This window comes from Ruegeria sp. BI11 (assembly GCF_056538005.1).
Window position 1 is genome coordinate 1 of record NZ_JBQFSM010000011.1, and the last position, 55,998, is coordinate 55,998.

Here is a 55,998-nt window from a genome sequence, read left to right on the forward strand (position 1 = left end):
GTCTCCGCCGCTTCCGCCGCGTCCCAGCGCCTCAGCAGCGCCGGTGAAGGGGGTTCTAAGGTTTACCTCCAATAGCCGCAAGTGGAAAATTCGGCAAACTCGCAAAAAACCGCGAACTCCTTATTATTATCAATAAATCAATTACTTAAATGGTATCTTATTTCGCGAAATGTACAAAACGCAGGGCACCCCACCCCGAATCCCGGCTTTTGCACAGGGTTACCCACAGACTCAGCGACGAGTCAGGTGGAATCGGCCTGACCCGTCCGAGTCAGCACTCCGGATATTGGCAAACGCAACAACAACAGGCCGACAATTGCGGACAGATAGACTAGCGGCTCAACCTGAAAGCCTTTGGCCAGCATGACATAATGCAACCCTCCCAGAATCGCCGCAGGAAAGACCAGACGTTGCAAGCTGCGCCAACGCGGGCCTAATTTCCGTACCGACAGATTATTCGACGTCACCGCCAAGGGCAGCATCAGGACGAAGGCAGCCATGCCGACCGTGATATAAGGACGTTTGACGATATCCGCCCAAATCTGTCTGGGCACCTGCACGTCCAACACCAACCACACCAACAGATGCAGCGTAACGTAGGCGAAGGTCAGCACGCCCAGCGCTCGGCGGAACTTCAGCAGATTCAGACCAAGGAATCGCCGCAACGGAGAAATAGCCAGCACACCGATCAGAAGCTGCAACGCCAGCTCTCCATACCGATGCTCCAACGCCTCGATCGGGTTCACGCCAAGCCCGCCTGTCAGCCCCTGATAAAACAGCCAGGGCGCCGGAAGCGCCCCGATCAAGTACACCGCCCAAACGGGAATACGGCGTAATATCTGATTCACCTGCTGCATAGGTTTAATAGTATTGCGAAAGATCCATGCCTTCGTACAGCCCTGCGACCTCTTTCTCATATCCGTTGAACATCAGGGTCGGGATACGCTTGGTAAAGAGACCGCCGCCGATCTCTCGTTCCGAAGCTTGCGACCAGCGCGGATGGTTCACGTTCGGGTTCACATTACTATAGAAGCCATACTCCCGCGGAGCGGACATGTTCCAACTGGTGGGCGGCTCTTCTTCTGTCAGAGTGATCCGCACGATCGACTTGATCGACTTGAAGCCGTATTTCCAAGGCACCACCAAACGCAGCGGCGCACCGTTCTGATTTGGAATCGGGCGGTCATAAATACCCGTAGCCATGATGGTCAGCGGATGCATCGCCTCATCCAGGCGCAGACCCTCGCGGTAGGGCCATTCCAGAATCGGGTAACGCACGCCCGGCATCTCATCCGGGATAAGGGCGGTTTCAAAGGCCACGTATTTGGCGCCTTCCTGAATGCCCGCCATATTCAGCAGATCAGCCAGTTCGAATCCGTTCCACGGAATCACCATCGACCAGGCCTCGACGCAGCGGAAACGGTAGATGCGCTCCTCGACCGTCATCTCGGACATGATATCCTTAAAGTCATAGTCGCCCGGATTATCGACCAGACCGTCAATTTTGACACTCCATGGTTCGGTGGTCAGGGCACCGGCATATTTGGCCGGATCATCTTTGCCGGTGCCGAACTCGTAGAAATTGTTGTACGAGGTGATCTCTTCCCAGGTGTTCGGCTCCAGTGCCTCTTGTGCCGCGGCACCGCGCGCCATCCCTGCCAGTCCGACACCTGCCAGCCCGGCCATGACCTGGCGCCGGTTCAGAAACGCCGCCCGAGGGGTAACGTCAGCATGTGTCAATGTGTTGGTCCAGCGATGCGCCATGTATGTCTCCGTCTTCAATACGCTCGGGTATGAGGTAGACCGCTGATAGCACAGAGCCAAGGAAACAGGCGTCACGATTGAGAGACGAGATTGTAACGTATTGACCTATTGGTGCGGCTTGCACGACTTTGCCAGCTAAGCTGAACTTTGCATTTCATGCTCAAAACGTGCAGGGATTGCGGTAGATCGACAGAAGAAATGCAGCGTTTAGGGAAACGGTCGCAGCACCCCTCCACTGAAATATAAAGCAGATCGTTGACACCCGCTGACATCCCGAAATCAATGGTATGAACGACAGAATATACAAACCCATCCCCGCCCCTGCCGCAATCAGTGCCAAGGCAGCATCCTATGCCGAACAGGCCGTCAGCCGAGATTTAAGCAAGCCTTTGCCCGAAATGCGGGCCGCATCGCGTGATGAATACAAAGACAGTTGCAACGCGGTCATTGAAAAATCCGGTGTCACTCTGTCCGAGCAGACGGTTGAAGGCGTGCAATGCATGGTTATCACACCTCCCGAACCGCTACCCGGCCGCAGTTTGGTCTATCTGTTCGGCGGCGGCTTTACCCTTGGCAGTCCTTTTGAGGATTTGCCGATCTCTGCTTGGTTAGCCGCGAAAACCGGCGCAGTCGTGATTGCGCCGAGCTATCCCCTGGCCCCTGAGTCGCCATACCCAGCCGCCCTTGATGCCTGCACGGCGGTCATCACGTCTGTTTTCTCCGAAAACCCCGGCGCTTGTCTGTGTGGAGAATCCGCCGGGGGTAACCTTGCATTGGCTGCCATTCACCGGTTGCGCGCAAATGGCGGCCCGTTGCCAAAGGCACTGGCCCTGCTTTCACCTTTTGTCGACCTGCAGAACCCCGGTGACAGCGGACTGGCAGATCGCGATCCATTTCTGAACCAGTCCGAGATCGACTTTTTTCGCGACCATTATGTTTCCACTGAGGTCGACCTGACGTCCCCCGATGTGTCCCCTATTTTCGGCCTGTTCGACGAAACCTTTCCGCCCGTTTTTCTGACTTCGGGAACCCGCGACCATCTGCTCAGCGGTTGCGTGCGTCTGGATCGGCTGCTGCGCAAGGCAGGTGCCGATTGCACCCTGCGCATATGGGAAGGCATGTGGCACGTGTTTGAGTTTTATCCGGACATACCCGAAGCCGATGCTTCGCTGACGGAGATTGCCGCATTCTTGGATCGGCATTTTGCCGAGACATAAGAAAAGACCCGCCGGATTGGCGGGTCTTTCTGGTTTTATCCAACAGATCAATGCACCACGGCATCGTCCGGGCGCGGGCGTTCCGACGTGCCCAGTCGGTCGCCGATGATCAGCCCTTCGGCCCCGGCGGTCACGGGGACGGTTTCGCCATCCTTGATCTCACCGGCCAGCAGCGCCTCGGCAAGCGGATTTTGCAAGGCGCGCTGGATCACGCGTTTCAGTGGACGTGCCCCGAAGACCGGATCATAGCCTTCGTTCGCCAGCCATTCCTTCGCGCCATCGTCCAACGCCAGCTCGATCTTGCGGGCGGCCAGACGTTTCTGCAGGCGTGCCATCTGGATATCGACGATGCCATCCATATCGGCGCGTTTGAGCCGGTCAAAGATAATCGTCTCGTCCAGACGGTTCAGGAATTCCGGCCGGAAATGCGCTCGTACAGCATCCATCACGTCGCGCCGTGCCTGTGCGCTGTCCGCACCTTCAGGCAACTGGCTGAGCGCCTGAGACCCGAGGTTCGATGTCAGAATGATCAGCGTCTGCTTGAAGTCCACGGTACGACCCTGACCATCGGTCAGTACGCCATCATCGAGAACCTGCAACAGCACGTTGAACACGTCCGGGTGCGCCTTCTCGACCTCGTCAAACAGCACGACCTGATAGGGCCTGCGCCGTACGGCTTCGGTCAGCACACCGCCTTCGTCATAGCCGACATAACCCGGAGGGGCACCGATCAGACGGGCGACTGCGTGTTTCTCCATGAACTCAGACATGTCGATGCGCACCATCGCGTTGTCGTCGTCGAACAGGAAGTTCGCCACGGCCTTGGTTAGCTCGGTCTTACCCACACCGGTCGGGCCGAGGAATAGAAACGAACCAAGCGGACGACCTTCGTCATTCAGGCCCGCGCGCGCACGGCGCACGGCGTTGGCGACAGCGGTGACCGCCGCATCCTGACCGATCACGCGGGAATGCAGATCGTCTTCCATCCGCAGCAGCTTCTCGCGCTCACCTTCAAGCATTTTCGAGGTCGGGATACCCGTCCAGCGCTCTACCACAGAGGCAATCTGTTCCGGGCGCACCGTTTCCTCGGCCATCATAGCGTTGCTTTCGGCGTTCTCGGCCTCGGTCAATTTTTTTTCAAGCTCGGGGATGACGCCATAAGACAGCTCACCCGCCTTGGCGAGGTTGCCTTCGCGCTTGGCGATCTCCAGATCAGCGCGCGCCTTGTCGAGCTGTTCTTTCAGATCCCGTGCACCTGCCAGCTTGTCGCGTTCGGCCTGCCACTGGGCGGTCATCTCGGCGGATTTCTCCTGCAGATCGGCCAGATCCTTTTGCAAGGTTTCCAGTCGATCTTTGGAGGCCGCGTCATCCTCAAGCTTCAGCGCTTCTTCCTCGATCTGCATCTGCAGGATCTGACGGTCTAGCTGATCGAGTTCTTCCGGCTTGGAATCCACCTCCATCCTCAGACGCGACGCGGCTTCATCGACCAGGTCGATGGCTTTGTCGGGCAAGAAACGGTCGGTGATATAGCGATGCGAAAGCGTCGCCGCCGACACCAGTGCCGAGTCCGAGATGCGCACGCCGTGGTGCAGCTCGTACTTTTCCTTGATGCCGCGCAGGATGCTGATCGTGTCCTCGACCGTCGGTTCGGTGACCATTACAGGTTGGAACCGGCGCGCAAGGGCCGCGTCTTTTTCGACGTATTTGCGGTACTCATCCAGCGTGGTCGCGCCGATACAATGCAACTCCCCCCGGGCAAGCGCTGGCTTGATCAGGTTGGCTGCATCCATCGCGCCGTCGGATTTACCGGCCCCGACCAGCGTGTGCATCTCGTCGATGAACAGGATGATCTCACCGGCGGCCTCGGTCACTTCGGTCAGAACCGCCTTGAGGCGCTCTTCGAACTCACCCCGGTATTTCGCACCAGCGATCAGCGCACCCATGTCGAGCGCCAGCAGTTTCTTGTCCTTCAGTGATTCCGGCACGTCACCGTTGACGATGCGCAGGGCCATACCTTCGGCAATCGCGGTCTTACCGACGCCGGGTTCCCCGATCAGAACCGGATTGTTCTTGGTACGACGCGATAGAACCTGCATCGAGCGACGGATTTCTTCATCCCGCCCAATAATCGGGTCGATCTTGCCTTCGGCGGCTGCCTCGGTCAGATCGCGCGCGTATTTCTTGAGCGCGTCATAACCCTCTTCCGCCGACGCGCTGTCAGCGGTGCGACCCTTGCGGATGTCGTTGATCGCTTCGTTCAGTTTCTGAGCGGATACGGCACCAGCGTCCAAAGCATCCTTGGCTTTGGATTTCACCATGCATAGCGCCATCAACACGCGTTCGACCGGCACAAAGCTGTCACCCGCCTTGGTGGCGATCTTGGTGGCTTCGTCCAGGACTTTGGCAGTCTGACCGTCCATGTAAATCTGGCTGGCGTCGCCGCTGACCTTCGGGATTTTGGCCATCGCAGCGTCCAGCGCTTCGACCACGCGGTTCGGCGCGCCGCCTGCACGTGTGATCAGGTTGCTGGCCAGCCCCTGATCGTCATCCATCAATGCTTTCAAAATATGTGTGGGCTCCAACCTCTGGTGCCCTTCGCGCAGTGCAATGGTCTGCGCGGCCTGCACGAATCCCCGTGCCCGCTCGGTGAACTTGTTCAAGTCCATAGCATTCTCCTTTATCTCAAGCGCCCTGAATGTGATGCGCCCGCTTGGCGGCACGCGTCGGTCCGGGCCTCACATTCAATTTGGGAAATATCTTTGAAGGTTCAAGACATAACCTCGCGAAACTGAAACCTAATCTTTCTATCGACCTGCCGGTCATCAGAATAAAATAGCGGCAACCTCGCTTATTTGAAAATCTCGGGAAAAATTTGACCTTCCAAAGTGCGAAAATCCGGCAAAATTGCCCTTGCTGACAACCAGACGCTTAACTACGTTCGCCCCACTTTTGGGAGAATGCGATTTGAAAATCTGCGCCGTTACAATGGTCTACAAAGATCATTGGTATTTGAAGAAATGGATTCAATATTACGGCCAACTGTTAGGGGAAAAGAATCTATACGTCATCAGCCATGGAGATGATCCGGTTCACTGTGAGTTAGCGAAAAACTGCAACCACATCAGAATACCTCGGAATCAGCTTCCCGAAGACTTTGACGAACAGCGTTGGCGCATGCTGTCCGACCTGTGCACTGTTCTCAGCATCTCGCATGATTGGGTGATCTGCGGAGACGTTGACGAAATCATCATATCCAGGCGCTCGGACGAGACCATCCTTCAGGTTTTGGAACGCAAAACGCCTCAAACAGTTATTGGCGCGGTCGGCTTTGAGGTCATGCCGCAGAATGATTCCCGCTGGTTTCTTAAATTTTCCCCGCGTTATTCAAAACCATCAGTTCTGGGTCGCCCAATCAAGTTTTCACTGGGTGCGCACGGTGCATTTGGTGATTGGGCGCACGACCCAGACCTTGCTCTCATCCACTTTCCGCTGGCGAACCAGGCGTCTCTTCAAAAACGTGCCCAAGCTTTGGAAGCTGACATAGAAGATTTGGGTAGAACCCCTGCGGAAGAACGAACTTATCGTCAAAATGCACTTATTCGCTGGGGGCAGGGGCAACGTCGGAAAGCCAATGTTACCACCCCCCAGGGCGCTGCGAACGCCATTGTACCCTTGCTGACCGCATCGCAGCAGGCTGCGCCTTTTTTGGCGGAATCCATGAAGACGGTGAACCGGACGGAAAACCGGGTGGCACCGCGTAAGCTCAGGCACGTTAACATCTTTGCTGAAATTGATGATCGCCTGATGGATCTATTTTCGTGACCCTCCAATCCCTTTTAGAAAGCACATATATCTACCAAGTCAACGACGCGGCACGGAATACACCGTATACCCCCCGGTTTTCGCCACCTGCCGCGCACTGTACATTTCGACCAAGGACTGCGCTGCATCGCTGCCTGACGGGCAGGACACAAGATCAGCCGCATCATCCAGAAAATCGACGGTAAAGGCTGTTTCTCCGGTCAGTTGGCAATCGTCATCAGTCGACCTGTAGCCCCGCACAAGACGCAGATCCTCGTTTGTCGGCGAAACGATGAATGTATCTGCGGCCTCTGTCTCTAACGGCATGTCCTGACACCCTGCCATGGCCAGCAACACCCCAACACCTATAAGCCGTTTCATAGTCCCCCCATCCGAAATGCTTGTTTGAATGATCCGCACCATAGCACAGGTCGGATTATGCTGCTTGATCCCGATCATCCGACGGTCCTGCATGGACACAAGGCGCGGAACCCGTTAGGACGCAGACGTTTGCCAAAAAGGAGCTTGCCCCATGTCTGATGACCGCCTGATCGTCGCCCTTGATGTTCCGAACGCCTTGCAAGGTCTGGCCATGGCCGAGCGGCTGGGGGATGCCGTTTCTTTTTATAAGATTGGGCTGGGCATGTTGACCGGCGGCGGGCTGGCCTTGGCCAATGAGCTGAAACAGGATCATGGCAAGCGCATCTTTCTGGACATGAAGCTGTTCGATATTGGCAACACGGTGGAAAACGCCGTACGCGGGCTGGCGCAGTTCGATCTGGATTTCCTGACCGTACATGGTGACCCCCACGTGGTGCGCGCCGCGAAAGAAGGCGCCTCGGGCAAGGATCTCAAAATCCTCGCCGTGACCATCCTGACCTCGCTGAACCGCGACGATCTGGATGCCAGCCTGCTAAAAAAGGGTGATGTGCAGGAACTGGTGGTTGAACGCGCGGCGAAGGCTTTGGAGGCTGGAGCCGATGGCGTCATCGCCAGCCCGCAAGAGGCCGCGCTGATCCGCGCCCTGCCCCAGGCCGAAGACCGCCTGATCGTCACCCCGGGCGTCCGACCGGCAGGCGCGGCTCTGGGCGATCAGAAACGTGTGGCAACCCCGGCCAGTGCTATAGGCGACGGCGCCGATCACATCGTTGTCGGCCGCCCGATCTATCAGGCACAGGACCCGAAAGCTGCGGCCGAGGCGGTTCTTGCTGAGTTAAATTCCTTGACACGTCACTGAACAGCACAGCGAAATCAGCGGATTTCTGCGCATAAACGACCTGCAACCGGTTGACCTTACGTCACTTTCTGGCCCAACCGCGCCAAATCGTCCCTGTGCCCCAAAACACACATGAAATATGCGTGTTTCGCTTGTGTGATCTAGGTCCTGTCGAAATCCGCGATTTTGAGCGATTCTAATGAAGTGATACTCCCCACGGACCCTCTCTTCCTGAGGTCCGTCACCTCCCCCCGCCTCTTCGCGGGGGGTCTTCTTTCGAACAAGAGCGTTTTAGCTGCCACTGACGGCATTTCGTGCTGCGATTGGGGCTGGTATAAGAAAACGGCTGATTGAATCGCATGAAAGGCGGAAAGATTTCATGCCTGGTCTCTGCCGAGATTGCCTGACCGAATTGACCGACGAACGGCGTTGCCCCACCTGTGGCAGCCCGCGGATCAAGGCGCATCCCGAGCTGTTTGATCTGTCAATCGCGCATATGGATTGCGATGCCTTCTATGCTTCGGTCGAAAAGCGCGACAACCCAGAACTTGCCGACAAGCCGGTGATCATTGGCGGCGGCAAACGGGGCGTCGTATCCACCGCTTGCTATGTCGCACGCATTCGCGGCGTGCGGTCGGCCATGCCAATGTTCAGAGCCCTGCAGCTCTGCCCCGATGCGGTTGTGATCAAGCCGCGCATGTCAGTCTATGCCCAAGTGTCGCGCGAGATTCGCAAGATGATGGATGAACTGACGCCGGTGGTCGAACCTCTGTCGCTGGACGAGGCGTTCATGGATCTGTCCGGCACGCAGCGCCTGCATGGCGCACCGCCTGCCGTCATGCTGGCGCGGCTGGTAAGGCGCATGAAGGATGAGCTGGGTGTGACCGGTTCCATCGGTCTGTCGCATAACAAGTTTCTGGCCAAAGTCGCCTCGGACCTCGACAAGCCGCGTGGATTTTCGGTGATCGGCAAGGCGGAAACCCCTGAATTCCTGCATGACAAACCAGTGCGGCTGATCTGGGGCATTGGACCCGCTGCGCAGGAATCGCTGGATCGCGCGGGTATCCGCAGTTTCTCCGACCTGCTGCGCTGGGATCAAGAGGCGCTGACGGCGCGGTTCGGATCAATGGGCTTTCGGCTATGGCATCTGGCGCGCGGTCAGGACAAACGGCGCGTCTCGGCCCATGAGCCGATGAAATCCATCAGCAACGAGACTACATTTTTCGAGGACACCGCCAGTCTGCATATTCTGGACGGTCATCTGTGGCGCATGGCCGAAAAGGTCGCCGACCGCGCCAAAGCCAAAGGGCTGGCCGGGCGGGTTGTCACGCTGAAACTCAAACGCGTCAATCACAAGATCATCACCAGGCGGGTTTCCCTACGCGATGCTACACAGATTGCCGACCGCATCTATCGCACGGCCCGCGGGTTGTTCGATCAGGTCGGGGATCAAGGGCCCTATCGTCTGCTGGGCGTAGGCCTGTCCGATCTGTGCCCTGAAGCGCAGGCCGATATCTCGGGCGATCTGCTGGACCCCGGTGCTGCCCAGCGATCACAGGCGGAGCGGGCCACCGACGAGATTCGGCGTCGCTTTGGTAGTGATGCTATTGTGAAAGGCCGCGCATTGCGCTGAGCTTACTCGGCAGCCAGACGGACTGGATCATCGCCAATACGAGTAATGTCCCGAATGATGTCGCGTAGAATTTCCTGAAACACTGAGAAATTCTCATTCGGAACGATCTTGGCCTCGTCCATGTAAAGCGCCCGATCGATTTCGATCTGCACCGCATGTTGCTGGCGGGCGGGGCGGCCATAGGTCTGCGTCACATATGCCCCGGCAAAAGGTGCGTTGCGCGCCACGTTCAACCCGGCAGACACAAAGGCCGCTTCGATCCGGTCCACCACGTCGATCGAGGCAGAAGCACCGAATCTGTCCCCCAGCACCACGTCCGGCCGTTTGGATTTCGCGTTGCTGGCCATTGCGACCGCCTCGTGCGGCATCGAGTGGCAATCAATCAGGATCGCATGCCCAAACACGTCATGCGATTCGGCCAGCAGGGATTTGATCCGCGCATGATAGGGGCGCCAGCAGGTATCAATGCGCAGGCGCGCCTCATCCATCGTCAACTTGCCATTATAAATCGCGCGCCCGTTGGCTACCACGCGGGGAATCACCCCCAACCCCGAAGCCACGCGCGGATTGTGCCCGGATCGCTGCGCCCCTTGAATCAGTGCGGGATCCAATTCCTCGGCACTGCGGTTCAGATCCAGATACGCCCGTGGCATCACCGCCGAAATCATTGGCGCACCAAACTCGGTCGCGGTCGAAAACAGCTGATCCACAAAGGCATCTTCCGAAGATCGAATCACATTTTCGGTCAGAACCGTGCGGTTCAGCAGCGATTCAGGGTAACTCCGACCACTATGAGGGGAAGAAAACACCACGCATGACGTGCGTCTGGCGGGCATATCCAATACATAGGGCGCGTTCTGCATGGTGACTCCTTGTTCGCATTGAACATAGACCGGAAAATAGTTCTACCAAACCCCTTGAACCCCTTTGCGACTCCTTTTATAGACCCCGCTACCGGCGCGGAGTTCCGCGCCCCATTTCGTTATGGGGCAGGGCACGCAAAGGTTTATGTGGGCGGTTAGCTCAGCGGTAGAGCACTTCGTTGACATCGAAGGGGTCACAAGTTCGATCCTTGTACCGCCCACCATCGTTTAACTGTTCCGGGTTTCCGGGGCACCCGCTAACCCAGGCGCTGGCCACGTCCTTGATGAAGGCGCCGCAGATTGGAGACAGACCAATGAAGGTCAAGAACTCGCTCCGCTCGCTCAAGAACCGGCACCGTGATTGCCGTGTTGTGCGTCGCAAAGGCCGCGTCTACGTGATCAACAAGACGCAGCGCAAGTTCAAAGCTCGTCAGGGCTGAGAACTGCGTATAACGTTTAAAGAAACCGCGCCTCAGAGCGCGGTTTTTTTTGTGGGATCGGTAATGCCCACAATCATAACAAAACAGCCAACGCGCGGACGTTAGTAAACCTCACGCGGCTTGGCCAAAGGCCCCCAGGTTTCGGGATCAGGTAGACCGACACTTGACCATGCTTCTTGCAGCACTCGGGAATCTGCGGATCGTGTGCGAGGCAAGTCATCCAATATGTCAAACCAGGGTAATTTGCTCTCTATCCCAGAGTGGACTGATGGGGCGAATTTTTCCGGCTGATCAAGGCTCGAAGTGTGGAGAACCAGATAAGCCGTTTCCCTCGGCTTCACGAGCTTGTAGGTCAGGCTGGCGCCGCAGTTTGCACAGAAGCCGCGCTTCGCTATCGGCGTGGTTGCGAAATAGATTGGCTCTTGATCAAGAAATCGAACGGCAGAAGCGGGAAAAGCCGTCCATGCGTTGACCGCTGAGCCAGAAAACTTTCTGCAGCAGCTGCAATGGCAATAGCCTGTGCTGATTGCTGGCGCATTGACTTCGTATCGGACAGTTCCACAAATGCAGCCACCCTTTACCAGAGTTTTCGCCAAGTCATCTTCATCAAAGTCCAGGAACCCCGCTTCTTCGCCAGGTTTCGACTGGGTCATGTAAACATGAATCGGGGCATCCGTGCTTTTAAGTTGTTTGTGACCGCAATCCACAAGCGGAATGTCCACCTTGCCACTTATTTGCGCCATCACTTCGCTTGAAACAGCTATTCCACCCGGTTCCGCCATTGTTTCGAGCCGAGCTGCGATGTTAACGCCGTCTCCCAGTATATCTGTCCCATGCACCATCACATCGCCGAGGGAAACGCCGATGCGCAAAATGAGCGAATTGTCCGTGTTCGATTGACGGGCTTCGCGTGCGGACGCTCTTTGAATACCAATTGCGCAATTGACCGCTTCGAAAACGCTGGTGAACTCGGCCAGGAACCCGTCACCTGTAGACTTGAATACTCGGCCTCGGTTTGCTTCGACCTGCATGCCGATGACTTCGCGTTCGAGGCGCACCAGTTTGGCTAATGTTCCGCTCTCGTCACGCGAAACCAACCCAGAGAACCCCACAACATCCGTGGCCAGAATGGCCGCCAGTTTGCGTTCCATCTCCATTCCTTTGGACCGTAATGTCTCTCCTGATTTACGTGCCTAGCTTATCACAAATCACGATTGCCTGCGGTATAAGCAGCCAACCGTCAAATTTGTCATCCCACGGAACCGTTTCGGCTTCACAACAGAAGTCTCCACTACATTTCCATGCACCCGCTTGCGAATTCCCTGCTCGTTCGCCAGCAGCGACCATTTGACCAACTATTTTTGTCGGATTTCCTTGCATCCCCCCAAGAATCGTTTCATTGACCATTTCAGTCAGACAAACCGCCACAGTTTTCAATGTTGGGAAAAATGATGCTGAAATCCTCTACCTGCGTTGCCGCCGCCCTGACGGCCCTGATTGCAACCTCTGCCGCCGCCGAGGGTGAGTTGAACCTCTATTCCTCGCGCCACTATGACACCGACGAAAATCTATACAGCGATTTCGAAGAGGCCACCGGCATCACCATCAACCGCATCGAAGGCAAAGCGGATGAGTTGATCGCGCGGATGGAAGCCGAGGGCGCGAATTCGCCCGCCGATATCTTGCTGACCGTTGATACCTCGCGTCTGGCACGGGCCAAGAACGCAGGCATCCTGCAATCCATCAACAGTGCTGTTCTGGAAGAGCGTATCCCCGCCAACCTGCAGGACAGCGACAATGAGTGGTTCGGCTTTTCCCAGCGCGGCCGCATCATCTTTTTCGACAAGGAAAACCTGGCAAACCCACCGGCCACATATGCCGATCTGGCCAAGCCGGAATACAAAGGTTTGATCTGCATCCGGTCATCCAGCAACACTTATAACCAGACACTACTGGCCTCGATCATCACCCATGAAGGTTCCGAGGCCGCCAAAACCTGGGCCGAAGGCATCGTCGCCAATATGGCCCGCGACCCGCAAGGCGGCGACACTGACCAGCTGCGTGGTCTGGTGTCCGGTGAATGCGATATCGCCGTGTCGAACACGTATTACTTTGCCCGCGCCATCCGCAAAGATGTCAAAGGCGTTTCGTCAGATATCGACTCGATCGGCTGGGTGTTCCCTAACCAGGACAGCACAGGCGCGCACATGAACCTGTCCGGTGCCGGTGTTGCTGCGAATGCGCCGAACAAAGACAATGCCATCCTGTTCCTGGAATATTTGGCCAGCGACTCGGCCCAGCAATATTTCTCGGCTGGCAATGACGAGTTCCCGGCGGTGAAAGGCGTCGCACTTGTGGACTCGGTCAAGTCACTGGGCGAGTTCAAAGCCGATGAGGTGAACCTGTCCGAGGTCGCCAAGAACCTTCCTGAAGCGCAGAAAATCTTTAACGAGGTTGGCTGGAATTAATCCAGAGCACAAAACCCAAGCAGTCAGAAGGGCGTAGAGAATTCTGCGCCCTTTTCTATTGCAACTTTACTATTTTTTAATTAAATTTCCCATAAATGAACGAAATTCTCCAATCTGAACATGCTGGATGACCTTTCAAACCGTCTCGCCTTCCGTCTGAACGAATTGCGCCGAAGCCATGGATGGGCTCTGGATCAACTGGCCGACCGCAGTGGCATCAGCCGTGCCACGCTGTCACGAATGGAAAAGGGCGATGTCAGCCCGACCGCCGAAACTCTGGGACGGCTCTGCGCGGCTTATGGTCTACCGATGTCGCGCCTGTTGATGATGGTCGAAGACAGTTTCGACCCCCGTGTGCCGTTTGAACGGCAACCCGAATGGCGCGACCCGGAAACTGGCTTCACCCGCCGCTCGGTATCGCCGCCTGCCACTGGCCTCAGCGGAGAGGTGCTGGAGGGCCACCTGCCCCCCAATACGGTGATCACCTACGACACCCCTCCGAAACCGGGGCAGGAACATCACCTGATCATGCTGGATGGGGCACTGACGCTGACTGTGGACGGCGTCGCCCATGATTTGAACGGCGGGGATTGCCTGCGTTATCACCTTTCGGGCCCGACCCGGTTTGAGACCGCGCCAACGCGAGGGGCGCGGTACCTCTTGGTGCTGATATGATCCTGCGCCTCGACGAAGGCAGCTTTGATGCTGCGTTGGACGATCTGAGCGATATCCTGCACGCCTGTGTTCAGGACGGAGCCAGCATCGGATTCATCCTGCCCTTCCTACCGGATCAGGCCCGCGCTTATTGGCAGGACCGGGTTCGGCCGGCTGTGCAGGCCGACGCACTGGACCTGTTCGTCGCTCGCAACAACGAACGCATTCTGGGCACGGTGCAACTGATCCCGGCGGCGATGCCAAACCAACCTCATCGCGCCGATGTGGCCAAACTGCTGGTCCATCCCATGGCCAGACGCCGGGGTTTAGGGCGGTGCTTGATGGCCGCGCTTCAGGATCGCGCGATCCGTCTGGGGCGAACTCTGCTGGTACTCGACACGCGCAGCACTGACCCGTCGCGTATCCTGTATCAAAATCTGGGCTTTCAGATTGCCGGAGAGATTCCGAACTATTGCCGCAATCCGTTCGAAGACCGGTTAGAGCCCACGACCTATATGTTCAAAAATCTCAGCTAAGCCGGACGTCGACCTCAAAGACGTAGGAACGGCAGCGCATGACCCTTTGGCAACGCCTCGGTTTCTGCGGGAATGATAGCCAGACCGTCCGCATGCGCCAGCATCGCAACCCTGCCACTATATGAAGGGGCCATCAGGCGCAGCAGCGGAGTGCCGTCAGGTGTCGTACCGTCGATCATAACGGGCCGGTATTCCTGACGTCCGGCGTGACGCTCAAGCGGCTCAGCCAGAACTGCCTGTTCCGGAGTTACCGGCGTGTAACGCAGACCAGCCCGGCGCATCATCATCTGCGACCCGATGATCTGCCAAGTCACATAGGCCGAAACCGGATTGCCCGGCAGCCCGACATAGAGCGCACGCCCTCGACGGCCAAACATGATTGGTTTGCCCGGTTTCATCGCCACCTTCATCACATCGGTCCGGCCGCCAATGGCCGCAAACAGGCGCGGCATATGATCTTCGTCCCCCACTGAAACGCCACCCGTAGTGACAATCAGATCCGCGTTGCCGCAGGCGTGCCGTAGCACCTGTTCCAGCTGCTTGGGGTCATCATCGACCGGGCCTTTGTCCGTTAGATCGATCCACGGCTTGTTCAGCAAAGCCCGCAGCATATAACGGTTCGAATTGTAAATCTGGCCCGGCCCCAGCAATTCGCCGGGGTGCCGCAGCTCGTTGCCGGTGGAAAAGATGGTGACCTTCAGCTTGCGGAACACTGTCACTTCGCCATACCCGGCCGAGGCCAGCGCGGCGGCTTCGCGTGCGGTGATCTCACAACCCTGCCGCAGGATCGGCGTGCCGGTCTTCAAATCCTCACCCATGCGGCGGATATGCTGGCCGGGTTTGGGGCGGCGGGAAAAACTGATGCCGTCGATGGAGGTTTCGCAATCCTCCTGCATCAGCACGGCGTCGAAATCAGTAGGCACCGGGGCACCGGTGAAAATACGCAACGCTGCACCCGCTGGCGCGGAATGCGCGCCTGTATCACCAGCGGCGATACGCCCGGCAATCGGCAGTTTAAAAATGGGGCCATCACCCAAATCAGCCATGCGAACGGCATAGCCATCCATGGCTGAATTGTCGAAAGTCGGCATGTCTACCTTGCTGGAACAATCCTCGGCCAACACCCGTCCAATGGCGTCGATCAAGGGAAGCGTTTCCGTTTCGGTCACCGGATCGGCAACAGCCAGCCCCCTTGCCAGCGCCTCGGACACCGTCAGATACATCTGAGCGCGCTGGTCGCAACCACATCCATCAGCCATTTGGGCCCTCCAACTGGTCAAACACTTCTTCAAACCCGACGCGCTCAGCGTGAGCCTCTTGCTAGTTAGAGCTTAGGCCGTCGACAGTCATCACAACCCAAACCGTCCTTGACCTCTGCAATCATGATTGTACAGCTCGGCCAACAAAGTGCGCCTAATGGACAACACGCGCACCGAACTGTCATTGACATAGGTCACGATTGCAGTGGGATTGGTTGGATGGATGGGCACGATAGCCGCGCCCGCAAGAGGGTTCGCGCTGGTTTAAAAGTCCAGCCCAAAATCAATGGTGCGATAGGAATGAGTCAGCGCCCCGGAAGAAATGTAATCCACCCCTGTCGCCGCCACGGCAGCCACCGTGTCTCGGTTGATATTGCCCGACGCCTCGGTCACGAGCCGACCGCCAACCAATGCCACCGCCTGTTTCAGCATCTCGGGCGACATGTTGTCCAGCAAAACCACATCGGCTCCGCCGACCTTCAGCACCTCGGCCAGTTGGTCCAGCGTGTCCACTTCGATCTCGACCTTCATCATGTGCGAGGCGCGGGCCTTGGTGGCCTCAAGCACGGCGCGCACCCCGCCGGCGGCAGCGATGTGGTTGTCCTTGATTAGGATCGCATCCGACAGGGAAAAGCGGTGATTGAACCCGCCACCGTGCAGAACCGCCTGTTTCTCGACAATGCGCAGGCCGGGCGTGGTTTTGCGGGTGCAGGTGATGCGTGCCTTGGTGCCTTTGGTCTCGGCCACCAATTCCGAAGTCGCAGTTGCCACCCCAGCCATGCGCCCGGCATAATTTAACGCTACCCGCTCGCCTGACAGGATCGAGGCAGCGCTGCCTTCGATCTCCATCAGCGTATCGCCCTTGGTACAGTGTTGGCCGTCGGCGATGTGTGTAGTGACGCACAGCGCCGGGTCAACCAAACGGAACGCTAGTGCAGCCACCTGCATACCCGAGACCACTGCGTCCTCACGCGCGTTAAGTCGAGCGGAACAGGTAGCATCTGCGGGGATCACAGTCAGTGTGGTGATATCGCCATTGGCACCCAGATCCTCCATCAGCGCGGACCGCACCATCGGTTCAAGGATCATGTCAGGCAAGGCAGGGTAATTCATGCTGAGTCCTTTGCAATACAGCCCCGCAGGGCCAGCGCCTCGCTCAGCGTCAGGGCCGAGCGTTGGCCAGGGCCTGCGGCGAGATCAGGGAAATCGGATCGGTAATGCGCGCCACGGCTTTCTTCACGCAACAGCGCAGCGGCCGCGATCAGGGTAGCGGTGGCGGTCATGTTAAGAAAGAGGTCCGAGCTCGCATGCCTGGCTTCCAGCGCGGCGATTTTCGTCAAGGCGCAGCGCAGGCCGGCTTCGTCTCGGACCACGCCCACATGCTCGGTCATGGTTTCTCGTAAGGTCGCTACGTCCTGTTCATCAATTGCGTCACCACCAGTGGCAAAGCGGATGTCCACCTCAGGTGCATCTTGCGCGGCCACGACGGTCGCAATGTCGCGGGCGCAGGAACGAGCAAAAACCAGCGCCTCTAACAACCCGTTCGATGCCAGACGGTTGGCTCCGTGCAATCCGGTCGAGGCTGCCTCCCCACACACCCACAGGCCGGCCAGTGAACTACGCCCGGCAAGGTCGGTTTCGACCCCGCCCATGTGGTAATGCGCCGATGCGGTCACGGGGATGGGGTCGGTCGCGGGATCGACACCATTGCGCAGACACGCTTCGGTGACCGACGGAAATTCCGTTGCCATCTCGGCCCCGATGGCCTGGCGCGTGTCCAACGCCGGGTTCTTGCCTGCTTGGGCCTGCAGGTAGACGGCGCGTGCAACTGTGTCACGCGGGGCCAGTTCAGCGTCGGGGTGAATGTCTGGCATGAACCGAAGGCCGGAGCCGTCGATCAGCACGGCACCTTCGCCGCGCAAGGCTTCGGTTGCTAGCGGCGTCGGATCCTCACCCACATCGATTGCGGTTGGGTGAAACTGTACAAATTCTGCATCCGCAATCAGCGCACCTGCTCGGGCCGCCATGCCGATCCCTTGCCCGCGGATGCGCGCAGGGTTGGTGGTCTGAGCATATAGGCCAGAAGACCCACCCGTGGCCAATACATGCGCGGCACCGCGCAGCAAAACAGATTTACCATTCGGTGCGTCAACGCTGGTCAGGTATACACCGGTGACCTGCGCGCCATCGCTTTCCAAACCGACCGCCAACGCTCCCTCAATCACCTGTATCGAAGGCGTTTCACGCAAGGCGACACTCAGCGCCCGCATGATTTCAGCCCCGGCCTGATCGCCCTTGACGCGGACCACGCGGGCAGCGGAATGCGCGGCTTCACGCGATTGCACAAAGCCCCCATCAGCGGTGCGGTCAAACCCAGTGCCAAGGTCAGACAGGTCAAAAATATGTTCCGGCGCGGCTTTGGTCACGAATTCCGCCACTTCGCGCAGGACCGATCCGGCCCCGGCACGCATGGTGTCGTCCGCGTGCGCCTCGGGGCTGTCAGACAGTGCCATGGCCGCCGCAACGCCACCCTGAGCCCAGGCCGAGCTTGCGCCCGACCCCAACGGTTCGGGTGAAATCATCACCACCGGGCAAGGGGCCAGTTTTAGTGCTGCATAGACTGCCGCTAGCCCAGCCCCGATGATGACCACACGCGGCGTCTCAACGGTTTGCATGTCGCGGATCAAATACCCAGTTGACGAGACAGGTCGATCATGCGTTGTACCGATAGGCGAGCCTTTTCGGCCACTTCGGCGTCAACCTCGACCTGACTGGTCATGGTATCAAGCGCAAAAAGAACCTTCTCCAGCGTGATCTTCTTCATGTAGGGGCACATGTTGCAGGGGCCGACAAATTCGACCTCGGGGAGTTCGTCGGCAATGTTTGAGGCCATTGAACACTCGGTGATCAACAGTGCCTTTTTCGGCTTTTCATCGGTGACGTATTTGATGATCCCGCTGGTCGAGCCGGAATAATCCGCCTCGGCCACTACATCCGGCGGGCATTCGGGGTGCGCAATCAGGCGGGTGCCCGGGTTCCATTCGCGGAAATCGCGCAAGTCCTGCGGGCTGTATTGTTCGTGCACGATGCACGAGCCTTCCCACCAGACAACATTCTTTTGCGGCACGTCGCGCGCCACGTTCTGCGCCAGATACTGATCCGGCGTCATGATGACCGTATCGCTGTCCTGCGCGGCCACGATCTGGACCGCATTGGACGAGGTGCAGCAAATATCCGAGGCTGCTTTGACCTCGGCCGTGGTGTTCACATAAGACACCACCGGCGCGCCCGGATACCGGCGGCGCATTTCTTCGATCCCTTCGGCAGTAATTGATTCCGCCAGCGAGCACCCTGCCTCCATATCCGGCATCAGCACCGTCTTTTCAGGGCTGAGGATCTTGGACGTCTCGGCCATAAAATGAACGCCGCATTGGACGATCACGTCCGCCTCGACCTCGGTCGCCTTGATCGCCAACTGCAGACTGTCGCCCACAAAATCCGAAACGCCGTGATAAATCTCGGGTGTCATGTAGTTATGACCCAGAATGACCGCGTTACGCTGGGCTTTCAGATCGTTGATCGCCTTCACATAGGGCGCATAGATCGCCCAATCGACAGGCGAGACCACGCGGGACATGCGGTCATAGATATCGCTCATGCTTGCGGCAAGCTCGGGCGATGGGGTCAGATCATATTTTTCGGAGAGATGCGCGCGCTGCGCCGGTAGGTCGAACACGGGACTGTTTTTCTGCCTGAGGAACTCGTGACGCTTTTAATATGGGGTTTGTTGTGGATTTACCACCACTCAAATCAGAAGAATGTTCCAATATTCCCGCTGCTGGCAGAACTATCTTATCAATCCGCACGCAATTCTCAGTCGCATTGGCGTATATAGCGGTGCAAACCCAAGGAGAAGCAGCCAAAGGCGGGTGCGGGGATATCGGTTTTCAGAATCTGTCGAGAAAGAATCCCTCGAACGCGATGCTCCGTCTGATCAAGTTTAAAGGTCGAGGTCTTGACCGGGCGCAACCCGACTGGTGGCCTTGCCGATGAAACGATCAACCAAAAAGTCAATCAAGACCCGAAGACGCCGTGGCAAAAAGGGAAATTCCGGGCGCAGAATGAAGATTCCACCACCCGCTTCCGGTTCCACATGATCGGGTAAAACCGAGAGCAATCGACCTGTTCGCAAGTCATTTGAGACAAGAAACTCCGGCAGCCACGCTATACCCCGTCCGGCGCAGCACGCTGAATGGAGCGCTTCAAGGCTATTGCACGTAAACCCTGGGCCAAGCCGTAAAATGGGACCCGCAATCCGAGTAATGCCCCAATCCGAAACCCTTTGTTCGTGACCAAGGCGCAGACACTTGTGGACCGTAAGGTCTTCTGGCTGCTGCGGGGAACCATGACGTTCAAAATAGGCGGGCGCGGCACACAGAATCCGCCGATTATCCATCAGCTTTCGCGCAACGAGGGAAGAATCGGGCAAAACACCGCTGCGGACAGCGATATCAAAACCCTCTCCGACCAGATCGACGATCTTGTCCGTCAGCAGCATTTCAATCTCGACTTCAGGATTGAGTTCCATGAATTCGATCACGAGTGGGACCACGCGTAGCTGACCCAGAGCCGCAGAGCTTGTTAGGCGGATCGCACCACGCAAACCGTCGGCACCGTCGGCGATATCTTCCTCCAGCGCTGTCAGGTGGGCGAGGATATCCCGCGCTTCTTCCACATATCGCTGTCCTGCCTTGGTCAAAGTCATGCGCCGGGTCGAGCGGACCAGAAGTGGCACCTGCAACCTCTGCTCGAGCTGATACACCCGCTTGCCTACGGCAGACGGGGTGTATCCCAACGCGCGGGCCGCCGCAGAAAAGCTGCCGTGGTCAATCACGGCCAACAGGATTTCCAATTCAATCTTTTGGTTCATCTGTTCCAAAATCTATCAAAACTTGATCCAAATCGGCGGATTATCGAAGGTGCTTTTCCAAATTATCTAAGATGGAGATCAAAAAACCAAGGAGAATCGCCTTGCCCGCCGCTTTGAACAACGTTCTTTTCACGCCGCTTGCTCTACCGAACGGCCGCGTATTGAAACACCGGGTCATCAAATCGGCCATGTCGGATTCTCTGGCGGACGGCCGTGGCAACCCGACCGCCGCGCAGATGCGCCTCTATGAACGCTGGGCCGGGGGTGGCGCTGCGGCGTCAATCATCGGCGAGGTGCAGGGTGATCCGCGTTTCCCTGAAAAGCCGGGTAATCTGGTGCTTGATGATCTGGCCGATATAGTGGCATTCCGTGAACTTGCCCGCCGCGGATCGATCGACGACGCGCAACTGTGGTTGCAACTTGGTCATGCTGGAGCTTTGGCACATCGACCGATCAGCCGGCCCAAGGGCCCGAGTGCCATCGACTTCCCCGACTTCCAAAGCGAAGCCCTGCCTTTGGCCGAGGTCAGGGCCATTCCGGATCACTTTGCCCGTACCGCACTTCTTGCGGCTGGGTTGGGCTTTGGTGGCATCCAGATCCATGCCGCGCATGGATTTCTTCTAAGCCAGTTCCTCTCTCCCCTCTTCAACCAGCGCTCAGACGACTATGGCGGCTCGATCCATGCGCGGATGCGTTTGCTGATCGAAACGGTCGAGGCCGTCCGCGCTGCGGTGCCCTCTGAGTTCACGATTGCTGTCAAACTGAACGCCACCGACCAGCTGGACGGGGGCCTTACAGAAGAAGACGCGCTAAAGGTGGTTGCTGGGCTTGAAGGCACAGGCGTTGATTTGCTGGACATCAGCGGCGGCACCTATTTTCCTGGCGCACCATCAAGTTCTGAGCGCGCTACCAAAGGTCCTTATTTCCTCGAATTTGCCCAGACGGCGCGCGGGTTGATCTCAGCTCCTATTATGGTCACCGGAGGGTTCAAGCATCGTGAAGAGGCAGAGGCCGCTGTCGTTTCAGGGAATGTGGATGCGGTTGGTATCGCGCGGGGCTTTGTCCTCGATCCTACTTTACCCAAGACATGGCGGACGCGAAAAGAAGACCCCACTTTCCCTCGCTTCTCAATCCTGCCGCCCGGAGGGATGACGGCATGGTTTACCATGAGAATGGCAGATATTGGGGAAGATCGGGAACACCTGATGGATCGGAGTATCAGTGAGGCTATAGACGAATACGAGGCACGCGATGAGCAGCGCGTTGCGTTATGGGCGGATAGGTTTGGCTGGCCATAAACCCGGCACAGTTTAAATTTGTGCGCTTGCCCCTTCACTGCATGCCAATCTGTGAACCCAAGAGCAGAAGAATGTGTAGGAAATTACTGCCGCGCGACGATGCCTGCAATCGATGGTTGAGCTTTGGGGATTTGCGTGCAAAGGTCACATGCATCTGAATTTACAGTGTTTTTCACATCACGTACCATTCGTGGCTTTATCCACGTTAGCACAAACAAACGCACTTTTACGCTCTTGTTTGACCGTCAGCTCTCGGCTCAGTCCTGTTCCTGTCGCACTGAGGCTTCTTCAAGACGTTCCTTGAGGCTCGTAATAACCTTTTGCGCTGTTGCGATGTCTTCTGACGACAGACCGTCCGACAGTTCATTCACCCAAGGGATTTGCCTCGCGATTGCGGCTTCGTACAGTTTCTTTCCCTTTTGCGTCAGCACAACAAGATGCGCGCGCTTGTGGTGCGGATTTGGCTGAAATTCAATGATGCCTTCTCCATTCAACTCATTGACGATCCGCTGGATACCCTGCCGGTGAACACCCATGGCCCGTGCATGCCACGCGACTGACTCCGGCTGGTCCGCATAAGCGATGGCGCCAAGGATCTGCCACCGAGCACTTGTCAGGCCGAGTTCTGATACGAGCCTGTCACCGGCAAGCTGCAATCGGCCGTTCAACCGAAACACATCCAGAATTAGCGCTGTCACCGCTTCTCCGGCATCGGTCCATTGTTCATCCGACATGGCGACTCCCCATTCTAATTGACAACATATTGTCATTATGCTTTGAGATTCATATATGACAACGTGACACCAAATTAAAGCGACATTCAAGGAGCACCAAAATGGTCAACCTCAGACCCCTCGACCCCGAGTTTCCCATCGAGCGGCAATTGGGAATCGAAGCTGGACCAGTCGTTCTCATCAACCTCTTCACGGTCGATCCCGTTGACCAAGACGCTTTGGTTGAGGCCTGGAAGAGCGATGCCCAATGGATGAAAAAGCAGCCGGGTTACATCAGCACCCAACTTCATAAAGCGATTGGTGATGGCAGCATGTACCTGAATTATGCGGTCTGGGATTCCGTTGCGGATTTCCGCGCTGCGTTTTCAAACCCCGATTTTCAGCAGCAGCTCAACCACTATCCCTCAAGTGCTGTTACGGCACCGCATCTGTTCGAGAAGGTTGCTGTGCCGAATTGCTGCACAGCTTGACGCAGTCTTTGCGAAAACACGATTTGAAGGAAAAGCCATGAAAACGAAGCTACACGCAATCGCAGGCGGTATCGGCTTTTTGATGATCCTTCTTTTCTGGACATCTACAGCTATTAGCGAACTCTTTGCGAGCCACGCGACAGTCGCGGTCGTCAAAGCGTCAATCTTGAAAGGCATGTTCATCCTCATACCAGCAATGGCCATTGCAGGCGGATCGGGTATGGCAATGGGTCGGAAGCGCAAAGATGCGCTGACGAGAGCAAAAAAGACCCGTATGCCGATAATCGCGCTAAATGGATTGCTGATCCTTGTTCCGGCCGCCTGGTTTCTTGCAGGCAAGGCCGCCGCTGGAGAATTTGACATCACCTTCTATGCGATTCAGTCGATTGAGCTGATCGCCGGGGCCACCAACCTCACGATGATGGGGTTGAACATTCGAGACGGCTTGCAAATGAGCGGGAAAATTCGACGACCAAGCTGAAAGCTCTGCCCTATCGCTCTCGGTGGCTTGGTTTCTGGCATCCGAGCAAGCGCAGTAAAATTGTGCTTTGTTGTACATTTAGGCCACTGCAAAGCAAGTTCGTGAAGTTCGGTTCGGGCTGCGATCAGTCTATTTACGTGGATTGCTTAGATAGGTTGTTCTGAGCCGGGGTGAGCAAACTATCCCTCGGCTGTTTCAATTTTCCACGCTTCAAGTAGCCTGGGAAGAGCCACATCCCAATCCATGACACCAGTTGTCTTGGCCCATTTGGTGTACTGGCCAATCAAATCTGCTTCCAATTCGGTGTTGCTCCCTCTCAAATCTGTCAGCTCCGTGCGATCTGCTTCGATATCATAGAGTTCCCAATCTTGCCCATGCTGTCTGACAAGTTTGAACTGACCCAGGCGTATGGCTGAATTGCCTTCATGCTCGAAAAAAATAGGTTCTTCACGTACCCAATCCTTACCGCGGAGCAGCTCCATCAAGGACTGCCCTTGCATGGGTTGAATCTCATGGCCGCCGAGCTCGCTTTGGTACTGACAATCCGTTGCGTCCAATATAGTCGGCAAAATATCGACGACATGGCAGGCCGCATGCGCGTTCGCGCCGGAAGCAAACCCTTTCGGCCAATGCGCTATTAGTGGTGTCGAGATACCACCTTCATGGACGTAGTGCTTGAACAACCGAAACGGCGCGTTCGAGACATTTGCCCAGGGTTTGTCGTAGCTCTGGTATGTCAGCGCATCACCCGGCATCACGTCGGGACGGTTTCCCATTTCAATGTGCCGACCGTCGTTTGTGGTATTAGGAAAGAACTTTGCCCATCCATCTTCAGCCATGAATTCAGCGCAGCCGCCATTGTCGGACAGGAACATAATCAAGGAATTTTCAAACTGCCCCAAACGCTTCAGAGCAGCGATAAGCCTACCAATAGATTGATCCATCCGGTCTACCATTGCCGCATAGGTAGCCATTTTTCGCGCTTCCCAATCCGTATTCTGTTCGGCTTCCCAGGGATGAACACCAACGTCACGCGGAGAAATCTCCCAGTTTCTTTGAAACAGCCCCATGCTGTTCATAGTTTCGTGCCGTGCAGTTCGGATTGAGTCCCAGCCCATTGAATACACGCCGTCATAGCGCGCGATATCCTCGGGGTGGGCATGCAGGGGCCAATGCGGTGCAGTATGTGCAAGATAAAGAAAAAAGGGCTGATCGTCGGGCGTTTCCTCAATCATTCCGATTGCTTTGTCCGTGATTGCATCCGTGAAGTAAAAGTTATCCGGGAATGTCATTACTCGGCTGTCATCTTCGAGCATGTAATGAGGTGAAAAGAAGTGGGTGACGCCATCGACAATCCCGTAAAAGCGATCAAACCCGCGTTGCCGTGGGGTTGGGTGCTCAACATCGCCAACGCACCAGCTGTCTACTTCACGAGCCATGAAGTCCCCAGCGACATGCCATTTGCCCGACATCAGGGTCCGATAGCCACCAGCACGCAAATGTTCAGCTATCGTGGCGCTGTCGTTACGTAAAAACCCTTGATAGGCAGAGGTTCCCAGGTTGGCCCCCATGTGACCCACTCCTGCGTTGTGCGGGTACAACCCAGTCAGGAGAGACGCCCGGGTGGGGCAACAACGGGCACAGTTATACATTGCCGAAAGCAGCACGCCATCTCTTGCAAGGGCATCGATATTTGGAGTGCGTATTTCCGATCCGGTAGCACCCAAATCTGCAAAACCCAGATCATCCGCCAAGATCAGAATCACATTTGGTCGTTTTCCTGTCTGCATTTGGAGGCTCCATTGCTACGCTTATGACCGTACCTTACTAGCAACGACAATCTTCTCCCAAAACGACCCAACCTTGGCAGGGTAAGAGAGGACTGCCGTCCGCTCAAAGGTTTCAAAAGCAGGCATCGGCCCAACCACAGCATATTTGCCATAATCTGGTGGATCAGAAATTGCTGCGATTGTTGCTAATGTCAGCTTGTTGCGACGCCACACGTAAAAAAGAGCGCTAAAAAACCATTCATTCCCTGGTTTCAGGTACACCTAGTTTTCGCAGATCATCTATCCACCGTGTGAGATACGCTTCATCCTCGAATGGCGCATTCATCGCTTCCTGAATAGTGAAATCAGGGTTGGCGGTCAGAAACTCATCGATAACGGCTTGCGCGTCACTGGCGAGTCCAAGGCGCAGCAGAACCGGAGCGTAGGTGCGTTTCAAGCCGTCAGGTATTTCGTTCATCTGTTCAATTGAGGCTTTTGCGTCTTCGTACTTCTCGGCGAAGTACTGGGCCCACCCGAGATTCCACAGATACCAATCTTGGTGATGCGGGTTTAGCCGAATCGCCAGTTTCATGCGTTCAACTGCCTCTGGCGCCTTGCCGCCGTAGACGAGTGGATCAATGGAATCTGCCAGCACTGAAGCAGAATTTGGATTCAGGGAAATGGCTTTGTCATAAAGTGCAGCCGCACGCGCGAGGTTACCACTTTGCGTCGTCGCATTGGCCAAGGCCCAATGGCCCTTGAAATTAAGCGGTTCTAACTCAATGGCTTTTCGTGCCATCTCAAAAGCGCGTTCCAGCGACTCCTGTCGCGTCAAAGCACTGGTCCATCCCCAACGATACCCGTTTATGTGCGCCCAAGCGTTTTCCACATACGCACCGGCATAGTTTGGGTCGAGTGCAATTGCCTTTGCACTGAGCTCTTCCGCCCTGATGTTTCCCTCTTTCGTAAAGGTGAACCATTCCTCCTGCGCGCGTTTGCGCAATTCGTAAGCTCCAAGACTTTCAGTGGGTTGATGCTTCAGGCGGCTGTACTCGGCAAGATCAATATTCGTGGAGAGAAGCGATGCTACTGTCCGCGTTATTTCATCTTGCACTGAAAATATGTCCTGTAGGTCTCTGTCATAGCTGTCAGCCCAGATGTTCTGCCTCGTCGTTGCATCAATGAGTTGGGACGTCACGCGCAAGCGCTCACCGGCAATTTGGACGCTTCCCTCAACGATGTAGCGAACACCCAATTCCTTTGCCATTTGCTGTGTATCTATCGGAGTGTCCTTATATGAAAACGTCGAATTTCGGGCGACCACGAAGAAATCGGAAAACCGGGACAACGCCGTCAGGATGTTCTCACTCAGCCCGTCGCTGAGGTAATCTTGACTCGGGTCGTTGTTAAGATTGTCGAACGCCATGACAGCGATGGAAGGTTTTCCAGACAGCGGCGCGACTTGTTCCGCCGAGTCAGGAGATCGCGCCGAGGGCCGCGTTTGCCACCAGGCAGCGGCCATCAAAACCAGAATGGTCGCAGTGCAGGCTGCTAGGATTAACCGTGTATTTTTTGGCTTGTCCGTAAGTGGCACGTTGGGGGAAATGATGGCTGTCGCCTTTTCATCCATTGTAAGGCTGTACACGCGAACGGGTTCGGAGATGTTTTTAATCTCACGCATCCCTAAATCTTCGATGGTGAGATCAAGCTTGGTATGCACCTGTTCGAGAACATTAGCCGACATGTAAATGCCATCAGGGACAGCCAGACCTTCAATGCGTGCAGCGACATTAACTCCATCCCCGTAAATGTCGCCCTGATCTACAACGATGTCGCCGACATTGAGGCCGATCCGATATCGCACCTGCGCGTCTTTCGGCACGTCAGCGTTAGCGATCCCTAGATAGTGCTGCATCTCCACGGCACATCGAACGGCCTCGACTGCGCTTGCAAATTCGATGAGTAGGCCGTCGCCCATCAATTTAACGATGCGCCCGTTTCTTGCAGCAACAATTGGTTCGAACAATTGCTCGCGATGGGCTTTGACTGCAGCCAGAATTCCCGCCTCGTCCACACGAATAAGACGGCTATAGCCAACCACATCGGCGGCAAGTATCGCAGCCAGTCGTCTTTCCAAAAGCTGAACTCCCAGAATAGGCTTCACGCTAAACAGAAAGTCGCATCTAAGCCAGACGCATTGACTGAACACATTAACTCAACAAAGCCGCTGTTCATTGAATGTCCGATGTGGGCTGGAAACGACAAATGAGCCCGCTTTGCCGGAACATTGATCATGTCATGGAATCAACCAAGAACTAGCCCGGCTGATATTGAATTTCGAAGCTGAAAGACGGAGGGGAACTACGCCCAAAGTTTTGGGCCAAAGATGCAAACCTTTATGCTAAATGCAAAGCTATGCGCGCACCTACAAAGCTGTAGGTCTGCGCACAACGCTGCGCTTTCATCACTGATTTCATTGAAGAAAACCTTGAGTTTTCGCCCATAGATTTGCACCGTGTTGGCGCAAAACTTTGCACGATTAGCCTAAAAGCCTGCACTCCAACTCGAAAGCACTCTGGCTTCTGTCCTAAGGTGCCCGAAAAAGTGACCCAAAGCCAGCGCCTAACAGCTTTTAGCGCATCTAAGGCAGCATGTCTCAATGCTGGGTTGCAGTAAATATACTAAAGGCTATCGACGACAAACCTGAACCGATGTCCGGCTTAAGACACCAATTACTGCGCAGCTGTCTAAGCGATTAGCGAAGGTCGACCGGGTGTCGACCCTGTTAACGTCATCGAGCACAAAGGCTCCAAGCCAAGGCTGTGCTTTGTGGGATACTCAAAAAGCAACGCCTTAACAGTCTCCGATCTACTGGTGCTCGTTCTTAACCGTCTAAAAGAACTGATTGTTTTGACATCCCTGGCACCCCGAATACTTGTCGGACACGGTAGTCCGCAATAGCGCCCGGCTGTTCTAGTTTTCTTTTCTCCAAGTCGTAAAACCAGTCAACGCATCCATTGGGGTTGATTTAATACGATTTCGTATTATTTAGTTCGATATCGTACTATTGGAGGTCCAAGATGCCAAATCGAAGACGTTTTCTAAAGATTCTGGGCGGAGGCACAATACTGGCGGCAACGGGCGCGTTTGCGTTCCTCGCTACACGCACGCCGCATGACGCGCTGGCTCCGTGGACGCCAAAACCGTATGACGACCCACGCAAGGCTGCTTTGTCCTACGCAATTCTCGCCCCCAATCCGCACAATTTGCAACCTTGGCTGGTCGAGTTGGTTGGGCAAGACAAGGTACGTATCCACCGCGATCCTGATCGCGAGCTTCCGGAAACCGATCCTTACCACCGACAGCTCTTTATTGGCCTTGGCGCATTTGTTGAGACGATGGTACTGGCGGCAGGCGCACAGGGATTTGATACCGAGGTCAATCTACTGCCAAATGGAGATGACGGACCTATCGCGGAAGCAGTGTTTGTTCCTGGCGGAGCACCCGACCCAATCTCAGATCAAATCCTCAAACGGCATTCCAACAAAGAACCGTACACCGAACAGCGCCTCTCTGCCGACCAAGTGTCTACGCTTGGCGACTATGCAACTTTGATTACCGATGAAGATTTGGTGGCCCGTATTCAAGACCTTACGAAACGCGCTTTCGAAATCGAAATGCGTACACCGCAGACCCTGAAAGAATCCGTCGACCTGATGCGGATCGGGAAAGCAGAAATAAACGCCAACCCCGACGGGATTGAATTACGCGATCCCATGCTGGAAACGCTGCGACTTACCGGCCTATTGGACAATGAGACCCTGATGAACGTTGACCACCCAGGCACTCAGTCACACATGCGAGACTACTTCGCGATGCTAGACGCGACGCCGCAATACGCAGTCCTCACGACAGCCACAAATACGCGAAACGATCAACTCGATGCCGGGCGTCAATTGATGCGTTTTTACTTGAAGACAACCGAAATGGGCCTGGGCGTTCATCCGGTCAGTCAGGCACTTCAGGAGTATCCTGAGATGGCCGATGAATACGCTCTCGCGCATGAGCTTCTTGCGTCACCGGGCCACACGGTGCAAATGTTGCTGCGTTTGGGGTATGGACCCGAGCCAATTGCCACACCCCGCTGGCCGCTGGAGACACGAATTCTGAATGAAGCCTGAAGATGAGACCAACGAAGTCTACCGGTTCTTCACCGAAGTGGGGATCATCAATCAGTTGATCTCGACCAAGCTTGAAGCGTTCTTACCTGGTCGAATGACAGCGACTCAATTTGGAATTTTGGGCCATCTGGTGCGGCGTCCCGAGGGAGAAACCCCACTGCAACTCTCAAACGCGTTTCAGGTGCCCAAGACATCGATGACGCATATGCTCGCCAGCCTTGAAAATCATAACTTGATCACTCTTGAGACCAACCCAAAGGACAAGCGTTCGAAAATTGCCCGGTCGACGCCGCATGGCGTAGAGTTTCTGAAAACTTGTATGGATCGGATGTCGACAGCTCTAGGTCCGGTTTTGTCCGAACTCGGGCCTGAACCGTTCCATGAATCGCTGCCGAATCTGACGCTCATACGCGAAACTTTGGACAGCGAGCGCGACTAGCCGAAACCTGCGTTAACCCAAGCAAGCACCCAAATTCTCAAAACATTATGCAGTCTGTGCCCGGAGGCAGCGGCGGTGATCCTTCGGGCAAGGTGGGTGTGTAGTCAAATGTCACAATCTTCGCGCCTCCGTCGAATGCCACGAACAATTGATTGGATCCTGGCCTAATGGCGATTCCTTCCGGATCGGTTCCGAACTCCAATAAGCTTTGCTGGGCGAGCAATTGGCCATCTGCTGTAAATTCATACAGGCTGTTTGTCCCTTCCCAGTCATCAACGATCAGCATGTGGCCAGTGCGTGGATCAATCGCGATGCCCTGCGCCTCACTCAAGGGAGGAGAGAGCTTCATGGTATCCAACCTTGCCGTAAGGACGCCTTCTGAAGTGAACCAGGACAACCGTTCGGGGTCGTCTTCGACGGTCACGATCTGCCCCTGGGCATTGATTGCGATGCCTTCGGTATCCGCAAAACCACCTTCAAGTTCAAAGGGTGCTCCTAAAGTGACTCCTTCCTTAGTGACACGTTGGAGGCTGCCAAGACCGTCGCCTAGCAACAAGTGATCCCCTTCGATAGCAATTGCTTTGATACGGAAGAGATCGCTGGATATGCGGCGCAACTCATCACCTTGCAATGTAACGAGAATGGCCTCGGGCCCCTCATTCGCGATCCACAACCCACAAAACGTTGGATCGTAGTCAAGACTTGCGGGCTGATTGAGCTCATAGCGCCCGGTTTCACGGAGCTGCAATGCAATAGCTGGAGCAGTCCCAGCGCAGATCAGTAAGGCTACGATTCTCGCAAACACTCAGGATGCTCCCGGAAAGTATGTTGTTTTGAATACATATAACTGACTATTGCGCCCCTTCAGTGAGAAGGAACAACTCAATGGGCTGAGCAAGGCCACGTATTTCGTGATCCCCACAACTGACGAACATGTTCGGTGCAGCACCTGCAACGGCTGACGTCGCCAACACTCTCTGACCAATTGTTTTTGTTAAGCTTTCAATTCGGCTTGCGACGTTCACCGCACCGCCCAGAACAGTAAAATCAAGCCTGCCGGGGCTGCCGATATTACCGTAGCTGACCTGCCCAACGTTGATCCCAATTCCAATGTCCAAGGGCGGTTTTTGGAACTCGTCTCGTCTAGTGTTGAGAGCTTTCAAACCACTCAGCACACTCTGCGCTGCAAGAGCCGCCATTCTGCAACGGTCGGCATGGTTTTTTTGAGCTTCAATAGTGAAGATCGACAGGATGCCATCACCCATGAACTTGAGGACGTCTCCACCGTTGTCTTCTACGGCTTTGACCACCAGATCAAAATAGTCGCTGAGCGTGTCGAAGACTTCTTCTTCCGTAGAGGTATCGGAAAGTGCCGTAAAGCCTCGCAGATCAGAGAACATAACCACGGCATCCAGAGTTGTTCGCTCACCGCGCTTGATGTTGCCGCTCCAGACTGCCTCGGAAGGCCCATCTCCTAAATAGGTTCGAAGTAGACCTTTAGACGATTTTCGCATCGTCACAGGTTCCAGAGCGGAAGAAAGGGCAGGTAAGACCGCTTCAATCAGCCTTAGATGTTCCGGCGAGAATCCATCCGGCGCCTGTGTAACGAACGTACAACCATGCAGCGATCCATCACCGTAATAAAGCAAAGTAGCGTAGTAGTCGGTGCCGCCTTGCTCTGCAAATTCCAAATAAGATGAATGCTCTGTTTCTGAGTCCAGTTGCTGGAGACTTTTGTGAAGCGGCTTTCTATTCGCCAGAATATACTCGAATGAGCTCCCAACATAACCATCCGTCAACGTCGTCTCATGTGTGACATCGTAGCTGTCGGTGCCGTTGGGCGTCCAAACCACGCCCCAAGCAATAAGCAGTGGATTGGCAAAGCGCTGGCCAATGTTTGCTCGCCACAGCGGAACTCCGGCTTCGACCAAGGAAGAACAAAACTGTGACACCACCTTTACGGGATCGCCGGAGCGACGACCTTCTGTAATCATCCATTCGGTTAGTCGAGTGACTTCTTCCATGTACCCAAGTTAGTCGCTTGCAAAGGATGAGCAAAGACTATTGGAATTGCATTGTCGCTTACATTTATTAAGCCGCCTGATCTGGCTGGTTCAACGAAGATTGGAGCGCTGCGCCCGGGCGACCTTCAGTAGAAACCAATCTCGCTGACATCTACGCTGGCCTCATGATCGCGCCCGAAGGCTACAACCCCAACTGAGGTTATTGCTTCCGCAACGGGAATAGCGCGCAACATGGCACCTGAAGCTTTGAAGCCTGACAGAGGCAAATAGACTTCGGCCCACTCGTCAGAAGTTGCGAACTCGGCCTGATAGTATTGCCATGGAAGCACGGTGCCACTTGTCCGAAGGTGGACGAAGTATCGTTCGCCGTTGCCCCGGACCAATAGCCTGACGCCTGATACACCCGTATCTGGCCGATCAGGCAACTTGCGTCGGAACTGGATGAAGCCGCCGTTGTTTTCAGTACTGACGGTTCCGGTCAACCGCGCGAATGCAACATTACCTTCCGAACGAAACTGCACCTGCCCTGAAGAAACTCCTCCCATTACGGTGTCGGCAACGTAGTCCCAACGCGTCTCCGGAGACTTGGAGAAGTCTTCTGCAAGATTTTCATCAGCCTGGGCCATTATTGTGCATCCGATTATAGCAAGACCTGAAACAAGCCCAATGAAGATGGCACGCATATTGTTCCTTCTCAGTTCAGTATCGCAATGGAAAGGTTCAGCGCCGTGGCAAATGCGACCCACGCCAAGTACGGCAGGAAGGCCAGTGCTGAAACCCGATCTGAATTCCTGACCCGAGCGATGAACATGACGATCACGATCAGCAACGCGACAATGACTACAAGAGCAAACCCCGGCAGTTGCAGTACGAAAAAGGTCGGGGACCACAAAAGATTCAGACCCATCTGTGCCCACCACAGCTTCATGGCGGTCGCGCTTCGGTCTGTTTCGAACTGGCGCCAACCCGCCATAGCGATCAAGACATAAAGCACCGTCCAAACCGGCCCAAAAATCCAATTTGGTGGATTGAAAGCCGGTTTGGAGAGCTGCGCATACCATTCGCCAGGGGCGGTCAGGGTCCCGACGAGGATGCCACCTCCCAACATCAGCGCGAGGAATGCTGTGCGGATCAACCAGTTCGACATTGTAGGATAGCTTTCAGCAGTCCTTGGTCGTCACGTTAACACGTGCTTCGGAAGAGAAGGTCGCAGTCCTGGTCTTATCCGCATCAGTATACGACACCGTGGCGCCTTCGATCTCCGACCCCGTTACGGTGATTTCGCGTTGCCCGATAGTGTCATCTACATCGATGGTAAAGACGAGTTTGTCGCCGGCTGCGAGGGAGGCGATCTCAAGTTCAATTGTATCTTGCCCGTCCACGACCGTTGGAATTTGCCGCAGAGCATCAGCACTCTCAACGAATTCTAGAGGTTGGAAGACCTCTACACCCGCGCCCTTTTCGGTAACGTCGAAAATCAGACGCCCGGCAGATTGCGACAAGTCAATTTTGACGGTCGAGGCTTCTACTTCGCACATTCCGACATTTGTCAGAACAAATCGGTCCTTGGGTGCGCCCTCGATGAAGCGAATTTGAACACCAGCTTGAAGCGACGTGGCTGCAAATAATCCAACGGTCGCCGCAAGAATACTCTTCGGGAGCATATTTATCTCCTTCCTAATGGGTTCTTGATAGATACGCATTGACGGGTTTCCTGGATCAGACTTATGCCCTTTGGCTATCGTGGTTCAGTCGACATAAACTTAAAATTCCATGCACCGCAGTCAGAACGGTTAAGTCAAAACATGCCATTGTCATTCTCGCTGTTTGCTGGAACTTCCTGAAGAACGTCCCAGTGTTCGACAACGTTCCCATCGACATCCAGGCGAAAAATATCTATCCCTGCGTACTCGAGACCATCGGGCCAGATTTGGTGGCAATGCAGAATAACGTGGTCGTCTTCAGCAAAGGCACGTTTGATGTCCACACGCTTTCCCGGGTACTCGGCGGCCATGCGCTCAAAATACTCGACAAAAGCTTGCTTGCCGTCGCCAACATGTGGGTTGTGCTGCGTATAGGTTTCACCAACAAAGGTCGCTATGGCCTCGGCAGGTCGACACTCGTTGAACATCATTTCGTAGAAAGCGATGACGTTTTTCTTGTTTGTTTCGAGGTCCGGCATGCTGATCTCCAAAGCGGCGTTTGTACCGCCCGAAATGTTGGTCCGCGTAATTCTTGGAAGCAACCCGGCAAAGATCTCGACCACTAATCGGCAAGAAGTTACGAGCTTGATTTTGCGTTCCGACTATTTCGAGGGCTTGTCCCTTACTCGGTTTCTTCAAAGTCTATGTGAATGTGATTTCCATCAGGATCGGCCACATGGATTTGTACCATTCGAGTCCCCGGGACATCAGTTTTGCGATACTGGATCTGACTCGAGATCAGTTTTTCTTCGAATGCGCCCAACCCCGTGGCTGAAAGTGCGAAATGCTCGAGCTTGAGCTTCACTTCGGAGCCGACGTTAGGTGTTCCTTCGTGACCCACAAGGTGAACCACTGCGTCATCACCCGCATACAACCAAGCTCCGGGAAACGGAAAATCAGGGCGGGCCCCAGGTTCCAAACCCAGGACCTCTTCATACCAAGTAACCATCTCAGGCAACCTAGTCGTCACGATATTCACATGATCCAGCCGCTCAATTCTCATCTAAAAACCCTCAAGCACAAGCTTTCCTTTGGCCTTGCCGCTTTCAAGGATAGCATGCGCTTTCTTTAAGTTTGCAGCATTGATTGTACCAAGAGTATCGGTCGCTGTGGATCTGATCTTTCCGTCATCTATCAACCCGGCGACCTGATTCAGGATTTCGCTTTGACGGTTCATATCTCCAGTCCCAAAAAGCGACCGAGTGTACATGAACTCCCAATGCAATGAGATCGATTTGGGTTTGAACGGCGCGATGTCGAAGGTTTCAGGATCATCAATCAACCCAAAGCGACCTTGGGGCGTCATCACCTCTCCAGCTTAGGACGCATAAAGCTGGGAATGGTTCGTGGAATAGATGAAATCTACACTGTCGATACCGAGAGCGTCGAGTTGTGTGCCAAAAGGTTCCGCATGGTTGATGACATGGTGTGCGCCAAGCTCTCGAACCCAGTCTTGTGTCTCGGGCCGGGACGCTGTGGCAATCACCGTCAAGTCAGTGAGAGCCCGCGCCAATTGAATGGTGATTGACCCGACACCGCCTGCGCCACCAATAACCAGCAACGTCTTTGTTCCGCCGGGAACGGCATTTTGGACTCGCAAGCGGTCGAACAGCATCTCAAAGGCAGTAAGCGTCGTTAGCGGCATCGCCGCAGCTGCTTTCGCCGGTATGGATTTTGGCGCTGATCCAACAATACGTTCATCCACCAGATGAAACTCGGCATTGGTTCCCGGTCGGTTTATTGCCCCGGCATACCAAACTGCATCTCCCGGACGGAAAGTCTCGACCGTTTCGCCAACTGCTTCGACGATCCCTACTGCGTCCCACCCCAGAATATCAGGTGCTGGACCCGCAGGAGCACGATTCTGCCGAATTTTCGTATCCACCGGGTTCACTGACACGGCCTGCACCTTCACCAACAAGTCATGCCCGTTTGGTGTCGGTTTGTCGGCCTCGAAGTCGATTAAGGCGTCCGCCCGATCAATCGACCCTGTCTCACGGTATCCCACGGCTTTCATAACGTGCTCCTTTGTCCGGCTCTCTATCAACCGATGACTGTCATCTCATTCAACGTGAATTCTGCAACGGCCCCCTCTGTTGCTTCCAGGTAAGCCGCAAGGTGCTGAGCACCCATGTGAGTTTGCCAAAGCTCCCGGCTTTGCCAGTTTTCGTAGAACACGAAATGAGCCGGGTTATCGTTGTCCTGATGTAGGTCGTAGTTGATGCAACCCTCTTCGGCACGGGTTATGTCGATGAGCTTGATTAGCTCGGCCTTTACGAGGTCAATCTTGTCGGGGTTGGCTTTGATGTTGGCGACGATTGTCAACTTGGCCATTGGAATATGTCCTTTGTGTTCTTGAGCGATGCGCAAGATTTACGTCGCAGTCTTTTCGGGATAAACAGGGCAGGGGCGAACATATAATCCGGAATTTCCGATTAATGCTTCTAGACAATCTTCGCTTGTTTCTGACCATAGCCGAGAAAGGCAGTCTTGTGGCCGCGGCGCGTGAGACAGGAATGTCGAGCACGACAGTGTCCGAACGGCTCGCGGCTCTGGAGGCACATTACGGTGTGGTATTGTTCAACCGCACCACCCGTTCCATTAGCCTGACCGAAGAAGGCCGGACACTCGCTGACGGCGCAAGAAGCGTACTCAGTGAGGTTGCGGACCTGGATACACTTGTTCGGCACGGCGCCGAAACTCTGTCTGGTCCAATTCGCATAAGCGCGCCCATTGACTTGGGACGGAGCTTTGTTTCCGAGGTTATTACCGAATTCACCGAAAAGAACCCTGCCGTCTCAATCGAACTGTCCCTCTCGGACGGCTATGTCGACCTGGTAGGTCAGGGTTTCGACCTCGCCGTTCGCTTCGGCAACATCACAGACAGCTCGCTCAGGTTGCGAAATCTAGGAAGCTACCAACGTTTCGTGTGTGCGTCCCCAAGTTATCTGGCCTCATTCGGAACGCCTGAAAAACCAGAAGATCTGTTAAACCACAACTGCTTGGTCATGAGGTTTGGCGACATGATCGACAACGTTTGGGAGTTTGGATCAGGACCATATGCCCAGCGCGTTTCGGTAAAGGGAAATCGAATAGTCAATGATGGTTCACTCATCCGCGATTGGGCGATTGCAGGCCATGGGATCGTCTTAAAGTCGGAGCTGGATGTCGGCGACGATGTTCGATGTGGCAGACTTGTTTCTGTCTTGCGCGATTTCCTCCCACCGCCGAAGCCTTTGCAAATGATGTTTCCTCCGAGCCGAGCCCAACCACGTCGCATAACGGCCTTGGCCGAGCATTTGCGTCGCAAATTTGGTGTGAGTTGAGGCCGCAGGGGAGACACTAAACTGATAGCCGCTATGTTTGCTCAATGAGTTTCAAAGTTGCGTGTGCTAGTTCCGTGCCAGCATCTTCTTGAATGAAATGCCCGGCTTTTGGCACAACGATATGATTTTGACCAACTGCCCCTGGGATCAACTTTTGGAACGCTTTGTCTACTCCCGCCATGACCCTGTCATCTTCTCCAAAAACAGTCAGAAACGGAGTGTTGAGGGTCTTAAGGGTTTTCCATGCGGCTCGGTTGGCTTCTGAAGCTGGGTTGTCGGGTTTGTCGGGCACCAACATTGGAAAATGTCGAGCGCCTGCCAGATAGCGCGCATCCGGGAACGGTGCGTTGTAGGCTGCGACCTCTTCATCGGAAATCTTCGATGTTGTACCGCCGAATACAATACGGCCCGAATTAAATTCAGGCACGGATTGTGAAAATTCCCGCCATGAAAGAAATGCTTCACCCAAGGGCACGTCACCGGTGGGCAAGGCCGTGTTCGCCACAACAACACGAGAGAAACGCTCGGGCATACTCGCGACCAGCCGCAAGCCTATTAGACCGCCCCAGTCCTGGCAAACCAATATGATGCCCGTTAGGTCAACTTTCCGCAACCACTCGGACATCCAGTCTACATGGCGTTGGTAGGTGTAATCGAACCGCTCGGTTGGCTTGTCCGACCGTCCAAACCCAATCAAATCAGGAGCCAGAACTCGATGGCCCGCATCTTTGAATAACGGAATCATGTGCCTATACAGGAAGCACCAGGTTGGCTCTCCATGCATCAACAATACGGGCGGTGCCTGTTCCGGTCCCTCGTCCAAATAGTGCATTCGGAGACGACCGCCTTCGGTATCATCCACATCAAGATAATTCGGGCCGAATGCGAAATCTGGCAACCCGTCAAACCGATGGTCAGGTGTTCGAAGGAACTTCATTGTGAACTCTCCAATATGCCGACGGTATTGGCCAAGAAACAGTGATCGATAAAACAAAAACGGTCCAGTACCAGCGCATGTCGACGTCAGGTTTGCATTTTTGTTCGCCGCCCTTCTTCTCTTGCTCGCAGCGAAGGTCCATTTGTATAGATCTCGGATTTGCTGCTCCAACAAAAGGATTGGTCTCAAAGACCTCATCTTGCCAGTTCTTCTGAGCTGAAGCAGAGTTCATCAAGGCGGATCGCCAAGAAGCGCATCAGAAGAAGAGAGCAAGTCCGGTCATTGAGACAACCAAGAAAAGTAGAGTCATGATTCCACCCGAGCGAACGAAATCGACCACCCGGTAGCCTGCCGGGCCCATGATCAACGCGTTCACTTGGTGTGTTGGGATCAAAAATGAGTTGGACGTTGATATTGCCACCGTGAGAGCAAACACAGCCGGATTGCCACCCGCGGATACGGCAATAGAAACTGCAAGCGGCACCAGCAGGACAGTTGCACCTACGTTGGACATGACCAGCGTGAACGCCGTTGCCAAAATGGCTATTCCTGCTTGCAGCGACCAGATTGGCCAACCCTTCAGGAGGGCCAACACATGCGCGGCAATCCAATCCGCAGTGCCGGTGTTCTGAACTGCCTGGCCCAACGGGATCAGCGAAGCGAGTAGAAAAACTGTACTCCAACTTATCGACTCGTAGGCTTCGTCAATCGAGAGCACCCGGCTCAACACCATCCCAATAGCGCCGATCAACAGGCACAATGACAAGCGCAGATCAGAGAACAGAATTAAGCTCAACGCTATTAGGAAGAAGGCGAGCGCCCATCCGACCTTGTGTGGCCGTAGCTCTTCCTGGGGAAAGTCCGAAGTTACGACGACAAAATCCCTGTCCGACTTAAGTCGTGTCAGGCGGTCCCACTGCACGTGCACCACACAAGTGTCGCCGGCTTGCAGAGGAACTTGCCCGATATGCGTGGCTGCATGATCCTCAGTTTCAACGTGGCTCAGTGTTTCTTCGCCACGCTGAATGGCCAACAAAGACAAACCGTGTGTCTGACGGAGGCGCAGATCAATCGGAGTCTGGCCGATCACTGAAGAACCGGGAGGAATAACAACCTCGGCCACCCCCGATTGGGTCGCGGCGAAATCATCCGCAAAGACGTCTAGTTGCGGTAGGATCTCTAAGCCGTAAGGCTCAGCGAACTGATGCTCAACCACCCGACGCAGGCCAAGCACTGCAAGCCGGGCTGGCGCTTCGATCTTGGTATCAGCCATCGGTGCGATGACCTTGTGGCCGCGATAGGATGTGCCAAGAATGTAAATGTTATGGGCGACCATGACATCCGCAAGCGTTTGTCCAATCAAGATCGAGCCTTCTGGAACGCGAATCTCGAACATATCAGCCCTCAGCCCATAGGTGTTTTCGACGTAGGTCTGCATGGATCGAGCTGAGCTTGCGTCTTCTCCACGCTCCCGCTGCGCTGGGAGGACCCAACGACCAAAGAGCACAAAGTAAAGCACCCCTGTCAGCACCAGCATCACGCCGATGGGCGTGACTGAGAACAACCCAAATGTCTCCATTTGTTGGTCAGCCGGAAGGGAAGAGTTTGCTGAAACAATCAGGTCATTTAAAAGGATGAGGGGCGACGACCCGACTAATGTGATAGTACCACCCAGTATCGCGCAAAACCCCATGGGCATTAGCAACCTACTCATCGGGATTTCTGTACGTGCTGAGATGCGGCTCACGACAGGCAGAAAAAGCGCAGCAGCTCCTACGTTCTGCATGAAGGAGCTTATGACACCAACCGTTGTTGATATGATTGGGATGATCCGAGCCTCTGTCGTGCCACCATTCTTGAGGATCAAGGCCGCGACCTTTGACATAAGTCCAGTCTTATCAAGCCCAGCCCCAATTACCATAACTGCGATGATGGACATCACAGCGTTGGAGGAGAAACCTTCAAAGAGCTTAGAAATATCGGCTAGATTACCTAGCCCCGGTAGATAGCTCAGTGCGCCAAGCAGTACCATTACAAGAATTGCTGCAACATCGATCCGTATAATCTCGGTAACAAAAAGTAAGACCGTAAAAGACAATAGACTCAGTACGGCTATCATTTCGTACGTCAGTGTTGGTAATTCCATATCGTACTCCCAACCTAACGTTACCCGACTAGCAGCAAATACGAAGAACCAACTCTGCGCGGCAGATAAGTCCAAAATCTATCAGTCCGACTCACGCCACTCGTTTTCTAAGACGTGGTACCTGCTGAAACTTGGATTTCTCCAACCCCAAGAGACGCTGATCACAAACTCATATGCCTCTCTTAAACATCGCAATGCGAAATGAACTTTCACCATGGCTAGAGTACAAGCACATTAATTTTCGTGTCCTCATTATTCATATTCAGCCAATTTTAATTGCTAAGTCGGGAAGGCTTTGTGAAAGTCGCTACGAGGTCAGGTGCTGAAACAAGCGCCGCCAAGACCCTAAAAATATGATGCACGCCGACGAACGCAACATCGCTACCAACGCTCACCGCTATGATTGACATCTCCGCCAAGCCTCCAGGTGAATAGGCTAAGACAAGTGCGACCGGGTCTGTCTCCAACACGTTCGCAACAGCCAATGCGCCTGAGAAGGCCACAGAAATCTGGAGAGCGACAACCATGGCCGCTGCACCTAGAGCTGCGCTCAGAGCTTTGATGGGCACTCTTGAAAAGCGTGCACCAACATTAATGCCTATGAAGACCTGCACTAACGCAGTCACAGAAACCGGGATCTCGAATTCTGTCCATCCCAGCAAGTGAACGGCCGCGCTGAATATCATCGGCACTACCACAATTGTTGCCGGCAGCTTCACCCTACCCCGTGCTAGCATTCCCACAACAATAAATCCGATGATCCAAACCCAATCGGTGAACGTGATCGAAGCCAGCTGTGTTTGAGCTAGGGGGGAAAGACTTCAAAATCTGCAATCAGGTTGATTAGTAATGGAATCAGTAAAATTGCTAATGCAATGCGCAACGCATGAACGATAGCGACACGAGCCTGATCCGCACCCTTTTGCTCGGACAGCAACACCATTTCGGCAATGCCACCCGGCATTGCTCATAGAGAAGCTGTCAAAGCATCAAAGCGCGAAATACGTCGTAAAAGGTAGAAACCAAGGACGTACATTATTCCAAGGGCTAACAGTAAGAAGGCCAGTGACACCCACCAAGCACCAAAAGAGGAAAGCAACTCGTGCGTAAAGGATGCTCCTAACATCACACCTACAAAGCCCTAAAAATCCAGATTCTCGACGCTCAGCGCGTTTTGCTGGATGAACTCGCGGCGCGGCTCGACCACGTCACCCATCAGCTTGGTGAACAGATCGTCGGCTTCGACCATATCGTCGACACGTACCTGCAGCAGGGTACGTGCGTCCGGGTCGAGTGTGGTTTCCCATAGCTGGTCGGGGTTCATCTCACCCAGGCCTTTATAGCGTTGCAGCGACAGGCCTTTTTCGCCCTCTTCCAGAATGGCACGCAGCAAGTCCAGCGGGCCGTGGATCACTTGACTGCGGTCGCGGCGGATCAGGGTGGCGGGGGTGTTGTAGACCTCTTGCAGGCTTTGGGTGAAGCTGCCGGTCTTACGCGCCTCGCCCGAGCGCAGCATCGGACCGTCGAGTGTGCGGACCTCTTCGACACCGCGCAGGATGCGGGCCAGACGGATGCCATGATCCTGTGTTATACGACCCTGCCAGCCGCGTTCATATTCCAGCGCGATCAGGTCCAAGCGAGCAGCAACTTTGTCGGCCACGCCTTGCAAGTCGGCATCTACAGCGCCTGGCACAAAAGCCCCCGCCACAGCAGCCTGTTCCAGAATATGGCGCGGGTAATGGGTTGGGAAGGCGTCCAGCACGCGTTTCAACTGTCGCGCCTCATCGACCACACGTGTCAGGTCTTGACCGATGATCTCTTCGCCCGATCCCAGTTTCAGCACCGCGCCTTCGACGCCCTGATTGATCAGGTAGTCATCCAGTGCCGCTTGGTCTTTCAGATAAACCTCTGATTTACCACGCGAAACCTTATACAGCGGTGGCTGCGCGATGTAGAGGTATCCGCCTTCGATCAGTTCCGGCATCTGTCGGTAGAAAAAGGTCAGCAGCAGCGTCCGGATATGCGCACCGTCGACATCCGCATCGGTCATGATGACAATCTTGTGGTAGCGCAGCTTTTCGATGTTAAACTCGTCGCGGCCAATACCGGTGCCCAGCGCCATGACAAGGTTGCCGATTTCCTGAGACGACAGCATCCTGTCGAACCGGGCCCGTTCCACGTTCAGGATTTTACCGCGCAGCGGCAGCACCGCCTGAGTCAACCGGTCCCGACCCGTTTGCGCCGAACCGCCGGCCGAGTCACCCTCAACCAGGAAAACCTCGGTCTTGGAGGGATCCTTTTCGGAACAATCCTTCAACTTGCCCGCCAGATAGTTCACATCCATTGCCGTCTTGCGGCGGGTCAGTTCGCGGGCTTTCCGTGCGGCCTCACGAGCCAACGCGGCCTCGATGATCTTGCCAACGATGGTCTTGGCCTCGTTCGGGTTCTCTTCGAACCACTCCGCCAGCTTTTCGTTCATCAGACCTTCGACTGCCGGACGCACCTCGGAAGAGACCAGCTTATCCTTGGTCTGAGACGAGAATTTCGGATCGGGCACCTTGACCGACAGCACGCAGGTCAGACCTTCGCGCGCGTCATCGCCGGTGAAGTTCACCTTTTCCTTTTTCGCGATGCCGCTGGATTGGGCGTAGTTGTTAATCGTCCGGGTCAACGCGCCGCGGAAACCGGCGACATGTGTACCGCCATCGCGCTGCGGGATGTTGTTGGTGAAGGGCAGCACCGTCTCGTGATAGCTGTCATTCCACCACATGGCAATTTCCACACCGATATCGTCGCGCTCGCCCTTTATATAGATCGGTTCGGGCATCGCCGCCGTCTTCGAGCGGTCCAGATATTTGACGAATTCCTTGACGCCGCCTTCATAGAACAGCTCGGTCTCAAGCCGCTCGGCAGGCCGTTCGTCAATCAAAATGATGCGCACGCCCGAGTTCAGGAAGGCCAACTCGCGCAGGCGTTTTTCCAGCGTCTCGAACGAATATTCCAGGTTCGAGAACGTGTTTGTCGAGGCCAGGAACCGCACCTCGGTCCCGGTACGGTCGCCGCATTCCTCGACCACTTTCAGATGTTCCGACGTCTCGCCGCCTTCGAAACGGGCCACGTGCTCTTTGCCATTGCGCCAGACACGCAGTTCCAGCCAGTCGGACAGCGCGTTCACCACCGAAACGCCCACACCGTGCAGGCCGCCCGACACCTTGTACGAGTTGCTGTCGAACTTACCGCCCGCGTGCAGCTGGGTCATGATGACCTCGGCGGCGGAAACGCCCTCTTCGGGGTGGATATCCACCGGAATGCCTCGTCCGTTGTCACTGACAGACACGCTGGAATCCGCGTGAATTTTCACGGTCACATGGTCGGCGTGACCAGCCAGCGCCTCGTCAATTCCATTGTCGACAACTTCGTAGACCATGTGGTGCAGACCCGAGCCATCGTCGGTATCGCCGATATACATGCCCGGACGTTTGCGAACCGCCTCTAAGCCTTTGAGAACTTTAATGGAATCAGCGCCGTATTCCTGGGGTGCCTGTGCGTCGTCGGACATGCCGTAAGTACCTATATTATTTTGGTAACTTATACGTTTTCTGGTGGGGATTGTCACGCGCTCCCCCAACATTTTGTGGGTCTGAGCGGGGTTATTTGTGGATCAAAGCCGATCCAGATCGGCAGCAATATCTGCCGCGATTTCCGACGCGTCAACATCATCCCGCTCAGCCGACATTCTCAGACCCAGAAGGTCGGATTGATACCGGGCTGCAAGGCGAACCGGATCATGGATCGAACCGATTTCTCCGGCCTCCTGAGCACGGCGGAACAAGTCTGCGAAGCAGGTCTTCATCGCGACCATGTGGGTACAGGCCTGGCCTGCAAGTTCATGTCCCCGCGCCTGCAGTTCAGCATAGGTCTTGGACAGCATGCAGGCCCTGGTTGGCAACTCGGACGCCTCGACCACCAGACGCGGTTGAGTCTTGAGCGCCCCTAACGGCCCCAGTTCCCGCGCCAACGTCATCATATTTGCAACCCCGTCCTGGGCGTAACGCTCCATTGCCAGCGCATATAGCGCGTCTTTAGAACCGAATGCCGCATAAAAACTGCCCGGTTTCAGCTTCAACTCCCGTTCCAGATCCTTCAACGACGTTCCGGCCCAGCCATGGCGCCAGAAAATATCGCGGGCCTGCGCGATCAGCACGTCTCGGTCATATGCGGGTTTGCGGGGCATTGTCATTACCAATTCTTGAACGGTCACTCAAATATATACTTGAGCGATCGCTCAAGAAAGCCTATTTCTTTCTCATCGCGCCAGAAAAAGGAGTTCCGACATGGCCAATTTCCCGTCTCATGACCTCGAATCCGCCCCCGAAGGCTCAAAACCGCTGCTGGAAAAATCCCAGGCAGCCTTTGGCCGCCTGCCAGGCCTACACAAGGTGATGGCGGAAAGCCCGCAGCATCTGGAGGGCTATCAGGTACTGCATCACCTGTTCCTGCAGACCGATTTCGACAATGACGAAAAAACCGTCGTCTGGCAGACCATTAACGTAGAGAACGAATGCCACTATTGCGTGCCCGCCCATACCGGCATTGCAAAGATGATGAAGGTCTCGGACGACATCACAGAAGCCCTGCGCAACGAAACACCACTGCCCAATGCCAAGCTTGAGGCGCTGCGCACTTTCACGCTGCAAATGATGGAAACCCGCGGCAATCCGTCTGAAGAACAACTGCAGGCGTTCTTTGATGCCGGTTATTCACACCGCGCGGTTCTGGACGTTGTGCTGGGTCTGGCGCAGAAAACCATGTCGAACTACGTCAACCACATGGCACAAACGCCAGTCGACGAAGTTATGCGCGGCTTCCTGTGGGAACGCAAAGTCAACGAACCGGCCTAAAAGCTGACAACCGAAGTCCCGTCGCCTTCGGTTACGACCAAGGTCTGGGCCCGGTCGCCCAGTTCAGCAAACAGCTCAGGTCCGGTGCCCGTCATCCAGGCCTGAGCGCCCAGCGCGCAGATCTCATCATACAGCGCTGCCCGCCGCCCCGCATCCAGATGGGCGGCCACTTCATCCAGCAACACGATCGGAGGCGCGCCAACCATTTCGGCCAGCGCCCGCGCGTTCGACAGGATTAGCGACACCAACAGCGCTTTCTGCTCTCCGGTCGAGCAATCCTTGGCCGGCACCCCCTTGGCGGCGAACACCCCGTACAGGTCCGACCGATGCGGCCCGACCAAGGTTCGTCCGGCGGCCAGATCGCGGAAACGACTTTCATTGAACGCCTCGCGCAAATCCTCGGCCGTTTCGGGCATTTCACCTTCGGTTTGCATTAGCTCCAGATCAGCGGACGGAAACGCCGTTTCCGCCTGCTCCTGCGCCGCACGCAGATGCTCCAAAGCGGACAGCCGGGCAGTGTGGATGCGATGACCCGTTTCAGCCATCTGTCCCTCAAGGGCTGCATACCAATGGGCATCACGCACCTGCTCTTTCAGCAAGCGGTTCCGTTCGCGCATGGATTTTTCATAGGTCAGAGACGCTTCGGCATGGGTCGGATCGAAGCTCAGCGCGATACGGTCCAGAAACCGCCGTCGTCCCTCGGCCCCTTCGATCCACAGCCGATCCATCGAGGGGATCAACCAAACCACCCGCGCCAGCTTTCCCAGATCAATCTGACTGGACGCCTTGCCATCAATCCGAACCTGACGGGCCGCGCCGTCTTCGGACCAAGTCTCAATCTCGTAATTCTGACCCTGCGCCTGCAACAGGCCGGACAGTTTCCAACCCAGCGCCTCGGGCCGCCGGGTCATCTCGGCCGCACTTGCCCGGCGCATCCCGCGACCGGGGGAAAAAAGCGACACCGCCTCCAGAATGTTTGTTTTTCCAGCACCGTTTGGCCCGTGAATCGCTACTGGCCGCCCGTCCAAAGACAACCGCGCCAGCTTGTGGGACCGGAAATGCGAGACCGTTAGTTCGGTCAGGGCCAAACTCATGACCCTTTCCTTTCGTTAGAAATCACCCCGTGGGGTCGATCAAACACGCATCGGCATGACAACATAGACAGCGCTTTGGTCATTGCCTTCCCGCATCAGGGTCGGATCACCGGCCGAGTTGAACAGGAACACGGCGTTTTCGCGATCCACCTGAGACGCAATCTCCAACAGGTATTTGGCGTTGAAACCGATCTCGAGCCGCTCGTCACCATAGGCCACGGCTAACTCTTCCTCGGCCGCGCCACTATCGGGAGCGTTGACCGACAGGACCAGTTTGTCCGCGTCCAGCTGCAATTTCACAGCACGCGAGCGCTCCGACGAAACGGTTGCCACACGATCCACTGCCTGCGCAAATTCGGCCGCGTCCACCTCAAGTTGGCGCGTATTGCCTTGCGGAATCACGCGGGTGTAATCGGGGAAGGTGCCGTCGATCACTTTCGAAGTCAGCGTGATATCAGGTGTCGCGAAACGGACCTTGGTTTCGCTTACCGAGACGGCAATATCCATCTCATCATCATCCAGTAGCTTGCGCAGCTCGCCCACGGTCTTGCGCGGCACGATCACGCCCGGCATATCCGCGGCGCCATCCGGCAAATCGGCATCGATGCGGGCCAGACGGTGGCCATCGGTGGCCACGCAGCGCAGCACCTTGCCGCCTTCGGACCCATCGGCCACATGCATATAGACACCGTTCAGGTAATACCGGGTCTCTTCGGTTGAGATGGCAAATTTCGATTTGTCGAACAACCGGCGCAGCAATGCCGCCGAAGCGGTAAAGTTCGACTGATATTCCGAGGACGCCATCACCGGAAAATCCTCTTTCGGCAGCGTCGCCAGCGAGAAATTCGAGCGACCCGCTTCGACCGTCAGGCGGCCCGCCGCGCTGTCAGCGGTAAGTGTCACCAGCGCCCCGTCCGGCAGTTTCCGCACGATCTCGTGCAGGGTTGTCGCTGCAACGGTTGTAGCACCCGCCTTTTCAACTTGCGCCGGGGCTTTATCGACCACCTCAATATCCAGATCGGTGGCGCGGAACATGGCTTGGTCGCCTTCGGCCTCGATCAGCACGTTGGCAAGGATGGGAATGGTGTTCCGGCGTTCCACAACAGATTGGGCCTGCGAAACGGCCTTGAGAAGGGTGCCGCGTTCGATGCTGATCTTCATACCCTTAATTCCTCTGACTTGCGTGCCGAAAACAGGCGGGACTGGCACGTTAGCGGTTCCACCCTGAGGCACAAGGATTTTTTATGATTTTCTGGGTCGGAACGGCCACAGCGTCAAGGGGCGCGTGGCCGGGCGAGCACAGTTCCTTCCCAACCGTGGATTAATGCGCACAAGAAAACGCCCCGGGCGTGAGGATCCGGGGCGCTTCCTGAACGATAGGGAATGACCCTTAGGCCTCCAGAGACCGGCGCAACATTTCCACGTCTTCTGCGATCTGGCCGTCGGTTACTTTCAGTTCTTCAATGCGCTTGACGCCGTGCATGACGGTGGTGTGATCGCGCCCACCAAAGCGGCGGCCGATCTCGGGTAGGGACCGGCTGGTCAACTGCTTGCAAAGATACATTGCCACCTGACGCGGGCGGGCGTAAGACCGCAGGCGCTTAGGGCCGATGATGTCGGACAGGCGGATGTTGTAATAGTCCGACACTTTACGCTGAATCTCTTCGACCGTGATCTTACGTTCAGACGCACGCAGCACGTCAGCCAGACAGTCCTGCGTCAGCTCCATGTCGATCTCACGACCCACCAGCGAGGCGAAGGCGAACAGACGGGTTAAAGCACCTTCCAGCACGCGCACATTGGTCGAGATCCGATGGGCCAGAAACTCAAGTACACCGTCGGCGATAGTCAGATCGGGATAGGTGCTGCTGTATTGCTGCACCTTGTTCTGCAGGATGCCCAGACGCAGTTCGTAATCGGTGGGGTGCAGGTCAACGACCAGACCACATTGCAGGCGCGATTTCACACGATCTTCCAGATCCTTGATCTCACCTGGCGCGCGATCGGCCGAGATGATGATCTGCTTGTTTTGGTCCACCAACGCGTTGAACGTGTGAAAGAATTCTTCCTGAGTCGAATCCTTGCCGGCGATGAATTGCACGTCATCCACCATCAGTACATCTACGGAACGGAACAGGTGTTTGAAATCCATCATCCGACGTTCACGCAGCGCCTGCACAAAGCGATACATGAACTGTTCCGCCGACAAGTAAAGCACGTTCAACTCAGGACGTTTGGTTTTCAGCTCCCACGCGATGGCATGCATCAGGTGCGTCTTACCAAGACCAACGCCGCCATACAGGACCAGCGGGTTGAACGTGACCGGGCCGCCTTCGGAGACACGACGCGCGGCGGCATGGGCCAGTTCGTTGGGTTTGCCGACAACAAAGCTGTCAAAGGTGAAACGGGCGTCCAGCGGTGCAGCCTGAAGGGATTCGAGCGCATCATTCGCAGGCTCGGCCCGCTGTGACAGGGACTGCGGCTGAGGCGCATCCGGAGCTGCTGAGGGTGCCGGTTCGGCATCACCCGACGGGCGCACCGGCGAATTGGCAGCGACACGAAATGCCAGGCGCTGAACCGATTCCCCTGCGGTGTTCATCTCGTACAGAATCAGATCCGCAAAGTTTTGACTAACATAATTGCCCATGAAGTTGGTCGGAACCGAGAACGTGGCTACGCCATCCTGCAGCTCTTGGAATTCAAGAGGCTCGATCCAGGTGGTGTAATTGTTCTTGCCGATCGCCTTGAGCAGTTTGTTACGCAGTTGTCCCCATTTCTCTTGTGTCATCAAGCGCCTCACGCATCCCATTCTTTATTGGCCTTATGGCCTTATTACTCAGTCCCGGTTCCCCGGTTATTTAAGCTTTCACACGCAATAGGGTACCCCGCGCCAAACCACATGGGTCTGACGGGACTGTCCCGAAAGTCAGCACGGCCTAGCAAGCAGGCACCCATAATCCGGGCGCCCCGAAACCGGGTTGCGCATCGCAATCAAATTTTTAGACAGGGCTCAGATCTTCGGTTACCCCAAGACCTTTAGCAGATCAGCAAATCAGCCGAAGCCGATCGCCAACATTCGTTTCATGATCGTCCTGATGCCCGTCAGTCAGATCGCTGAAACAGCCTGTCCCCCCAAGCGAGTGAATCGCTGACTTAGTGGTAACAAGAGGCCAAGGCGTACGGCAACGAAACTCTGATGTTGACTCGGGTCTTTGGCCGAAAGAATCTCTCGGTTTCGTGAAGGCGCGACTTTCCGGCAACAGCAGCAAAAAGGCGCCACGCATTGTGACGCCTTTGTAAACAATTCTATCTTGTTTTGTTGACCTATGGTCAACCTGAGCGATTAACCCAGCGCTTTCACGCGTGCCGACAAGCGTGACATTTTCCGCGAAGCGGTATTCTTGTGGAAGACACCTTTGGTGACGCCGCGCATCAGCTCGGGCTGAGCAGCACGCAGAGCAGCGGTTGCTGCGTCCTTGTCACCAGATGCGATCGCTTCTTCGACTTTGCGCAGGTAGGTACGGATGCGCGAGCGGCGTGCTTTGTTGATTGCGAAGCGCTTTTCGTTCTGACGCGCGCGCTTTTTAGCCTGGGGCGAATTTGCCATGTGTTTCTGACCTTCGTTCGGTACGGTTATCTAAGGTTGCGCGCCACGGACATATCCGCACCGGATCAGAAATCACGAGTGTGAGTCGGGCCAAGCGGGCCGCACGCGCATGTATAGCGGCGTTAGTTATCCAAGTTTGCAGCCTTTGCCAAGCTGATTCTTTGGCCCCGCTTAGCAGCCATGAAAAAAGCCGGGGCAAGCCCGCCTGTTTCGATCACTTGCGCGCTTTACTTGTCGCGGAACTGTGCCGCGCGTTTTTCCAGGAAGGCGGCCATGCCTTCTTTCTGATCCTCGGTCGCAAACATCGAGTGGAACACGCGGCGTTCAAACAGCATCCCTTCGCTGAGTGGCAACTCATAGCTGCGATTCACAGCTTCTTTGGCGGCCATTGCACTCAGCTGCGATTTCTCAGCGATCTTCTGGGCGGCGCCCATCGCCTCTTCCATCAGTTTCTTGGCCGGTACGACCCGACTAACAAGACCCGAACGCTCGGCCTCTTCGGCATCCATGAAGCGACCGGTCAGGTTCATGTCCATCGATTTAGACTTACCAACGAAACGCGTCAGGCGCTGCGAACCACCCAGCCCTGCAATGACGCCCAGATTGATTTCGGGTTGGCCGAACTTGGCGGTATCCGCAGCAATGATGAAATCGCACAGCATAGCCAATTCGCACCCACCGCCCAGTGCATAGCCAGCAACGGCTGCAATGATCGGCTTACGGATCGCGCAAACACGGTCATTTAGAGCGCCAAATAGATTTGAACTGTAGACATCGACAAAGCTCATCTCGGACATTTCCTTGATGTCCGCGCCGGCCGCGAACGCCTTGTCCGAACCGGTAATGACGATGCAGCGCACCTTGTCGTTGGTATCCGCATCTTCCAACGCGACGCACAGTTCCTGCGCCAGCTGCGAATTCAGTGCATTTAGCGCATCGGGTCTGTCGAGCTTGATAAGGGCGACGTGGTCTTCGATTTCGACGATGATCGTCTCAAAAGCCATGAGGTGTAAGCTTCCGGTTGTTCCGTTCAGGTACGATTCCTTATCACGCGATTTCGCTGGATCAAGTTATCTTTGGCATTGCGCACAATAGAAGGATGAGCGACCGGACTGGGTGATTCTTTTCACAACAGCATCACACCCCTCGGTTCGGCAGGGTTCGCCTTCGCGGCCGTAGACGTCAAAGCGATGTTGAAAATATCCAAGTTCTCCATCGGCTTGACGGAAATCGCGCAAGGAAGATCCACCAGCCTCAATCGCGTCCTGCAGTACCTGCCGGATGATCGGAACCAACGCCCCCACGCGAGCCGAGGAAATTTGTCCGGCTTTGCGACGTGGCGACACACCAGCGCGATAAAGGGCCTCGCAGACGTAGATATTGCCCAATCCGGCAACGATTCCCTGATCCAGAAGCGCGGATTTGACGGGAGTGTTCTTGCTTTCGAACGATTCAATCAGGTGCTGTTCGTGAAAATCATTACCTAATGGCTCTGGCCCCAGAACCGACAACAGCTTGTGATCTTCGGCCGTGGCCGTGGGCAGCAGGTCCATCGCTCCGAACCGGCGCGGATCGTTGAAGGTCACGCGCGCACCGTTGGCCATGTGAAACACCACGTGGTCGTGCTTTTGCACCATGGGATGTTTCAGAGCGAACTTTCCCAACGGATCACCGGACACTGTCATCCGACCCGACATGCCCAGATGAATCAGCAGAGTTTCGTCGCTGCTGAGATCGGCCAGAATGTATTTTGACCGCCGCCGCAACCGATCCACCCGTTGTCCGGTCAGCCGCTCGGCCATCCGGTCCGGGAATGGCCAGCGCAGATCGGGGCGGTTCACATCCGCACGTTCGATCACCACGCCCTCCATCGCAGGGCTCAGGCCGCGTCTTACTGTCTCGACCTCGGGCAATTCGGGCATTAGATGGCTCCTTATTCAAAGGGCCGCATTGTGCCCGGTTCTTATCGCCCTATAACAGAGGCGAAATTCGACAAACGGCAAGGCAAATGTCCGACAACAGCGACAAGACCACTCATTTCGGGTTTGAAACCGTGCGCGAGGCTGACAAGGCCGGACGCGTGCAGGGCGTGTTCAACTCGGTTGCCTCGAAATACGACGTGATGAACGATGTCATGTCGATGGGCATCCACCGGGTCTGGAAAGACGCGATGATGGACTGGCTGGCCCCGCGCCCCGGTCAGAGCCTGCTAGATGTGGCAGGCGGCACCGGCGACATTTCCTTCCGCTTCCTCAAACGTGCAGGATACGGCCACGCTACCGTTTTGGACCTGACCGAGCCGATGCTGGTCGAAGGCCGCCAGCGCGCCGAGGCTGATCAGATGTCCGACAGTCTGAACTGGGTGGTCGGCGATGCGATGGCCCTACCGTTCGAGGACAACACGTTTGACGTTTACACCATCTCGTTTGGCATCCGAAACGTAACCCGCCCGCAAGAGGCGCTGAACGAGGCGTTTCGCGTGCTGAAACCAGGTGGCCGCCTGATGGTTTTGGAATTCAGCCAGTTGCCCAATGACGGGCTGCAAAAGCTCTATGACCTATACAGTTTCAACGTCATCCCCCGCATGGGCAAGCTGATCGCCAATGATTACGACAGCTATCAATACCTGGTCGAATCAATCCGCAAATTCCCCGATCAAGAGACGTTCTTGGGCATGGTCCGTGCCGCCGGATTCGAAAACGCCAAATACCGCAACCTCAGCATGGGCATCGCCGCGCTGCATTCCGGCTGGAAGATCTGATCCATGCGCGGTCCTCACAACATCATCCGCCTGATCAGAACAGGCGCCACCTTTGAACGCACAGGTGCCATGAATGTGGTGCTGGACGCCTTTGAAGCCCCTCGCGCACTGCGTTTTCTGGCACATGCATTGGGCAAACCGTTTCAATGGCTGGGCTACAAGGGCGATCCCAATATGCCACCCGCCACCCGAGCGCTGACGGCGCTTGGCCCGGCTTATATCAAGTTCGGTCAGATCCTCTCGACCCGACCCGACGTGGTGGGCGCTGAACTGGCCGCGCAATTGCGTGTGTTGCAGGACAAGCTGCCGCCCTTTTCCCGCGCCGAGGCCATGGCTGAGGTGGAAAAAGAACTCGGCCAGCCTGTCGATGAGGTTTTCGAAGAATTCAGCGAACCGATTGCTGCGGCGTCGATCGCGCAGGTGCACAAGGCGCGATTGGTCAGCACCGGAGAATATGTCGCAGTCAAAGTGCTGCGCCCAGGAATCGAGCGTGCCTTTCACAAAGATGTCGATGCGTTTTATTTCGCCGCGCGCATTGTCGATCTTTTTGCCCCCGGTGCGCGCCGCCTACGCCCGATGGATGTGATTGAACATTTCGATGGCGTTGTGCGTGGCGAACTGGACCTACGCCTAGAAAGCGCGGCCGCATCGGAATACGCCGCCAATACCAAGGATGATGCCGGTTTCTGGCTGCCCCCCGTTGTGTGGTCGCTGTCCGCGCGACGGGTAATGACGCTCAGCTGGGCGGATGGCATTCCATTGGGTGACAATGCCGCGCTGGATGCGGTTGGTCACAATCGCCGCGACTTGGCAGAGCGGGTACTGCGCCTGTTCCTTCTGCACGCTCTGCGCGACGGCTATTTCCACGCCGATATGCATCAGGGCAACCTGAAGGTCGCCGCGAATGGTGATATCATCGCCTATGACTATGGCATCATGGGCCATATCGACGAATACACCCGTCGGGTTTATGCGGAAATTCTGTTCGGCTTCATCCGCCGCGACTACAAGCGCGTGGCCGAGGTGCATTTCGAGGCTGGCTACGTTCCCGCCAATCAGGACGTCGACGAATTTGCCCGCGCCCTTCGTGCCGTGGGCGAACCCATCTTCGGCATGGACGCGACACATATTTCCATGGGCCGGTTGCTGAGCTACCTGTTCGAAGTGACCGAACGGTTTGGCATGGAAACCCGGACCGAGCTGATTCTGCTGCAGCGCACTATGGTTGTGGTCGAAGGTGTCGCGCGGTCGTTAGATGACCATATCAATATCTGGGAAACCGCCCGTCCGGTGGTCGAGAATTACATAAAACAATCCATCGGCCCCCGTGCTGCTCTGCGGGATTTCAGCAAAACGGCTTGGGTCCTGGCCCGGTTCGGGCCACGACTGCCGGGCTTGGTCGAAAATGCCCTGATCGCCCAGACGCAAAAGGACGACCCCCAAAAGTCCCCGCTATGGTCCGCCGCTCTGCCAGCTGCCATTGGTGCTGCAGCCGGGGCCGCGCTTGTCCTCGTGCTCAACGTGCTCAGCTAATCCGGACCGCCTGCTTCATCTGGCTAAAATACCTTTGGGGGGATCGCGCCCAAGCGCGATGGGGGGCAGACAGCCCCCCGCACGGCTCCGGATCAGAGCCGCTCTATAGCCAGCGCAATGCCCTGCCCGCCACCGATGCACATGGTCACTAGAGCTTTGGATCCACCGGTGCGCTCCAGCTCATACAGCGCCTTCAGGGTGATGATCGCGCCGGTCGCCCCCACCGGATGACCCAGGGCAATCGCGCCGCCATTCGGATTGACCTTCGACGCGTCTAGCCCGAGCTCCTGATTCACCGCCAAAGCCTGCGCCGCAAAAGCTTCGTTGCTTTCGATCACATCGAAATCATCTACCGTCAAACCGGTTTTTTCCATCAGGTTCCGCACCGCCGGAACCGGCCCAATGCCCATGACCTCGGGGCGAACGCCAGCATGGGCATAACCCAGAACGCGCGCCTTGGGCTTCAACCCGGCTTTCTCGGCAGCATCCGCGGTTGCCAATACCATCGCCGCCGCCCCGTCGTTGATGCCCGAGGCATTGCCCGCTGTCACGCGCCCGTCCTTCTGGAACACCGGCCGCAACCCGGCCAGCGCCTCGGCGGTGGTAGCCTTGGGATGCTCGTCGACCTTAAAATCGACCATGTCCCGCTTGACCTTGACTTGCACGGGCGCGATCTGGCTGTCGAAACACCCCGCGTCAATCGCCGCCGCCGCGCGGGTCTGGCTGGTCATCGCAAAGTCGTCCATCTGCTCACGGCTAATCTGGTGTTCGTCGGCGACGTTCTCAGCCGTCACACCCATGTGCCCAGTGCCAAACGGGCAATTCAGCGCTCCCAACATCATATCCAACGAAGTGACGTCGCCCATCTTCGCGCCCCAGCGCGCCTGCGGCACTATATAGGGGCTGCGCGACATGCTCTCGGCCCCGCCAGCCACTGCAAACGCGGCATCGCCCAACATCAGGGACTGCACCGCCGAGACAATTGCCTGCGCGCCCGACCCGCACAGCCGGTTCACGTTCATCGCAGGTGTTCCATTCGGAATTCCGGCCTGCATTGCAGCAACACGCGACAGGTACATATCCCGCGGCTCGGTATTGATCACATGACCGAACACGACATGCCCGATCTGGTCACCTTCAACACCCGCCCGGTCGAGCGCGGCTTCGGTGACAACCGTTGCCAAGTCGATCGGAGCGGTCGAAGCCAGCGCGCCGCCAAAGGTTCCGATAGCGGTGCGGGCACCGTCCAAAATTACGATATCAGTCATGGATCACTCCTCGTGCATTTGCGCGCAGTATGCATGCACCACACCTCCATGTCCTATGGGACGTCCCGTCACGGATGGAATTGACAACCATCCAGACAAGGCGCATGAAATTCCGTCATGACGGAGAATACAGACGATATCCTGACACGCCTGCCCTCCCGCCTGAAAGAGGCGCGCCGGGCCAAGGGCCTGTCGCTTGAAGCCGTGGCCAACCTCAGCGGCGTGTCGCGTTCAATGGTAAGCCAGATCGAACGGGGGGAAAGCAGCCCCACCATTTCAACCCTGTGGAACCTGACCCGAGCCTTGCAAGTGGATTTCGCCGGTCTGCTCGAAGAGACCGGCGCCGCAAACCAGATTGAGGTGCTGCGAAAGTCCGAAGTGCCGAGCATTGACAATATGGGTCAGAACTGCCGGATTCGTATTCTGTCACCCCCCGAAGAAGCCGGTGGGCATGAGGTTTACGATATTCAGTTCGACAAGGACGGCGCACTAAACAGTCAGCCCCACACGCGCGGCGCGCAAGAGCAGTTGACGGTTCTGGAAGG

Annotated in this window: 54 protein-coding genes, 1 tRNA gene and 1 pseudogene (1 of these 56 only partly in view); 19 read left to right on the top strand and 37 right to left on the bottom strand. The window is 55.9% G+C overall.

Annotation, left to right across the window (positions count from 1 at the left end; genetic code table 11):
* Positions 1-242 precede the first annotated feature (242 nt).
* Positions 243-857: a protein-methionine-sulfoxide reductase heme-binding subunit MsrQ gene (gene msrQ, locus ACR0DT_RS19335; protein ID WP_480712326.1), complete on the bottom strand. Its 615-nt coding sequence runs from the start codon at positions 855-857 to the stop codon at positions 243-245.
* A 4-nt stretch (positions 858-861) separates the two neighbouring features.
* On the bottom strand, positions 862-1,764 hold the full coding sequence (gene msrP / locus ACR0DT_RS19340) for a protein-methionine-sulfoxide reductase catalytic subunit MsrP (RefSeq protein ID WP_480712327.1): 903 nt from the start codon (positions 1,762-1,764) through the stop codon (positions 862-864).
* A gap of 287 nt (positions 1,765-2,051) precedes the next feature.
* Between msrP and ACR0DT_RS19345 the strand changes: the two genes are divergently transcribed.
* The gene (locus tag ACR0DT_RS19345; RefSeq protein WP_480712328.1) at positions 2,052-2,981 is read left to right on the top strand and encodes an alpha/beta hydrolase; all 930 of its coding nucleotides are present in this window, start codon (positions 2,052-2,054) and stop codon (positions 2,979-2,981) included.
* Positions 2,982-3,028: 47 nt separating this feature from the next.
* On the opposite strand, the gene clpB is transcribed toward ACR0DT_RS19345, so the two are convergent.
* Positions 3,029-5,647, bottom strand: coding sequence for an ATP-dependent chaperone ClpB (clpB, locus tag ACR0DT_RS19350; protein ID WP_480712329.1), 2,619 nt, complete (start codon positions 5,645-5,647; stop codon positions 3,029-3,031).
* Positions 5,648-5,945: 298 nt separating this feature from the next.
* On the opposite strand from clpB, the gene ACR0DT_RS19355 reads away from it, so the two are divergent.
* Positions 5,946-6,803, top strand: coding sequence for a glycosyltransferase family 2 protein (locus ACR0DT_RS19355; protein WP_480712330.1), 858 nt, complete (start codon positions 5,946-5,948; stop codon positions 6,801-6,803).
* Between the two features lie 39 nt (positions 6,804-6,842).
* Here the strand turns inward: ACR0DT_RS19355 and ACR0DT_RS19360 are convergent, their stop codons facing one another.
* The gene (locus ACR0DT_RS19360; RefSeq protein ID WP_480712331.1) at positions 6,843-7,241 is read right to left on the bottom strand and encodes a hypothetical protein; all 399 of its coding nucleotides are present in this window, start codon (positions 7,239-7,241) and stop codon (positions 6,843-6,845) included.
* Between the two features lie 73 nt (positions 7,242-7,314).
* On the opposite strand from ACR0DT_RS19360, the gene pyrF reads away from it, so the two are divergent.
* Entirely contained in the window at positions 7,315-8,019 is a 705-nt protein-coding gene (gene pyrF / locus ACR0DT_RS19365; protein ID WP_480712332.1) for an orotidine-5'-phosphate decarboxylase, read from the top strand.
* A gap of 358 nt (positions 8,020-8,377) precedes the next feature.
* A complete protein-coding gene (locus ACR0DT_RS19370) occupies positions 8,378-9,631 on the top strand; it encodes a DNA polymerase IV (RefSeq protein WP_480712333.1) in 1,254 nt (417 codons plus the stop codon).
* A gap of 2 nt (positions 9,632-9,633) precedes the next feature.
* Here the strand turns inward: ACR0DT_RS19370 and ACR0DT_RS19375 are convergent, their stop codons facing one another.
* Entirely contained in the window at positions 9,634-10,494 is an 861-nt protein-coding gene (locus tag ACR0DT_RS19375) for an N-formylglutamate amidohydrolase (RefSeq protein ID WP_480712334.1), read from the bottom strand.
* Between the two features lie 149 nt (positions 10,495-10,643).
* Between ACR0DT_RS19375 and ACR0DT_RS19380 the strand changes: the two genes are divergently transcribed.
* Both ACR0DT_RS19380 and ykgO read left to right on the top strand, forming a co-directional pair.
* A tRNA-Val gene (locus ACR0DT_RS19380) sits at positions 10,644-10,718 on the top strand.
* A gap of 90 nt (positions 10,719-10,808) precedes the next feature.
* Positions 10,809-10,934, top strand: a complete 126-nt coding sequence (ykgO, locus tag ACR0DT_RS19385; protein ID WP_005648635.1) for a type B 50S ribosomal protein L36 — start codon at positions 10,809-10,811, stop codon at positions 10,932-10,934.
* Between the two features lie 101 nt (positions 10,935-11,035).
* On the opposite strand, the gene ACR0DT_RS19390 is transcribed toward ykgO, so the two are convergent.
* A complete protein-coding gene (locus tag ACR0DT_RS19390) occupies positions 11,036-12,085 on the bottom strand; it encodes a GFA family protein (RefSeq protein WP_480712335.1) in 1,050 nt (349 codons plus the stop codon).
* A 300-nt stretch (positions 12,086-12,385) separates the two neighbouring features.
* Between ACR0DT_RS19390 and ACR0DT_RS19395 the strand changes: the two genes are divergently transcribed.
* The 3 genes from ACR0DT_RS19395 (at position 12,386) to ACR0DT_RS19405 (ending at position 14,592) form a co-directional block, all read left to right on the top strand.
* Complete coding sequence (locus tag ACR0DT_RS19395; protein ID WP_480712336.1) at positions 12,386-13,402, top strand: Fe(3+) ABC transporter substrate-binding protein; 1,017 nt, start codon at positions 12,386-12,388, stop codon at positions 13,400-13,402.
* A 120-nt stretch (positions 13,403-13,522) separates the two neighbouring features.
* Positions 13,523-14,077, top strand: coding sequence for a helix-turn-helix domain-containing protein (locus tag ACR0DT_RS19400; RefSeq protein ID WP_480712337.1), 555 nt, complete (start codon positions 13,523-13,525; stop codon positions 14,075-14,077).
* A complete protein-coding gene (locus ACR0DT_RS19405; protein ID WP_480712338.1) occupies positions 14,074-14,592 on the top strand; it encodes an N-acetyltransferase family protein in 519 nt (172 codons plus the stop codon). The genes ACR0DT_RS19400 and ACR0DT_RS19405 overlap by 4 nt, the downstream gene beginning before the upstream one ends.
* 14 nt (positions 14,593-14,606) lie before the next feature.
* Here the strand turns inward: ACR0DT_RS19405 and ACR0DT_RS19410 are convergent, their stop codons facing one another.
* The 5 genes from ACR0DT_RS19410 to ACR0DT_RS19430 form a co-directional block, all read right to left on the bottom strand.
* A complete protein-coding gene (locus tag ACR0DT_RS19410; RefSeq protein ID WP_480712339.1) occupies positions 14,607-15,851 on the bottom strand; it encodes a molybdopterin molybdotransferase MoeA in 1,245 nt (414 codons plus the stop codon).
* 264 nt (positions 15,852-16,115) lie between these two features.
* Positions 16,116-16,964: a carboxylating nicotinate-nucleotide diphosphorylase gene (nadC, locus tag ACR0DT_RS19415; protein WP_480712340.1), complete on the bottom strand. Its 849-nt coding sequence runs from the start codon at positions 16,962-16,964 to the stop codon at positions 16,116-16,118.
* Positions 16,961-18,526, bottom strand: coding sequence for an L-aspartate oxidase (locus ACR0DT_RS19420; RefSeq protein WP_480712341.1), 1,566 nt, complete (start codon positions 18,524-18,526; stop codon positions 16,961-16,963). The genes nadC and ACR0DT_RS19420 overlap by 4 nt, the downstream gene beginning before the upstream one ends.
* Positions 18,527-18,534: 8 nt before the next feature.
* Entirely contained in the window at positions 18,535-19,587 is a 1,053-nt protein-coding gene (nadA, locus tag ACR0DT_RS19425) for a quinolinate synthase NadA (protein WP_480712342.1), read from the bottom strand.
* Positions 19,588-19,851: 264 nt separating this feature from the next.
* Complete coding sequence (locus tag ACR0DT_RS19430; protein WP_480712343.1) at positions 19,852-20,781, bottom strand: LysR family transcriptional regulator; 930 nt, start codon at positions 20,779-20,781, stop codon at positions 19,852-19,854.
* 101 nt (positions 20,782-20,882) lie between these two features.
* Here ACR0DT_RS19430 and ACR0DT_RS19435 point away from each other — a divergent pair, with 101 nt between their 5' ends.
* Positions 20,883-22,079, top strand: coding sequence for an oxidoreductase (locus tag ACR0DT_RS19435; RefSeq protein ID WP_480712344.1), 1,197 nt, complete (start codon positions 20,883-20,885; stop codon positions 22,077-22,079).
* Positions 22,080-22,336: 257 nt separating this feature from the next.
* Here ACR0DT_RS19435 and ACR0DT_RS19440 read toward each other — a convergent pair whose 3' ends face one another.
* Positions 22,337-22,813: a MarR family winged helix-turn-helix transcriptional regulator gene (locus tag ACR0DT_RS19440; protein ID WP_480712345.1), complete on the bottom strand. Its 477-nt coding sequence runs from the start codon at positions 22,811-22,813 to the stop codon at positions 22,337-22,339.
* A gap of 101 nt (positions 22,814-22,914) precedes the next feature.
* Between ACR0DT_RS19440 and ACR0DT_RS19445 the strand changes: the two genes are divergently transcribed.
* Together ACR0DT_RS19445 and ACR0DT_RS19450 are read left to right on the top strand one after the other, a co-directional pair.
* Positions 22,915-23,283: an antibiotic biosynthesis monooxygenase family protein gene (locus tag ACR0DT_RS19445; protein WP_480712346.1), complete on the top strand. Its 369-nt coding sequence runs from the start codon at positions 22,915-22,917 to the stop codon at positions 23,281-23,283.
* 37 nt (positions 23,284-23,320) lie between these two features.
* Positions 23,321-23,764, top strand: coding sequence for a hypothetical protein (locus ACR0DT_RS19450; RefSeq protein WP_480712347.1), 444 nt, complete (start codon positions 23,321-23,323; stop codon positions 23,762-23,764).
* Positions 23,765-23,943: 179 nt separating this feature from the next.
* Here the strand turns inward: ACR0DT_RS19450 and ACR0DT_RS19455 are convergent, their stop codons facing one another.
* On the bottom strand, positions 23,944-25,554 hold the full coding sequence (locus tag ACR0DT_RS19455) for an arylsulfatase (protein ID WP_480712348.1): 1,611 nt from the start codon (positions 25,552-25,554) through the stop codon (positions 23,944-23,946).
* Positions 25,555-25,792: 238 nt separating this feature from the next.
* Positions 25,793-27,670: an adenylate/guanylate cyclase domain-containing protein gene (locus ACR0DT_RS19460; protein WP_480712349.1), complete on the bottom strand. Its 1,878-nt coding sequence runs from the start codon at positions 27,668-27,670 to the stop codon at positions 25,793-25,795.
* Between the two features lie 943 nt (positions 27,671-28,613).
* Here ACR0DT_RS19460 and ACR0DT_RS19465 point away from each other — a divergent pair.
* Together ACR0DT_RS19465 and ACR0DT_RS19470 are read left to right on the top strand one after the other, a co-directional pair.
* A complete protein-coding gene (locus ACR0DT_RS19465) occupies positions 28,614-29,714 on the top strand; it encodes an Acg family FMN-binding oxidoreductase (protein ID WP_480712350.1) in 1,101 nt (366 codons plus the stop codon).
* A complete protein-coding gene (locus tag ACR0DT_RS19470; protein WP_480712351.1) occupies positions 29,704-30,153 on the top strand; it encodes a MarR family winged helix-turn-helix transcriptional regulator in 450 nt (149 codons plus the stop codon). Before ACR0DT_RS19465 ends, ACR0DT_RS19470 begins: the two co-directional genes overlap by 11 nt.
* A gap of 37 nt (positions 30,154-30,190) precedes the next feature.
* On the opposite strand, the gene ACR0DT_RS19475 is transcribed toward ACR0DT_RS19470, so the two are convergent.
* From ACR0DT_RS19475 to ACR0DT_RS19520, 10 genes are all read right to left on the bottom strand, one after another.
* On the bottom strand, positions 30,191-30,958 hold the full coding sequence (locus ACR0DT_RS19475; protein ID WP_480712352.1) for a hypothetical protein: 768 nt from the start codon (positions 30,956-30,958) through the stop codon (positions 30,191-30,193).
* 46 nt (positions 30,959-31,004) lie between these two features.
* On the bottom strand, positions 31,005-32,177 hold the full coding sequence (locus tag ACR0DT_RS19480) for an adenylate/guanylate cyclase domain-containing protein (RefSeq protein WP_480712353.1): 1,173 nt from the start codon (positions 32,175-32,177) through the stop codon (positions 31,005-31,007).
* A gap of 125 nt (positions 32,178-32,302) precedes the next feature.
* Positions 32,303-32,803 carry a CIA30 family protein gene (locus tag ACR0DT_RS19485; RefSeq protein ID WP_480712354.1) on the bottom strand — a complete coding sequence of 167 codons (501 nt, stop codon included), beginning with the start codon at positions 32,801-32,803 and terminating at the stop codon, positions 32,303-32,305.
* A gap of 68 nt (positions 32,804-32,871) precedes the next feature.
* Positions 32,872-33,324 (bottom strand): TspO/MBR family protein, encoded by a 453-nt coding sequence (locus tag ACR0DT_RS19490; RefSeq protein WP_480712355.1) that lies wholly within the window; start codon positions 33,322-33,324, stop codon positions 32,872-32,874.
* Between the two features lie 13 nt (positions 33,325-33,337).
* On the bottom strand, positions 33,338-33,880 hold the full coding sequence (locus tag ACR0DT_RS19495; RefSeq protein ID WP_480712356.1) for an aggregation factor core: 543 nt from the start codon (positions 33,878-33,880) through the stop codon (positions 33,338-33,340).
* A gap of 95 nt (positions 33,881-33,975) precedes the next feature.
* A complete protein-coding gene (locus ACR0DT_RS19500) occupies positions 33,976-34,359 on the bottom strand; it encodes a nuclear transport factor 2 family protein (RefSeq protein ID WP_480712357.1) in 384 nt (127 codons plus the stop codon).
* 143 nt (positions 34,360-34,502) lie between these two features.
* Positions 34,503-34,883: a VOC family protein gene (locus ACR0DT_RS19505; protein ID WP_480712358.1), complete on the bottom strand. Its 381-nt coding sequence runs from the start codon at positions 34,881-34,883 to the stop codon at positions 34,503-34,505.
* Entirely contained in the window at positions 34,884-35,186 is a 303-nt protein-coding gene (locus ACR0DT_RS19510) for a zinc-binding dehydrogenase (protein ID WP_480712359.1), read from the bottom strand.
* Positions 35,187-35,198: 12 nt separating this feature from the next.
* Positions 35,199-35,897 carry a zinc-binding alcohol dehydrogenase family protein gene (locus ACR0DT_RS19515; protein ID WP_480712360.1) on the bottom strand — a complete coding sequence of 233 codons (699 nt, stop codon included), beginning with the start codon at positions 35,895-35,897 and terminating at the stop codon, positions 35,199-35,201.
* A gap of 26 nt (positions 35,898-35,923) precedes the next feature.
* A complete protein-coding gene (locus tag ACR0DT_RS19520; RefSeq protein ID WP_050606061.1) occupies positions 35,924-36,214 on the bottom strand; it encodes a putative quinol monooxygenase in 291 nt (96 codons plus the stop codon).
* A 104-nt stretch (positions 36,215-36,318) separates the two neighbouring features.
* Here ACR0DT_RS19520 and ACR0DT_RS19525 point away from each other — a divergent pair, with 104 nt between their 5' ends.
* The gene (locus ACR0DT_RS19525; protein ID WP_480712469.1) at positions 36,319-37,206 is read left to right on the top strand and encodes a LysR family transcriptional regulator; all 888 of its coding nucleotides are present in this window, start codon (positions 36,319-36,321) and stop codon (positions 37,204-37,206) included.
* A gap of 31 nt (positions 37,207-37,237) precedes the next feature.
* Here the strand turns inward: ACR0DT_RS19525 and ACR0DT_RS19530 are convergent, their stop codons facing one another.
* The 6 genes and pseudogenes from ACR0DT_RS19530 to ACR0DT_RS19555 form a co-directional block, all read right to left on the bottom strand.
* Positions 37,238-38,314, bottom strand: coding sequence for a haloalkane dehalogenase (locus tag ACR0DT_RS19530; RefSeq protein WP_480712361.1), 1,077 nt, complete (start codon positions 38,312-38,314; stop codon positions 37,238-37,240).
* Positions 38,315-38,399: 85 nt separating this feature from the next.
* Positions 38,400-40,289, bottom strand: a complete 1,890-nt coding sequence (locus ACR0DT_RS19535; protein WP_480712362.1) for an SLC13 family permease — start codon at positions 40,287-40,289, stop codon at positions 38,400-38,402.
* Between the two features lie 272 nt (positions 40,290-40,561).
* Complete coding sequence (locus ACR0DT_RS19540; RefSeq protein ID WP_480712470.1) at positions 40,562-41,083, bottom strand: AbrB family transcriptional regulator; 522 nt, start codon at positions 41,081-41,083, stop codon at positions 40,562-40,564.
* An 11-nt stretch (positions 41,084-41,094) separates the two neighbouring features.
* Positions 41,095-41,415, bottom strand: a pseudogene (locus ACR0DT_RS19545) (AbrB family transcriptional regulator).
* A 15-nt stretch (positions 41,416-41,430) separates the two neighbouring features.
* The gene (gene gyrB, locus ACR0DT_RS19550) at positions 41,431-43,848 is read right to left on the bottom strand and encodes a DNA topoisomerase (ATP-hydrolyzing) subunit B (RefSeq protein WP_480712363.1); all 2,418 of its coding nucleotides are present in this window, start codon (positions 43,846-43,848) and stop codon (positions 41,431-41,433) included.
* A 102-nt stretch (positions 43,849-43,950) separates the two neighbouring features.
* Positions 43,951-44,523 (bottom strand): TetR/AcrR family transcriptional regulator, encoded by a 573-nt coding sequence (locus ACR0DT_RS19555; protein ID WP_480712364.1) that lies wholly within the window; start codon positions 44,521-44,523, stop codon positions 43,951-43,953.
* A 100-nt stretch (positions 44,524-44,623) separates the two neighbouring features.
* Between ACR0DT_RS19555 and ACR0DT_RS19560 the strand changes: the two genes are divergently transcribed.
* Positions 44,624-45,190, top strand: coding sequence for a carboxymuconolactone decarboxylase family protein (locus tag ACR0DT_RS19560; protein WP_480712365.1), 567 nt, complete (start codon positions 44,624-44,626; stop codon positions 45,188-45,190).
* On the opposite strand, the gene recF is transcribed toward ACR0DT_RS19560, so the two are convergent.
* The 6 genes from recF to mutM all read right to left on the bottom strand — a co-directional run bounded on the left by recF (position 45,187) and on the right by mutM (position 51,813).
* A complete protein-coding gene (gene recF / locus ACR0DT_RS19565; protein WP_480712366.1) occupies positions 45,187-46,284 on the bottom strand; it encodes a DNA replication/repair protein RecF in 1,098 nt (365 codons plus the stop codon). The two genes, ACR0DT_RS19560 and recF, sit on opposite strands and share 4 nt — an antisense overlap.
* A gap of 39 nt (positions 46,285-46,323) precedes the next feature.
* A complete protein-coding gene (dnaN, locus tag ACR0DT_RS19570) occupies positions 46,324-47,445 on the bottom strand; it encodes a DNA polymerase III subunit beta (RefSeq protein WP_170743073.1) in 1,122 nt (373 codons plus the stop codon).
* 229 nt (positions 47,446-47,674) lie between these two features.
* Positions 47,675-49,072, bottom strand: coding sequence for a chromosomal replication initiator protein DnaA (gene dnaA / locus ACR0DT_RS19575; protein WP_480712367.1), 1,398 nt, complete (start codon positions 49,070-49,072; stop codon positions 47,675-47,677).
* Between the two features lie 555 nt (positions 49,073-49,627).
* Positions 49,628-49,891 (bottom strand): 30S ribosomal protein S20, encoded by a 264-nt coding sequence (gene rpsT, locus ACR0DT_RS19580; RefSeq protein ID WP_170351928.1) that lies wholly within the window; start codon positions 49,889-49,891, stop codon positions 49,628-49,630.
* A gap of 227 nt (positions 49,892-50,118) precedes the next feature.
* The gene (locus ACR0DT_RS19585; protein ID WP_480712368.1) at positions 50,119-50,895 is read right to left on the bottom strand and encodes an enoyl-CoA hydratase; all 777 of its coding nucleotides are present in this window, start codon (positions 50,893-50,895) and stop codon (positions 50,119-50,121) included.
* A gap of 66 nt (positions 50,896-50,961) precedes the next feature.
* The gene (gene mutM / locus ACR0DT_RS19590; RefSeq protein WP_480712369.1) at positions 50,962-51,813 is read right to left on the bottom strand and encodes a bifunctional DNA-formamidopyrimidine glycosylase/DNA-(apurinic or apyrimidinic site) lyase; all 852 of its coding nucleotides are present in this window, start codon (positions 51,811-51,813) and stop codon (positions 50,962-50,964) included.
* An 86-nt stretch (positions 51,814-51,899) separates the two neighbouring features.
* On the opposite strand from mutM, the gene ubiE reads away from it, so the two are divergent.
* Both ubiE and ubiB read left to right on the top strand, forming a co-directional pair.
* Entirely contained in the window at positions 51,900-52,652 is a 753-nt protein-coding gene (ubiE, locus tag ACR0DT_RS19595) for a bifunctional demethylmenaquinone methyltransferase/2-methoxy-6-polyprenyl-1,4-benzoquinol methylase UbiE (RefSeq protein ID WP_480712370.1), read from the top strand.
* A 3-nt stretch (positions 52,653-52,655) separates the two neighbouring features.
* Positions 52,656-54,185, top strand: coding sequence for a 2-polyprenylphenol 6-hydroxylase (ubiB, locus tag ACR0DT_RS19600; protein WP_480712371.1), 1,530 nt, complete (start codon positions 52,656-52,658; stop codon positions 54,183-54,185).
* Between the two features lie 92 nt (positions 54,186-54,277).
* On the opposite strand, the gene ACR0DT_RS19605 is transcribed toward ubiB, so the two are convergent.
* Positions 54,278-55,453 (bottom strand): acetyl-CoA C-acyltransferase family protein, encoded by a 1,176-nt coding sequence (locus tag ACR0DT_RS19605; protein WP_480712372.1) that lies wholly within the window; start codon positions 55,451-55,453, stop codon positions 54,278-54,280.
* A gap of 117 nt (positions 55,454-55,570) precedes the next feature.
* On the opposite strand from ACR0DT_RS19605, the gene ACR0DT_RS19610 reads away from it, so the two are divergent.
* A protein-coding gene (locus ACR0DT_RS19610) for a helix-turn-helix domain-containing protein (protein ID WP_480712373.1) crosses the window boundary here: on the top strand, positions 55,571-55,998 show its 5' portion. The gene runs 139 nt beyond the window's last position; the window shows 428 of its 567 coding nt (coding positions 1-428); it begins with the start codon at positions 55,571-55,573; the stop codon falls past the right edge of the window.

What these genes read in the sequence shown, in the direction of transcription:
- ACR0DT_RS19605 (WP_480712372.1), bottom strand. Translation starts at nt 55,453, where the DNA reads ATGACTGATATCGTAATTTTGGACGGTGCCCGCACCGCTATCGGAACC.
- clpB (WP_480712329.1), bottom strand. Translation starts at nt 5,647, where the DNA reads ATGGACTTGAACAAGTTCACCGAGCGGGCACGGGGATTCGTGCAGGCC.
- ACR0DT_RS19400 (WP_480712337.1), top strand. Translation starts at nt 13,523, where the DNA reads ATGCTGGATGACCTTTCAAACCGTCTCGCCTTCCGTCTGAACGAATTG.
- ACR0DT_RS19465 (WP_480712350.1), top strand. Translation starts at nt 28,614, where the DNA reads ATGCCAAATCGAAGACGTTTTCTAAAGATTCTGGGCGGAGGCACAATA.
- ACR0DT_RS19420 (WP_480712341.1), bottom strand. Translation starts at nt 18,526, where the DNA reads ATGCAAACCGTTGAGACGCCGCGTGTGGTCATCATCGGGGCTGGGCTA.
- gyrB (WP_480712363.1), bottom strand. Translation starts at nt 43,848, where the DNA reads ATGTCCGACGACGCACAGGCACCCCAGGAATACGGCGCTGATTCCATT.
- ACR0DT_RS19390 (WP_480712335.1), bottom strand. Translation starts at nt 12,085, where the DNA reads ATGGAACGCAAACTGGCGGCCATTCTGGCCACGGATGTTGTGGGGTTC.
- ACR0DT_RS19510 (WP_480712359.1), bottom strand. Translation starts at nt 35,186, where the DNA reads ATGACGCCCCAAGGTCGCTTTGGGTTGATTGATGATCCTGAAACCTTC.
- ACR0DT_RS19370 (WP_480712333.1), top strand. Translation starts at nt 8,378, where the DNA reads ATGCCTGGTCTCTGCCGAGATTGCCTGACCGAATTGACCGACGAACGG.
- ACR0DT_RS19560 (WP_480712365.1), top strand. Translation starts at nt 44,624, where the DNA reads ATGGCCAATTTCCCGTCTCATGACCTCGAATCCGCCCCCGAAGGCTCA.
- pyrF (WP_480712332.1), top strand. Translation starts at nt 7,315, where the DNA reads ATGTCTGATGACCGCCTGATCGTCGCCCTTGATGTTCCGAACGCCTTG.
- ACR0DT_RS19520 (WP_050606061.1), bottom strand. Translation starts at nt 36,214, where the DNA reads ATGGCCAAGTTGACAATCGTCGCCAACATCAAAGCCAACCCCGACAAG.
- ubiE (WP_480712370.1), top strand. Translation starts at nt 51,900, where the DNA reads ATGTCCGACAACAGCGACAAGACCACTCATTTCGGGTTTGAAACCGTG.
- ACR0DT_RS19395 (WP_480712336.1), top strand. Translation starts at nt 12,386, where the DNA reads ATGCTGAAATCCTCTACCTGCGTTGCCGCCGCCCTGACGGCCCTGATT.
- rpsT (WP_170351928.1), bottom strand. Translation starts at nt 49,891, where the DNA reads ATGGCAAATTCGCCCCAGGCTAAAAAGCGCGCGCGTCAGAACGAAAAG.
- ykgO (WP_005648635.1), top strand. Translation starts at nt 10,809, where the DNA reads ATGAAGGTCAAGAACTCGCTCCGCTCGCTCAAGAACCGGCACCGTGAT.
- ACR0DT_RS19525 (WP_480712469.1), top strand. Translation starts at nt 36,319, where the DNA reads ATGCTTCTAGACAATCTTCGCTTGTTTCTGACCATAGCCGAGAAAGGC.
- ACR0DT_RS19485 (WP_480712354.1), bottom strand. Translation starts at nt 32,803, where the DNA reads ATGGCCCAGGCTGATGAAAATCTTGCAGAAGACTTCTCCAAGTCTCCG.
- nadC (WP_480712340.1), bottom strand. Translation starts at nt 16,964, where the DNA reads ATGAATTACCCTGCCTTGCCTGACATGATCCTTGAACCGATGGTGCGG.
- ACR0DT_RS19445 (WP_480712346.1), top strand. Translation starts at nt 22,915, where the DNA reads ATGGTCAACCTCAGACCCCTCGACCCCGAGTTTCCCATCGAGCGGCAA.
- msrQ (WP_480712326.1), bottom strand. Translation starts at nt 857, where the DNA reads ATGCAGCAGGTGAATCAGATATTACGCCGTATTCCCGTTTGGGCGGTG.
- ACR0DT_RS19375 (WP_480712334.1), bottom strand. Translation starts at nt 10,494, where the DNA reads ATGCAGAACGCGCCCTATGTATTGGATATGCCCGCCAGACGCACGTCA.
- ACR0DT_RS19455 (WP_480712348.1), bottom strand. Translation starts at nt 25,554, where the DNA reads ATGCAGACAGGAAAACGACCAAATGTGATTCTGATCTTGGCGGATGAT.
- ACR0DT_RS19500 (WP_480712357.1), bottom strand. Translation starts at nt 34,359, where the DNA reads ATGCCGGACCTCGAAACAAACAAGAAAAACGTCATCGCTTTCTACGAA.
- recF (WP_480712366.1), bottom strand. Translation starts at nt 46,284, where the DNA reads ATGAGTTTGGCCCTGACCGAACTAACGGTCTCGCATTTCCGGTCCCAC.
- dnaA (WP_480712367.1), bottom strand. Translation starts at nt 49,072, where the DNA reads ATGACACAAGAGAAATGGGGACAACTGCGTAACAAACTGCTCAAGGCG.
- ACR0DT_RS19405 (WP_480712338.1), top strand. Translation starts at nt 14,074, where the DNA reads ATGATCCTGCGCCTCGACGAAGGCAGCTTTGATGCTGCGTTGGACGAT.
- ACR0DT_RS19360 (WP_480712331.1), bottom strand. Translation starts at nt 7,241, where the DNA reads ATGATCGGGATCAAGCAGCATAATCCGACCTGTGCTATGGTGCGGATC.
- dnaN (WP_170743073.1), bottom strand. Translation starts at nt 47,445, where the DNA reads ATGAAGATCAGCATCGAACGCGGCACCCTTCTCAAGGCCGTTTCGCAG.
- ACR0DT_RS19430 (WP_480712343.1), bottom strand. Translation starts at nt 20,781, where the DNA reads ATGAACCAAAAGATTGAATTGGAAATCCTGTTGGCCGTGATTGACCAC.
- ACR0DT_RS19480 (WP_480712353.1), bottom strand. Translation starts at nt 32,177, where the DNA reads ATGGAAGAAGTCACTCGACTAACCGAATGGATGATTACAGAAGGTCGT.
- ACR0DT_RS19450 (WP_480712347.1), top strand. Translation starts at nt 23,321, where the DNA reads ATGAAAACGAAGCTACACGCAATCGCAGGCGGTATCGGCTTTTTGATG.
- ACR0DT_RS19505 (WP_480712358.1), bottom strand. Translation starts at nt 34,883, where the DNA reads ATGAGAATTGAGCGGCTGGATCATGTGAATATCGTGACGACTAGGTTG.
- ACR0DT_RS19410 (WP_480712339.1), bottom strand. Translation starts at nt 15,851, where the DNA reads ATGGCTGATGGATGTGGTTGCGACCAGCGCGCTCAGATGTATCTGACG.
- ACR0DT_RS19535 (WP_480712362.1), bottom strand. Translation starts at nt 40,289, where the DNA reads ATGGAATTACCAACACTGACGTACGAAATGATAGCCGTACTGAGTCTA.
- ACR0DT_RS19515 (WP_480712360.1), bottom strand. Translation starts at nt 35,897, where the DNA reads ATGAAAGCCGTGGGATACCGTGAGACAGGGTCGATTGATCGGGCGGAC.
- ACR0DT_RS19495 (WP_480712356.1), bottom strand. Translation starts at nt 33,880, where the DNA reads ATGCGTATCTATCAAGAACCCATTAGGAAGGAGATAAATATGCTCCCG.
- mutM (WP_480712369.1), bottom strand. Translation starts at nt 51,813, where the DNA reads ATGCCCGAATTGCCCGAGGTCGAGACAGTAAGACGCGGCCTGAGCCCT.
- ACR0DT_RS19470 (WP_480712351.1), top strand. Translation starts at nt 29,704, where the DNA reads ATGAAGCCTGAAGATGAGACCAACGAAGTCTACCGGTTCTTCACCGAA.
- ACR0DT_RS19585 (WP_480712368.1), bottom strand. Translation starts at nt 50,895, where the DNA reads ATGGCTTTTGAGACGATCATCGTCGAAATCGAAGACCACGTCGCCCTT.
- ACR0DT_RS19440 (WP_480712345.1), bottom strand. Translation starts at nt 22,813, where the DNA reads ATGTCGGATGAACAATGGACCGATGCCGGAGAAGCGGTGACAGCGCTA.
- ACR0DT_RS19345 (WP_480712328.1), top strand. Translation starts at nt 2,052, where the DNA reads ATGAACGACAGAATATACAAACCCATCCCCGCCCCTGCCGCAATCAGT.
- ACR0DT_RS19490 (WP_480712355.1), bottom strand. Translation starts at nt 33,324, where the DNA reads ATGTCGAACTGGTTGATCCGCACAGCATTCCTCGCGCTGATGTTGGGA.
- ubiB (WP_480712371.1), top strand. Translation starts at nt 52,656, where the DNA reads ATGCGCGGTCCTCACAACATCATCCGCCTGATCAGAACAGGCGCCACC.
- msrP (WP_480712327.1), bottom strand. Translation starts at nt 1,764, where the DNA reads ATGGCGCATCGCTGGACCAACACATTGACACATGCTGACGTTACCCCT.
- ACR0DT_RS19555 (WP_480712364.1), bottom strand. Translation starts at nt 44,523, where the DNA reads ATGCCCCGCAAACCCGCATATGACCGAGACGTGCTGATCGCGCAGGCC.